Below are 57671 nucleotides of genomic sequence, written 5' to 3'. Positions count from 1 at the left end.
GGTCCTGGCCGAACCGCAGGGCCCGCGCATCGCCGCCAGCCACGGCACCGGGCCGATGCCGCTGCAGCGCGGCCTCGCCGGCAGCGAGGGCGCCCTGCACCGGGCCCTGCGCGACGGCCAGGCCACCGTGGCCCACGACGTCGGCGGCGTGCCCTGGCTGGCCGAACGCGCCTCGGTCTGCGCCGCCGGCCTGCGCACCATGCTGTGCCTGCCACTGCGCGACGGCAGGCGCGTGCTCGGGGCGATCTATGCCGACAGCCGCCGCGCCGGCAGCGCCATCGGCGCGCTGGACATGCAGCTGCTCGAGGCCTTCTGCGAGCGCGCCGCGCTGTGGATCGCCGCACGCCAGGCGCTGCGCGACAGCAGCGCCGAGGTCGGGCCGGCATGAGCGACGCGGCCACCGCCACCGGCCTGCATGCGCAGGAAAGTCTGACCCCGGGCGAGGTGCTGGCCGGCCGCTTCCGCATCGAACGCCTGCTCGGCATCGGCGGCATGGGCCTGGTGTACCTGGCCCACGACCAGGCATTGGGCATTGACGTGGCGGTGAAGCTGCTGCGCCCGGAACTGGCGCAGCGGCCGCAGGCCTTCGCCCGCTTCCGCCAGGAACTGCTGCTGGCCCGGCAGGTGTCCAGCCCGCACGTGGTGCGCATCCACGATCTGGCCGAACACGCCGGGCGCTGGCTGATCAGCATGGACTACGTGGACGGCGAATCGCTGGAAGCGCGGCTGCAGCGCGAAGAACGGCTGGATGTCGACACCGCCCTGCGCATCGCCAGCGGCATCGCCCGCGGCCTGCAGGCGGCGCATGCGCGCGGCGTCGTGCACCGCGACCTCAAGCCGGCCAACATCCTGCTGCAGCGCGACGGCGATGCGCTGATCAGCGACTTCGGCGTGGCCTGTTCGATGGCCAGCAGCGGCCTCGGCGCGACCCTGGGCAACGTCATCGGCACGCCCGCCTACCTGTCGCCGGAACAGGCGCGCGGCGATGCGCTCGACCCACGCAGCGACCTCTACGCGCTGGGCCTGATCCTGTACGAGATGCTCGCCGGGCAGGTGCCATTCGCCGGCGGCACCCTGTCCGAGACCCTGGCCCAGCGCATGCTGCGCGAGCCGCCGCCAGTGGACCGGCTGCGCGCGGACGTGCCGGCCTGGCTGGTGCGGCTGCTGCAGCGGCTGCTGCGCCCACAGCCGCGCGATCGGCTGCAGAATGCTGGCGAGGTGATCGTGGCGATCGAGCGCCGGCAACTGCCGCGCGATCGCCGACGCTGGCGCCGGGTCGGCCTGGGTCTGGCCGCGATCCTGGCCGGCGCCGCCCTGCTCGGCGCCGGCGCCTGGCAATGGCAGGCGCAACGCGCGAGCGCGCCGCCGGTGGCGGCCGTGGAGCCGTTGCCGCGGCTGCTGGTGCTGCCGCTGGCCGGCGACCCGGCCAGCGCCGAACAACGCCTGGCGCTGGGCGCCTGGCTGCGCGGCAGCCTGGGCGAAACGCTGACTGTGGTCGATGACGAACGCACCCGCCAGGCGCTGCGCCAGTACGACCCCACCGGCCAGGCGCCGCTGGACGTCAAGGCGCTGCGCCGGCTCGCCTCGGCGCAGCGCGTGCTGCAGCCGAGCCTGCAACGCCAGGGCGCCGGCTGGCGCCTGCAGGCGCTGCTGCATCCGCCCAGCGGCGCGGCGCAGCACATCGACGGACCGACCGCCGCCGATCCGGCCGCGGCCTACGCCGCCTGGCTGCCGATCGCATCCAGGGCGCTGCTCGCCGACGGCGCTGCCCTGCCCGATGACCTGCCTGCGCCCGCCGCACTGCAGGCCTATGCGCGCGGCCTGGCGGCGCGGCAACACGACGACAGCACGCAGGCGCTGCAGCAGTTCGCCGACGCCAGCGCACAGGCGCCGCAGTCGGCACCGCTGCGCCTGGCCGAGGTGGTCGCGGCGCAGGCCATCGGCGAAGAACAGAAGGCGCGCGAGGCGCTGGATGCGCGCGCGCCCGTGGCGCCGGCACGGCCGCGCACGCTGGCGCTGCTGGCGGCGCTGCGCCTGGAGGCCGAAGATGATCTCGCCGCCGCCGACCGCGCCTGGCAGGCGCTGGCCACGGCCCGGCCCGACGACAGCGTGGTGCAACTGCAGGTCGCACGCGTCCAGGCGCAGGCCGGCCACCTGGACGCGGCGCGCGACCGCCTGCGCACGCTGGCGCAGCGCGATCCCGACGACCCACGGTTGTGGCTGGCGCTGGGCAAGCTGGCGATCCTCAGCGGCAACGCCGCCACCGCGGTGGACGAGGACCTGCTGCGTGCGCAACTGCTGTTCCGCCGCGGGCGCGACCTCTATGGCGAAGCGGAAACGGTGAACGCGCTGGGCGTGGGCTATGGCCGTCTCGGCCTGGCGCAGCAGGCGCAGGCGCAGTACCTGCGCGCCGTGGAACTGCGCCGGCAGGTCGGCAATCGCCGTGGCGTCGCCACCAGCCTGCGCAACCTGGCCGGCACGCTGAGCATCGGTGGCGCCTTCGCCGAGGCCGAAAAGAAGCTGCAGCAGGCGCAGGCCCTGTACGCCGAACTCGGCGACCGCGATGGCCAGGCTGCCGCCGCCAACGAACTCGGCCTGCTGGCCGAGGAGCGCGGCGATTATCCGCAGGCACTGCAGGCGTTCCGCGGTGCGCTGTCGGCGTGGCGCGCGCTCGGCGATGCGCATGGCGTCGCCGAGACGCTCAACAACATCGGCTTCGCGCACTTCCAGTTGGGCGACCTGGACAGCGCCCAGGCGTTCTGGGAACAGGCCGCACGCGCCTACGCCGACCTCAACGACGCCACCGGCCGCGTACGCACTGCGCAGAACCTCGGCCTGCTCGCCACCGCGCGCGGCCACTGGGCGCAGGCGCAGACCTTGCTGACCCAGGCCCTGCGCGAGGCCGAACGCCACCAGATGCTCGAGGAGGTGGCGGTGAGCCGGCGCAACCTGGCCGAACTGGCGTTCTGGCAAGGCCAGCGCGCGGTGGCACTCACCGAACTGGACCAGGCGCAGCGGCTGTTCCAGCAGAGCCACGACCAGCGCGGCCAGACCGACATCGCCCTGTTGCGCGCGCAGGTGTGGCTGGCGCTGGACGACCCGGCGCAGGCACGGCTGGCGCTGCAGCAGGTGCAGCGGCAAGCGCCCGCCTCGGTGTCCAGCGAACAGCGCGCCGGTGCCGCGCTGCTGCAGGCGCAACTGGACGAGCGCGACGGCGATGCCGCTGCAGCCGCCGCGTCGCTGCGCCAGGCCGAGGCGCTGGCGCGTGCCAGCGGCACCCGCCTGCTGCAACTGCAGGTGCAGGTGCATGCAGCGCACGACGAACCCGCGCTCGCCGCGCTGGAGGGCGACGTCGCCCGCCTGGGCAACGCCGGGCTGCGCCTGCGCTATCTGCAGCAGGCGCTGCGCTACGGTGCGGCCGACCAGGTGGCGGCGCGCTACGCGCAGGCGCAGGCACTGCTGCTGCGCGGCAGCCCGCTGTTCGCCGCGACGCTGCACGCACAGGCCGCGCAACGCCTGGAGGCGCTCGGCGACCACGCCGCCGCGCAACGCGCCCGCCGCGCCGCGGCGCAGGCCGCCGACGGTTCGTCTGTCGCACGCGCGGGCACTACGCCATGACCGACGCAGCCGCCGCCGACCGCTATCGCCTGCTGCTGCAGCGCCTGGAAGCCAACGAGCGCGAGTTCCGCCGCCTCGGTCGCGCCGTGGTCAAGGTCCAGGAGGACGAACGCCGGCGCCTGGCGCGCGAGCTGCACGACGGCGTCGGCCAGAACCTCACCGTGCTCAAGCACCGGCTGGCGCAACTGGGCGCGGCGCTCGGCAGCGCCGACGCGGCGCTGCGCACACCGCTGGAGGAGGCCATCCAGTTGTGCACGCAGGCATTGGAAGACACCCGACAGATGTCGCGGCTGCTGCGCCCACCGATCCTCGACGACCTGGGGCTGGAGGCCGCGCTGGGCTGGCTGGGCCGCAGCCAGTCCGCCGCCGGCGCCATCCCGGTCGCGGTCGAGATCGGCCCGCTGCCGGCGCTGGACGAAGCGCTGCAGACCCTGCTGTTCCGCAGCGCGCAGGAGGCGCTGACCAATGCGCTGAAGCACGCGGCTGCGCAGTCGGTGCTGCTGCGGCTGGTCGCCCGCGACGGCTGGGCGCAGTTGCAGGTACTCGACGACGGCCGCGGCTTCGATCCGCAGCAGGCGCTGGCGGCCGGTGGCAGCGGCCTGAGCGGACTGCGCGAACGCCTGCGCCTGAGCGGCGGCAGTCTGCGCCTGCAATCGTCGCCGGGCGAAGGCTGCTGCGTGCAGATCCGGGTCCCGCTGGAGGCCGATTGAACGTCATTGCCCTCCCCCATGCCGGCAACCGCACGGCCCTGCAGGCAACGCGATCGGCGGCGCCGCAACAAGCTGCCGCCCGCCCCGGCAACCACCACGGACGCACACCGGCATGAACGCCCCGATCCGTGTCCTCATCGCCGACGACCACACCCTGGTGCGCGAAAGCCTGGTCGCTGTGCTCGACGCCGTGCCCGGCATCCAGGTGGTGGCGCAGGCGGCCGACGGCATCGAGGCGCTGGCCAAGGCCGAGGCGACCCGCCCGGACGTGGCGATCGTGGACATCTCCATGCCGCGGCTCAACGGCATCGACGTGGTGCGGCGGCTGGGCGAGATCGTGCCGCTGGCGCGGATCCTGGTGCTGACCATGCACGAGGAGCACGAGTACGTGCTGCACGCGGTGCGCGCCGGCGCCTCCGGCTACCTGCTCAAGGACAGCGCCAGCGCCGACCTGATCGCCGCCGTGCGCAACCTGCACGCCGGCCGCGGCCACTTCTCGCCGCAGGCGGCGCAGGCGCTGGTGACGCAGATGCAGCAGCCGCAGGCGCTGCCGCCCGATCCCTACCGCAGCCTGACCGCGCGCGAGCGCGAGGTGTTCCACCTGATCGTGGAAGGCCGCACCACCAAGGAAATCGCGCGGGTGCTGCAGATCAGCGTCAAGACCGCCGAGAACCACCGCTTCCGCGTGCTCAACAAGCTGGGCATGCGCAATACCGCCGAACTGGTGCGCTACGCCGTGCGCCACCGCCTGCTCGACTGAACGGCCGCACGCAGGCGCGCCTTCGCCGCGGCTGCGCATACTCCATACGCCATAGTATCCTGACGCCCTCGGCCGCGCCGCGGCCCTAGCCACGAGCGATCGCATGAGCACCTATCAAGCCCCGTTGACCGATCTCCGCTTCGCGCTGCACGACGTGCTGCAGGTGGAGGCGCTGTTCGCCCGCCTCGGCCATGCCGACGCCAATGCCGAACTGATCGACGCGGTGCTGGAGGAAGCGGCGCGCTTCACCGGCACCGTGCTGGCGCCGCTGAACCGGGTCGGCGACGAGCACGGCTGCACCCTGGACAAGGCCACCGGCGCGGTCACCACCGCCCCCGGCTTCCGCGAGGCCTACCAGCAGTTCGCCGAGGGCGGCTGGACCGGGCTGACCGCCGCCGCCGAGTTCGGCGGCCAGGGCCTGCCGCACACCCTGGGCGTGCCGCTCAACGAGATGGTCAACGCCGCCAACCTGGCCTGGGGCAACTTCCCGCTGCTGTCGCACGGTGCGGTCGAGGCACTCAAGCAGCACGGCGAGGCCTGGCAGCAGGAGGTGTTCCTGAAGCCGCTGGTGGACGGCCGCTGGACCGGCACAATGTGCCTGACCGAGCCGCATTGCGGCACCGACCTGGGGCTGCTCAAGACCCGCGCCGAACCCAACGCCGACGGCAGCTGGTCGGTCAGCGGCACCAAGATCTTCATCACCGCCGGCGAGCACGACTTCACCGACAACATCGTGCACCTGGTGCTGGCGCGGCTGCCGGACGCGCCGGCCGGGGCCAAGGGCATCTCGCTGCTGGTGGTGCCGAAGTTCAAGGTCGCCCGCGACGGCAGCGTCGGCGAGCGCAACGCGCTGCGCTGCGGCTCGCTGGAGCACAAGATGGGCATCCACGGCTCGTCCACCTGCGTGATGAACTTCGACGGCGCCCAGGGTTACCTGGTCGGGCAGCCGCACAAGGGCCTGCAGGCCATGTTCACCATGATGAACACCGCGCGCCTCGGGGTCGGCCTGCAGGGCATCGGCCTGTCCGAGCGCGCTTACCAGAACGCGCTGCGCTACGCCCGCGAGCGCCTGCAGTCGCGTTCGCTCAGCGGCGCCAAGCTTCCGGAGAAACCCGCCGACCCGATCCTGGTGCACCCGGACGTACGCCGCATGCTGCTGACGGTGAAGGCGCTGACCGAAGGCAGCCGCCTGCTGGCGCTGCACGCCGCCACCCTGATCGACATCGCGCACAGTGCGCAGGATCCGGCCGAGCGCGAGCAGGCCGACGTGCTGGTCAGCTTCCTCACCCCGATCTCCAAGGCCTGCCAGACCGAGTGGGCGGTGGAGAACACCTACCACGCGCTGCAGTGCTTCGGCGGCCACGGCTACATCCACGAGCACGGCATGGAGCAGTTGGCCCGCGATGCGCGCATCACCACCCTGTACGAAGGCACCACCGGCATCCAGGCACTGGACCTGATCGGGCGCAAGACCGCGTCCAGCCAGGGCGCCGGGCTGAAGCTGTTCCTGGCGCAGATCGAGGCCTTCCTGGCCGAGCACGCCGACAACCCGGCGGTGGCCGAATTCGTCGCCCCGCTGCGCGAGAAGGCCGCCGAGTGGGCGGCGCTGACCAAGCGCATCCTGCAGCGCGCCGCCGGCAATCCCGAGGAACTGGGCGCGGCCAGCTACGACTACGTGTTCTATTCCGGCTACGTGGTGCTGGCCTACTGGTGGGCGCGCAGCGTCGCCGCGGCCGAGGCCTCGGCCCATGGCGAGGCGTTCAAGCAGTCCAAGCGCGAGACCGCGCGCTTCTACTACGCGCGCCTGCTGCCGCGCACGCTGACCCACGCCGCGGCCATCGACAGCGGTGCCGAGCCGCTGATGGCGCTGGCCGACGCGCAATTCTGAGTCGCACATCCAGGTCCCGACGCAGCCCCCGGCACGCACGCCGTGCCGGGGCTGCAACGCCCGCCACGGCCGATACACAAACCGTCACCAATCGGGTATAAGCTGTCTTCCCGATGGAGACAGACACAACAACGCTTGGTCTGATCGATACCGGGGCCTGCGGCGCCTCGGCCGCGGTCCCGTCGCCTGCGGCGTCCCCTTCCCACCTGCCCTCGGTCCGGCTGCTGTCGCTGGACGCGCATGGCCGCGTGCTGGACTGGATCAACTGGCAGGACGCCGCCTGTCTGTATGCGCGTGGCGCGGTCGCCTGGACCCTCGGCGAGCCGTGCATGCACATCCATGGCGGCATCAGCCGCGCCAGCGGCGAGCGCAGCGTGCTGGAGCTGCATCCGATCATCGCCGCGCGCGGTCACGCGCATGCGCGTGCGCTCGACCCCACCCCGACCCTGACCAATACCGCGCTGTTCGCCCGCGACGCCCAGCTGTGCCTGTACTGCGGCCAGCAGTTCAGCCGCCCGCAACTGACCCGCGACCATGTGCTGCCGGTGTCCAAGGGCGGCCGCGACATCTGGGAAAACGTGGTCACCGCGTGCTTCCACTGCAATTCGCGCAAGGGCAATCGCACCCCGCAGCAGGCGTCGATGCCGCTGCTGGCGGTGCCGTACCGGCCGAGCTGGATCGAGCATCTGATCCTGTCCAACCGCAACATCCTGGCCGACCAGATGTCGTTCCTGAAGGCGCAGTTGCCGAAGCGCTCCAAGCTCTCGTTGTAGCCGCGCGGCCTCACGCCGCCGTCACGCCCGCTGCGACGGATTGCCGCACCCCAGGCAAAACAGCCCATCCACGCGCCCGCGACCGCACGGGTTGATTGCGTGTGCCCGGAATGGAGAGGAAAATGACAGGTCCGCTGAACCTCCATTCCGATGATCGACCCCACCCGCTATCCGCGCCTCTCGCGCATCCAGGTCCCCGAAGAACTGCGTCGCTTCGATGAATCGGAGCTGCCGGCCATCGCCGAGGAACTGCGCGCCTTTCTGATCGAGTGCGTCGGCAAGAGCGGCGGCCACTTCGGCGCCGGCCTGGGCGTGATCGAACTCACCGTCGCCCTGCACTACCTGTACGACACGCCGGTCGACCAACTGGTGTGGGACGTCGGCCACCAGACCTATCCGCACAAGATCCTCACCGGGCGCCGCGACCGCATCCACACCGTCAAGCAGGCCGATGGCGTGGCGCCGTTCCCCAAGCGCGAGGAAAGCGAGTACGACACCTTCGGCGTCGGCCACTCCTCCACCTCGATCTCGGCCGCGCTGGGCATGGCGGTGGCACTGCAGCGCATGGGCGACGAACGCAAGGTGGTGGCGGTGATCGGCGACGGCGCGATGACCGCGGGCATGGCCTACGAAGCGCTGAACCACGCCGGCGGCATGGACCCGGAACCGAACCTGCTGGTGATCCTCAACGACAACCGCATGTCGATCTCCGAGGCGGTCGGCGGGGTCACCAAGATGCTGGGGCGGATGAGCGGCAGCAAGACCCTCAACGCCATCCGCGAGGGCGGCAAGAAGATCCTCGGCGACAAGAAGAGCAACCCCACCGCACGCTTCGTGCGGCGCTGGGAAGAACACTGGAAGGGCATGTTCGTGCCGTCCACGCTGTTCGAGGAAATGGGCTTCCACTACACCGGCCCGATCGACGGCCACGACCTGCCGGCGCTGCTGGGCGCGTTGAAGACGCTCAAGACCCTCAAGGGTCCGCAGCTGCTGCACGTCATCACCACCAAGGGCAAGGGCTACGAACTGGCCGAGGGCGACCAGATCGGCTACCACGCGGTCGGCCCGTTCGACCCGAGCAAGGGCCTGGTGGCCAAGCCGGGTGCCAAGGCGCCGACCTACACCGACGTGTTCGGCGACTGGATCTGCGACATGGCCGCGGCCGAGCCGGCGCTGCTGGCGATCACCCCGGCGATGCGCGAAGGCTCGGGCCTGGTGCGCTTCAGCAAGGAGTACCCGCAGCGCTACTTCGACGTGGCCATCGCCGAGCAGCATGCGGTGACCCTGGCCGCGGGCATGGCCGTGCACGGCGCCAAGCCCGTCGTGGCGATCTACTCCACCTTCCTGCAGCGCGGCTACGACCAGTTGGTGCACGACGTGGCGGTGCAGCAGCTCGACGTGCTGTTCGCGATCGACCGCGGCGGCGTGGTCGGCCCGGACGGCGCCACCCACGCCGGCAACCTGGACCTGAGTTTCCTGCGCTGCGTGCCGCACCTGGTGGTGATGGCGCCGGCCGACGAAGCCGAGTGCCGGCAACTGCTCAGCACCGGCCTGCGCCATCCCGGCCCGGCCGCGGTGCGCTACCCGCGCGGCACCGGCCCCGGGGTCGCGCCGGGGACCACGCTGGACACCCTGCCGATCGGCAAGGCGCAGTTGCGCGCGCAAGGTCGCACCGTGGCGCTGCTGGCGTTCGGCGCGACCCTGGCGGCCGCCGAACAGGTCGGCCGCGAGCTCGGCCTGAGCGTGGTCAACATGCGCTTCGTCAAGCCGCTGGACCGCACCCTGCTGCTGGAGCTTGCGCAGAGCCACGAAGGCTTCGTGACCATCGAGGACAACGTGGTGGCCGGCGGCGCCGGTTCCGGCGTGGCCGAACTGTTCAACGCCGAGGGCGTGCTGCGCCCGGTGCTGCACCTGGGCCTGCCCGACGCGTTCCAGCACCACGCCAGCCGCGAGCAACTGCTGGCCGAAGCCGGCATCGACGCCGCCGGCATCCGCGCCGCGGTACTGAAGCGCTGGCCGCAACTGGCCAGCAGCGCCAGCGCACCGCGCACCGCGGCAGGCTGACCGCTGCGGTCAGCGGAGACGGCACGGCGTCAGCGCATGCCGTCTCCGTTTGCTTGCGCCTGCGCGCGCAACGCTGCACGCCCCCCCCAAGTCGGCGCGTCCCATGGACCGACACATCTCGTGTACGCGCTAAGGCGCGATCACCTCGGCGCCGCTGGCACGTAGCCGATCCAGCGGCCCACCCGACTCCTGCAGGGTCGGCATCGGCAACGCCGCGAAACTGGAACGATTCTGCGCCAGCGCCCGCTCGGCTTCCCGCAGCCAGGCCGCCATCGCCCGCTGGCGCACATCGCCCAGGCCCAGCTTGCGCGCGATCGCCGCTTCGCCGACCGCGTCCAGGCAGATCCGGTACTGGTCGTTGGCCGGCAGCGTGGCCAGCGTATCCAGATCGCCCTCGGACCAGGCGTTGGCGCGCTGGCGCATCGTCTCCAGGTCGCGATCGATGACCTGCAGCGTGCGCGCGAAACAGGCACTGTCGTTGAGCGAGGTCGCCCGGAATTCCTGCAGCGCGCGCTTGGCGTCGGGGACCTTGACCTCCACCACCACCGGCACGATCGGCACCCTGGCGCGCTTGGCCGCACGCTCGATCACAGGCTGCACCACGCTGCCCAGGCTCAGGCCGGAGGTGCGCATCGCCGCCTCGTACAGTTCCTGCGCCGCGAACACCGGCCGCCAGCGTTCCACGCTGGCATCGCGGCCCAGGTAACGTGCCTTCAGCGGCAGCCAGCGCGCATACAGGTCAGGCGGCAGCACCTGCTGCAGGGTGCGGTCGTCGGGATTGCGCCGCGCCTTGAGCAGGGACGGCAACAGCAACAGGGAGCGGAACATGCCCAGGCCCGAGTCCAGGGTGACGCTCGGCGCTGCGATCACTTCCTGCGACTGGGCGATCACCCGCTCCACTTCGCCCGATTCCCACTGCATGCGCTTGGGCAGCGGCGACACCGTGCCGAGGATCCACAACACATGATCGCCGCGGCGGACCTGCCACAGGCCCGGGCCGGGCTGGCGCCCGCTCACCAGCACCGCTTCCAGGTCGACCACCGGTGGGTTCGCCGGCGCGACCGGCAGCGCGGTCTGCGCCTGCACGATGGGCACAGCCGCCGCCAGCAAGGCCGCGACCAGGCACACCACCGGGCCGCGCCGGCGCGCGACGGTTCCCGGCGCGGTCGCCGCGCGCGCCGCGCCCGGTCCCGGCATCAGTCCGCCAGCTTCGGCAGGTGCGCCGCCAGCGGATCGGCCGCGGCCAGCAGTTCGAAGCGCTCCCACAGGAAGCCCGGCGCCACCACGCAGCGCACCAGGCAATAGTCGGCCAGCGGCCGCGCCGCCTGCCAGGTGCCGGCCGCGATCACCACCGAGGGCATGCCGCCGCGCTCGCTGGCGTCCAGGCGGTAGCGCTGCAGGCCGTGGTTCGGGTCGAAGCCGAACAGTTCCAGCGGCCCGCCTTCTTCCCATTGCCAGGTCTCGTCGGCATCGATGCGGTGCCAGTTGCTGACCTCGCCGCGCTCCAGCAGGAAGCGGATCGCGGTGCAGGCCGGGCGCAGCGTCTGCGCGTGCTGCACCGTCAGGGCCGAGGTATGCACGCGCGCATAGCGTCCGCCCTCCGGGTGCGGCAGCAGCGACAGGTCGCGCACCAGGGCGGCGATTCGGAAGGCGGCGGCGCTGGACATGCGTCCAGTCTAATCCCGGGCATGGCCGCGCGAATGTCAGGCAGCGCCCTTTTGTCGGCGACAGCCGGTCGGCGTCACGAGGGCCGCAGCGAGTCCCGGACAGGCGGCGTGGCGCCCAGGTGCCGGCCGCGGCGCAGGCACAGGGCGAAGAACACCAGCAGGTCCCAGCTGTAGCGCTTGAGCAGGCGCCGCGGCTCGCGCAGCAGGCGATAGATCCATTCCATGCGCAGCCGGCGCACCCAGGCCGGCGCGCGCCGCGCGGTGCCGGACAGGAAGTCCAGCAACGCGCCCACGCCGAACGCCAGCGGCACCTGCAGTTGCGCCGCGTGCTGCAGCAGCCAGCGCTCCTGCAGCGGATTGCCGAACGCCACCAGCAACACGTCGGCGCCGCTGGCGTTGATACGCGCGGCCAGACCGGCGCCGGCGGCGGCGAACTGGGCATAGCCGTCGCAGGTGCCGATCACCTCCTGCCCCAGCGTTTGCCGCAAGGTCTGCGCCGCGGTGTCGGCCACGCCGGGACGGCCGCCGAGCAGGAAGAAGCGCAGCGGCCGCGGGCTCTGCCGGCACAGCGCCGGAATCAGGTCGGTGCCGTTGAGGTTGCCGGCGAAGCGGCGGCCGTGCACCAGCAGCGCGCCCAGGTCCATGCCGATGCCGTCGTTGACGATGCACACGTCCGGCGCGGCCAGTTGCGCACGCAGGGCCTGGCACTGCACCACGAAGTTGGTGTTGGCGAAGAACACCTGGCGGCGCTCGCCGCGCGCCAGCGCCTGCAGCAAGCTGGCGACGAAATCGGCTTCGGTGCTGCGGAGGATCGGATAGCCGCCCAGTGCCAGCACCTCGCCCGCCGCGCGCTCACCAGAGGTCATGCGGAAAGCTCTCCAGCAGACCGCGCTGCACCGCCGCCAGGTCGAACACGGTATTGCCGCCCAGCGCGATGCATTCCTCCACCGTCTGCCCGGCATGCCAGCGGCTGCGGCCGGTGCCGGCGTAATAGTCGTCGTACTTGAAGCGGTCCTCGCCGTTGCCCCAGTCAAGGTACACCGACGGCACGCCGTAGGCTTCGGCCAGGATCAGCCCATGCAAGGAACTGGACACGACCAGTTCGGCGCCGAGCAGTTGCCGCACGAACGCGGCCGGCTGGCGGTTCGGCAGCACCAGGTGTTCCTTGTACTGCGCATACTTGTCCAGGGATTCGTTGAAGTGCGGCACCACCATGACCGGCCGCCGTGCCGGCGGCGGCGCCAGCGCCTCGCGCGGGAAGAACAACGGCATCAGCAGGCCCGGATCGCCGTACACCTCCGGCACCTGCAGGCCGCGCTCGCGCAGGAAGGCGCGGGTCTTGGGCCCGCGCACGGCACGCACATCGAGCTGGCGGAAGGTATGGCGGTCGGCGGGGATCTTGCCGTTGACGCCGCTGCCCCACACGGTGTCGCCGTCGCGGGCGAAATGCAGCACCGAGCCGATCGCGATCAGCCGCGTGCGCTTGTCGCGCTTGTCCAGCAGGGTGCGGTCGCGCTGGCCGAGCACGTTGGAGACGATGATCTTGGAGAGATGATCGCCGACGTTGATCTCGCCGTTCTTCGGCTTCCACCAGAACAGCGCCCGGCGCTCTTGGTAATCGATCCATTTTTGCAATGCGGACATCGGTCCTCCTTGGTTGCGCGGGATGTAAGGCAGACACGCCGGCGACGTGTGTTCAGGCGGTGCGGTCGGCGAACAGGCGTGTCTCCGGGTAGGCGGCCGGGTCCAGCACCCGGTCGGTGGTGTCGGACCAGCTCAGGCACTGGCGATGGCGCACGTGCGGCGCCTGCAGCGCCTGCCCGATCGCGGTGACGATCGACGCCTCGTCGCCCGGGGTGTAGCCGAAGCGCGACGGATAGCGGCCGACCACGGCATTGGGGCACACCGCCGGCAGGCCGAAGAAATCGTACTGCAGCAGCTTCATCGAACTGTCGGCCAGGTACGCCGGCACCTGCTCCGACGCATACGGGGCGATGCCGAAGCGCGCGTGCTTGATGTAGCGGATGGTCTCGGCGTGCTTCATCTCGCCGTACACCACCACGTTGTCGCCATAGCCCGGCGCGCGGCCCATGCCCGAGCCGATCACGTGGAAGGTGACCTGCGGGAAGGCGCGGCTGGCGGCGACGAAGAACTCGGGATCGAACAGCATCGAGCCCACCGCCACCGCATGGATGCCCTCGCCGTACGGCGAGGGATCGCCGAGCGTATGCAGGTCGTGATCCACACCATGGCCGACGTGGTACACGTTGTGGCGGCTGGCGACCTCCTCGGCCATCGCGGGCGACACCAGTGCGATCACGTCCAGGCTCGGCGCCACGCGGTCGAACTCGCGCTCGATGTAGTCAGCGACGTTGATCGTGCTCAAGCCGTCGGAGGCGCGATACACCTTGCGTGCGGTCGGGTTGATCCGCGCCGCCAGCGCGATGAAGGCCACCGCGATGCCGCTCTCGAACACGATCACGTCGGCCTCGCGCATCCAGCGGATCAGCGTGGCCGGCGCGCGCGCCGCGTAGACCTTGAACATCAGGTCTTCCAGCGGCCGCAGCCAGCGCCGCCGGGTGTTGAACGGATGCAGCAGCGCGCGCCACAGGTAGCAGTCCACGCCATTGTGGCGGACCACCTGGTTGGCGGTGGCGTCCAGCGGCAGGCGCAGGTCGCCCTTGAGCCGCGACAGCAGGCTGTAGCGCAGCGAAAAGAACCGCGTGGTGCCGCGCTTGGCCAGTTCATCGGCGATGAAATGGATGTTGGCGCGGCGCGGCGTGCGGTAGTCGTGCGCCGACAGCACCAGATAGCACGGCGCACGCCCGCTGGTGGCCGCGGCCGGTGCCGATGCGGACAGCGCCGCTGCGGAAGAATCGCTCATGCGCTCGCTCCTGTGCGGAATGAAGGAAAGGAAAGACGCGGCCGGCCGACGCTCATCGCGCTCCCCGTGCCTGGCGCAACAGCGTGCGCATCTGCAGGATGGCCAACACATCGCGGCGGAACGCCGGCCACAGCGCGAACACCAGCAGGCCGGACAGCGCCATTGCCGCGGCGCCGACGATGAGCTGCATCCACAGCGACGCGCCGCCCCACTGCTGCGCGGCCAGGTAGGCGGCGACGCCGCAGACGCCGTAGCCGAGCACCGCGCGCAAGGCGTTGTTGAACAGCTCCCAGGCCGGAATCTGCGGCGCGATACGCGCGATCCAGATCACCGACAGCGGCCACATCACCAGCAGACCCAGCGTGTAGCCCACGGTCACCCCCATCACGCCCCACAGCGAGCCGGCGAAGATGCAGGCGATCAGCATCACCCGCCCGACCACCGAGTAAACCAATTGCTGGCGCATCAGGCCCAGCGCCAGGAACACCCAATACGTGGCGTAGGAGGCGGTCTGGAAGATGCCGCCGAGGGTCAGCACCTGGAACAGCGGCACCGCCGGGCGCCACTGTTCGCCCAGCACCAGCACGATCAGTGGCATCGCCAGCGCGCAGGCGCAGGAAAACAGCGCCACAATCAGGTGCACCATCACCGTCTGCCCGCGCAGCAGGAAGTTGCCGAAGCGTGGCGGGTCGTCCTGCAACTGCGACAGCACCGGCAGCGCCACCGAGGTGGCCGGCGCGTTGATCTGGTTCAGCGGCATCATCAGCAACTGGAACGCGCGGTTGTACAGGCCCAGCGCTTCGGCGCCGATGCGGTGGCCGATGATCACCTGGCCGACGTTGCGGCTGGCATAGCCGAGCAACTGCGCCGCCATCAGGTTCCAGCCGAAGCTCAGGAAGGTGCGCATCGGCGCATCGCGCCGATAGCCGCGCGGCAGCCAGCGCGCGCAGGCGCCAGCGATCAGCAGATTGACCAGTGCCTGCACCACCTGCTGCCAGACCAGCGCCCAGTAGCCGTAGCCGGCCAGGGCCACGCCGACGCCGGCCAGCAGGCCCAGCACCTGCGCGCCGACGTCGCTCAGCGAGACCTGGCCGAAGCGCAGCGCACGGCTCAGGTGCGCGCGGTACTGCGTGGTCATGCCGTTGAGCAGGAAGGTCACCGCCAGCGCCTGCGAGATGCCGAGCAGGGCCGGCTCCCGGTAGAAGTGCGCGATCCACGACGAGGACAGGAACACCACGATCGCCAGCGCCAGACCGATGCCGCTGTTGATCCAGAACAGGTTGTCGCGCTGCTCGCGGCTGACGTGCTTGGCCTGGATCGCGGCCGAGGACAGGCCGAAGTCGCGCAGGATCTCGGCCATGCCGACGATCGCCGTCACCATCGCCATCAGGCCGTAGTCGTATGGCGTCAGCAGCCGCGCCAGCAGAATGATGCCGCCGAACTGCACCACCATCTTGGCCAGCTGCCCGGCCATGGTCACCGCCGCGCCGCCAGCGGCGCGCGCGCCCAATCCGGGTTGCGGCGCTGCCGGCCGCGGGGTCTCGGCGCTACTCATGCGTCCTCCCCGCGGCGCGCGGTCAGCGCCTGCAGATAGCTGCGGTAATGCTGCAGACCGATGCCGTTCCAGTCGCGCCGCGACAGGTCCGGCACGGCATCGGCGGGCAACTGCTGCGCGTGCGCCAGGGCCTGCGCCAGTTGCGCCGCATCCAGCTCGCCCTGGTACAGCTGCACCCACTGCGCGCCGACTTCGTCGACGATGGCGGCATTGGCCTCGCTCCACGGCGCCAGCACCGGGCGCGCCAGCGACAGCGCCAGCAGCAGGGTGCCGGAGTTGTGCATCTGCCGGTACGGCAGCACCACCAGTTCGGCCTCGCCGACCTCCTGCGCCAGTACCGCATCCTCCACGTACTGCAGGCGTGCACTGATCCGCGGGTCCTCGGCGCAGGCGCGCTCGACCACGCCGCGGATCTGCGCATCGATCGGGTTGCCGGCGATGCGCAGGCTGAGCTGCGGATCGGGCAATGCGCCGAACGTCGCGATCAGCGTCTCCACGCCTTTGTAGGGGCGCAGCAGTCCGAAGTGCAGCAGGCGCCCGCGCACCCGCGGCGGTTGCGGCAGCGGCGCGTACCAGTCGCGGTAATGGCCGTGCAGGATGGTGTCGGTGGCCGGCGCACGTTCGGGCGTGGTCGCATTGATGCGGATCCAGCGCGCGGTCTGGCGGTCGATCCAGCGCAGCAGCAGGCGTTCGCGCCAGCCCTTGTCCTCGTGCGGCGCCACGTTGTGCAGGGTGCGCACCAACGGCACGCCTGCCACACGCAGGCGCAGCAGCAACAGCGCGACGCAGGCCTGCTTGGCCAGCGTGCCGAGCGCGGTGCGATGCCGCAGCAGGTACTCCGGCCAATGCAGATGCAGCACGTCGTAGCGCGACAGCAGCGCCGCGCACATCGAGAAGAAGCGCAGTTGCACCTGCGGCGGCAGCGCCGCGTAGAGCTGGGTCAGGTAGGGATTGGTGGTCGCGGTCGGGCGCTCGGTGGACAGCAGCACGGTGACTGCCGGCGCAGTCTGCTGCGCCGCGCCGTGGCGTTGGCGCTCGCCGCTCATCGGCCGCCCTCCGCGCCGCCCAGCGCCAGGCGGTACTCGTCCAGATAGGCACCGACCACGCGGTCCCAGTCGTAGCGATGCGCATACGCCATCGCCGCGGCGCGCTGCGCGGCGAAGTCCGCATCGGTGGCGGAGGCAAAGGCGCGCACCGTGGCCGCGGCCGCCTGCGGATCGGCCGGGTCGACCAGCACGCCCCGCCCCGACTCGCGCTGCAGCCGCGCGAACGGCGGGATGTCGCTGAGGATCGGCAGCAGTCCCGCGCTCATCGCTTCCACAGCAGCCAGGCCGAACCCCTCGTGCCGCGACAGGCACACGAAGTACTGCGCGCTGCCGAGCAACTGCGCCAGTTGCGCCTGGGTCGGCGCTACCTGCAGGCGTACCCGCTGCTGCAGGCCGCGCTCGGCGATCGCCTGCTGCAGGTCGGCCATGCTGAAGTCGTACTCGCGCCCGGCCACGATCAATTGCCAGGCCGGATCCTGCGCAGCCAGCGCGCGCACCAGGTCCAGGGTCTCCAGCAGGCCCTTGTTGACCGACCAGCGCCCGAAGTAGATCAGCGTGCGCCCCGGCGTGGCGCTGCCCTGCCCGGCGAACTTGTCCACGTCCACCCCGTTCTCGATAACCCGCAGCCGCTGCGGCGCGACCACCTGCGAGAACAGCCGGCCATCGTTCTCGCTGGTCGCCACCACCCGCGCATAGGCGAGCGCCGAGGCGCGGGTGAGGGTCTTGAACCAGAGCATCTTCAGGCGCGAGGCATAGGTGGTGTGGAAGAAACCGCCATGGGTGGACACGATCATCGGCACACGGTGCAGCGGCCGGGTCAGGGCCAGAAAGTCGTAGAAGAAATCGATGCCGTGCACGTGCAGCAGATCCGCGCCGCGCACCGCCGCCAGCACCGACGGCGCCAGCGGGTAGCGCGAGGAGCCGCGATACGGCAAGCGCACGATCGGCACGCCCTGGTGGCTGTCGCGCGGGGCCAGGTGTTGCTGCGGATCGGTGAACACCCGGTCCAGGCTCACCACTTCGACCTGGTCGCGGCCCTGCTGCAGATGGCGGCGCGCGATGTTCAGCACCACCTCCTCCATGCCGCCGACCGACGGATGGAACTGGCGCACCACATGCACCACCTTCATGCCGTCGCTCCCGCGACCGCGCTGCGACGCACGCCGATCATCCACGGCGCAATCCGCACCAGCACCGCGCGCATCGGCACGCTGACCAGCACCGCCAGCACACTCACCGACACCGCCCAGGCCGGTCCCCAGGCGTCGCCGCGGACCAGGCCGGTACGGGCGGCGACGCCGGCCATCACCGAGAACAACAAGGTGTGCGTGCACAGGATCAGCAAGGTGTTGCGTCCGATCCACTGCAGCCAGGCCCAGTGCTGCAGCAGCCCGGCGATGCACAACGCCATCGCGCTGCCGAGCAGGCTGGCGGCCAGAAAGCTCAGCGGGGAATCGCCGAACTTGAGCATGTTCACGTCCACGCGGCCGTTATGCCAGGCGATCGCGAACCAGGCGGCGCCCAGCAGCAGCGCCGCCAGCGCATTGCCGGCCGGCCGCGCCGGCCACCACTGCGCCCGCGTGGCGGCGAGCGCCCCGATCGCGAAGAAGCACAGCGCCACCGGCAACACGTCCAGGGAGAACGGCAGGCGCATGTCCTGCCCCGGGAACCAGCACGCCCAGCCCCAGGCCAGCGGCAACGACAGCCCGGCCAGCACCGGCAACGACAGCGTCCGACGCAGCGCCAGATACGCCAGCGTGGTCACGAACAGCGCCGGCAGGAACCATAGCGCCGGCATCACGTAGAGCTTGGGGCCGATGCCGCTGACCAGGCCCAGCAGCGGCTCCCACCACGGCCGATCGCCCCACAACTGCGCCTTGCTGCCGATATGCCGGGTCAGCATCCAATACGCGTAGGCGACGAAGAAGAACGCCACGTACGGCAGCAACAGGCTGCGCGCCAGCTTGCCGACCGTGGCCAGGGTCAGCGGGCGGTTGCCGAAGGCCTCGCCGACCCAGCCCGACAGCAGGAAGAACATCGGCACGTGGAAGCTGTAGGCCAGGATCACGTAGGCGTGCGGAATGCCCTTGGCATGCCCGAACACCACCAGCAGGATCGCCAGCGCCTTTGCCGCATCGATGCGCATATCGCGCGGCGCACGCGTCCGCGCTGCGCGCGCCTGCGCCGGCACCGACGCGGAGACAGCCGTGGCGGGCGCGCTCATGCCGGCACCGCCGGGAGACGCGGAGCCGGCGTCGTCGCGGTCGCCGGCAGCGCGGGCGCATCGCGCAGGCGCGGCGTCATCTGCCACAGGCAACCGCACACGAACCACCACAGCGCCGCGGTCTTGATCGAGAAGTAGCCGTTGGAGACCAACAGGCTCAGCGAGAACGCGAAGATCAGCAGGTTCTTGAACAACTGCCCTTCGATGGTGCGCATCAGCATCGCGAACGAGTACGCCAGCAGGAACGCCAGCACCAGCAGCACCGACTGCGAGGAGATGAAGTAGGCGATGCCGCTGTCGAAGTAGCGGTACGGCTGGTCCACGTCCAGTCCCATCCACGCATCGGCGCTCATCCTGCGGATCGAATCGACGGTGAAGAACACCCGCCCCAGGGTGGTGTCCTCGTAACTCTGGATGCCCGAGGCCCAGACCAGCAGCCACGCCCCGCCCATCACCAGGAAGAAGATCAAAAAGCCCAGGCGCTGGTCGGTGCGCAGCAGCAACGGGCTCAGCAGCGCCATCATCACGCAGGTGCCGGCGGCCAGACGCCCGTCCGAGGCCACGATCAGGAAGCCGATCATCGCCACCGAAGCGACGATCGCCAGCGGCCGCATCCAGCGCCAGAAGGTCAGCAGGATCGCGGTGAAGAAGATGATGAAGTTGCCCATCGTCACCGGCTCGATGAATACCGAGGAGGCGCGTGGCAGGTTCGACGACGGCAGGAAGTTGCGCGCGCCGGGCCTGGTGGCGCTGACGAACAGGTTGCTGTCCTGGTTCCAGAAACTCGACGCGCTGGCGCCGCGCGCGTTGACGAAATAGCTCTTGGGGTTGACCACGTCGCCGTAGACCTTGGGCAGCGCCAGCTCGAACACCGCCACCAGCGACACCAGCAGCGCCATGCGCACGAACATGCGCGGCAGCGAGCCGGTATACGCCGCGCCGAGCATCAGGAAGGCGAACGGGATCAGCGCATCGCGGAAGAACTTCGGATCCAGCGTCCACGCCATGAACAGGCGCACCAGCATCAGCAGCGCCAGCAGGGCGATGCCGGTGAACACCATCGCCATGCGCTTGCGGTCCAGCGCGCGCATGCCAAGCAGGAAACACGCCGCATAGACCGCCAGTTCCACCGCGTAGGTCATCGCCGGGCTGACCCGGAACACCTTGGCGTTGATCACCGCCAGCACGAAGTTGTAGCCGACGGCGAACAACAACACCAGCTCGATCAGCAGGTTGCGACGCTGCTCGCGCAGCGGCATGTCCGGCGCGCTCAGCATGCGCACCCCGCTGCGGCGACGGCGCATCGCGCGACGACGCCACGCTGGACGCGTGCCGGGCGTGGCGCCGGCATGCGGCGCGCGAGCCCAGTCGGTGCAGGCAATGCAGGAACGACGGCGACGCGGAGGCGACGCCGACGCTGCACACGGTCGGCGGGAAGAAGACGCATCGGGCGCATCAGTAGGCGGTCTTCTGCCCGAGCACCTTGAACGCGGTCAGCACGATGATCCGCGTATCCAGCCACAACGACCAGCGGCGGATGTAGTCCAGGTCGTACTGGATGCGCTTCTTCATCGTGCGCAGTTCCGGCGTCTCGCCGCGAAAGCCGTTGACCTGCGCCCAGCCGGTGATGCCCGGCTTGACGTAGTGCCGCTGCATGTAATGGTGGATCAGCTTCTCGTAGTGGGTGTTGTGCTGCGCCGCGTGCGGACGCGGCCCCACCACCGACATGCTGCCGCCGAGCACGTTGAACAGCTGCGGCAGTTCGTCCAGGCTGGTGCGGCGCAGGAACGCACCGAAGCGGGTCACCCGGCTGTCGCCGCGCGTGGCCTGCACCACCACGTCGCTGGGCTCCTGCTGCACGCGCATGGAGCGGAACTTGTACATGTAGAACTCGCGCCCGCCCAGGCCGTGGCGGCGCTGGCGGAAGAACACTGGGCCCGGCGAGCTCAGCTTCACGCCCACCGCGATCGCCAGCATCAGCGGCCACAGCACCGCCAGCGCGGCCAGGGCCACCAGCTTGTCCTGCAGCGCCTTGGCGACCACGAAGTAGGTGTTGCGATCCACCCCGCCCTGGCGCAGGTTGATCACCGGCACGTTGCCGATCTGGTCGCCGGACTGGTTGAGCATGCCGAAGTCGAACAGATCGGGAATCAGCCGGACCTGGATCGGATAGCGGTCCATGCGCTGCAGCAGCTGCTTGATGTGGTCGCGTTCGCCCAGCGGCAGCGAGATCCACACTTGCTCGACCTGGTGGTCGTCGAGGTAGTCGATCAGCGCGTCGGCGGTGCCCTCACCCAGGCATTGCAGCTTCTGCGGATGGTCGGCCACCGACAGGTCGTAGTCGCTGCTGAAGTAGCCCACCACCTGCATGCCCACCCAGGGATTGCGGCTCAGGTAGTTGTGGATCTTCACCACCGGATGGCGCAGGCCGACCACGACCACGCGCTGCACGTCCACCCCTTCCGAGCGTAGCCGGTTGAGCACGCCGCGCACCACCGTGCGCGAGAGCAGCAACGTTCCCAGGCTGGTGACGAACCAGGTGCCGATCCACAGGCGCGAGACCTGCTGGCCGAACTGCACCACGAACGCATGCATGGCGAACAGGGCGAACACGCCGCCGCAGGCCAGGCTCAGCACCATCATCTCGCGCAACAGGCCGCGCCCGCGCCAACTGCGGTACAGCGGGAACAGGGCGAAACAGATCACCGCGTACAGCAACGTAGTGCCGATCGCCACCCGATATGCCGGTTCCGGCATCCAGGTACCGAACAGCAGCCGGTGGGTCAGCAACGCGCCGCCGACCATGACGGTCAGGTCGGACACGCGCAACAGGATGTCTGCCGCGGCCGCGTACTTGGACAGCATGCGCGGCGAGGAGGTCGTATAGGTGGCGCTACTCAGGTCTGCCAAAAGCATGATCGGGATTCCTATCCAAACCCGGTCGATCGGCATGCGGGGGAACATGCGACGCCGCCGGGCCTCGATTTCGCCTGCCTGTGGACCGCTGCGGCGCCTCCCTCGCCGACCCCAGGTCCACGGCAGCCCGTGATTACTTCAACAGAAGAACGTCTTCGTACAACCGCGCTGGAAAATAATGGAGCACCTCATTGCCTAGCTGAACCACGTATCACCTCACTGAAGACTGTGCGTCGAACCGATGCCGATGTGTGCGTTGCGGCACGCGCTCGCGCATTGCGCGGTGCGGCGCGCCATGGCGCTGCGACATCTCATGCCGAGGCCGCCGCCGCGGCTTCGGCCTCGCGGATGAAATAGCGCACCAGCGCCACCGCCACCGCCAGGAACAGGCCGAACACGAAGGCCAGCGCCAGGCCGAGCAATTTCTTCGGCGAATTCGGCTTGCCGGGCACATCGGCGCGGTCGACGATCGAGATGTTGTTGGTGCCCACGTTGCCGACCACGCCGATCTCCTTGTAGCGCTGCAGCAGCGCGTCGTAGAGCTGGCGGTTGGTGTCGGCCTCGCGGCGCAGCATGGTGTAGCGGATGCTGCGGGTCTGCAGGTCCAGTTCGTCGTTCTTCAGTGCGGCGATGCGGTCGGCCAGCAAGGTTTCCTGCTGACGCGCCGATTCGTAGTCGTTCTTCAGCGCGCTGCGGATGTTGGCGACCTCGTCGGCGATCTGGCGCTTGGTCTCGGCGATCTGGTTCTGCAGGCGCTGCATCTCCGGGTAGCCGGGCTGGAACGTCGCCAGCTTCTGCTGGTAGTCGGCCGTCATCTTGGCCTGCTCGGCGCGCAGGTTCTGGATCAACGGGTTGCTGACCACCTGCGGCAGGCCCATGCCGTCGCCGATGCCGGCCTGGCGCCAGGCCGCCTCGGCCTTGATCCGCGCGTCCTGCGCGGCGGCCAGGCGCACATTCAGTTCGCTCATGTTCTGCGTGGGCAGCGACGGTTTGTCGTCGCCCATCGACACGATCTGTTCCTGGCTGGAATAGTCGACCGCGTTCTTCTCCGATTCCTCGACCTTGTCGCGCAGCTGCGCCAGGCGTTCGGACAGATAACGCGCAGCGAACGAGGACGCCTGCAGCCGGCGTTCCTGGGTCGAGGCAATGAACATCTTGGCGTAGGTGTTCGCCACGCGCGTGGCCAGCACCCGGTCGGGCGAATCGAAGTTGATCCGCACCAGCCGCGAGTCGCGCACCGGCTCGATGGTCAGTGCATCCAGCACCGGGCCGACCAGCGCGTTCTCTGCCGCGGCGGCACGCGCCTGCGGCGTCGACGCACGCCCGTCGCCGTTGTCCTGCAGCTTCTCCAGGGCTTCGTCGACCAGCGGCTTGAACGCCGGTTCCTGGGTCAGCTTGGCCTCGCGGATCACCTGCCGCGCCAGCGACCGGCTGCCGAGCAACTCGTACTGGGTCTGGTAGAAGTCGCGGTCCTGCGGCGATTCCACCGGCATCAGGTTGGCGACATTGGCGACGTTGAGCGATTCGCGCTCGATCTGCAGCACGCTGGTGGCGCGGTACTTCGGCGTCATCAGCAGCAGGGCCAGCAGCGCCAGCAGCACCACCGCCGCGGTGATGCCGACGATCAGCCAACGCTGGCGGTACAGCGCATTCCAGTAATCCAGCAGGCCGATGTCGGCCGGGCTCAGCGGCGTGCCCACGGGGCGCGCACGCGGCGCGGAGGCGGGAGGCAAGGTGGAGGCGCTCATCGGTAGGCCCTCCAGACCATCACGAACGGGGTCAATTGCACCACGGTCCGCAGCAACACCAGCGCATCGGAGCGGTACACCACCACGATGTCGCCACCGTAGATCGCCGGATCCGGCGCGGCACCCTTCTGGATCTCGCGCAGATCGAAGCGGGCCAGCATCTTCTGCCCATCGACGGTCCGGAACACCACCACGTTGCCGCGGCTGGCCACGTCGCTGACACCCTTGCCCAGCGACAGCGCCTGCTGCAGGGTCAGCGCGGAGCCCTGGATGGGATAGATGCCCGGCTCGCTGACCGCGCCGGTGACCGTGACCCGGTTGCCGGTGAATTCGTCGACCAGCACCGAGACCTGCGGGTTCTGCAGATAGCCGTTGCGGTAGCGGTCGGCGATCTCCTTCTGCAGCGCATTGACGCTGGAGCCGGCGGCCTTGACGTCGCCGATCAGCGGCAGCGAGATGCGGCCCTCGTTGTCGACCCGCACCTGGCGCTCCAGGTCGTCGACCTGGAACACCTTGACCGTCAGCAGGTCGCCCGGGCCGAGCAGGTATTCCGGCTTGCCCATGGAAGCGGCAAGCGGATCGCCCGCCGGCAGGTCGGTACGCATCGCCGGCCCGCTGCTGCACGCAGACAGCAGTCCCAGGCAGAACAGGGCCAGCGCCCAGTGGAAGGTCACGGAAAGTTTACCCATGCGCGATGCTGATGCCCTCTGTCGAATGGTTTTCGAAGCGCCGCACTCGTCCAACCGGCCAGGGCTCCGTCCCGGCCAGAGGATGATTACGGTGTCAATTCCTGCCCGGGACGAACGGCCCTGGCCAACAGCGAAGCTTCGTGTTGCAACGCACTATGGCACAGCCATCTGCCGTCACCAAGGCGTTACCCGACATTTTTTTGACGCAGTAACAGGAGGGTTCAACTACATGTCCGACGATTCAGCGTAGCAAGGGCCGGTGAACGTTCCATCGACGCAATGTTAACGTGATCAATGTCAATGCATTGACGCTGCATCGCTCCCAGTTCTGGCGCGGCTTTCCGATCTGACGAGGCGGCGCCGGCGCGCAGCCTTGGCGCATTCCTGCGAATTTTGTCTACGGCAATGCGTTTGGCCCCAAACGAATGTTACGGATCGTCGGCTTCGGCACCGCTGCCATGAGCGGCGCTCGCCTCGGGGGGGCCATGCCCGTCTACCGGCGCGTGGAGGTCGGCAGCCCAGCCTGGCCAAACAAAAAGGCCCATGTCGCAGACATGGGCCTTCGAAAGATGGTCGGGGTAGCCGGATTCGAACCGACGACCACTAGTCCCCCAGACTAGTGCGCTACCAGGCTGCGCTATACCCCGATGTGTTGCGTCTCCGCCGTCATGGCGGACCCGTCTTGCGGCGAGTTGGCGATTATAGCGGGTTTGCCGCTGGCATTCCTAGCGGCGGTGGCCGCCCTGGTTCAACGCCGCAGCAGCTGCAGGACTTCTTCCAGCTCCTGCCGCACCTGCTTGATGATCTGGTTGCTCAGCGCCGATTCCTGGCGGGCGCCCTCGCCTTCCAGGCGCAGCCGCGCACCGCCGATGGTGTAGCCCTGTTCGTACAGCAGGCTGCGGATCTGCCGCACCATCAGCACGTCGTGGCGCTGGTAGTAACGCCGATTGCCGCGCCGCTTGACCGGTTCCAGGCTGGGGAACTCGGTCTCCCAATAGCGCAGCACGTGCGGCTTGACATCGCACAGCTCGCTGACCTCACCGATGGTGAAGTAGCGCTTGGCCGGAATCGGCGGAAGTTCGCGGTTACTGCCCGGGTCCAGCATATGCCTCCACTCGCTCCTTGAGCTTCTGTCCGGGACGGAAGGTCACCACCGTCCGCGCCGAAATCGGGATCTCTTCGCCGGTCTTGGGATTGCGGCCGGGCCGTTGGTTCTTGCGGCGCAGGTCGAAGTTGCCGAAACCGGACAGCTTCACCTGCCGCCCCTGCTCGAGCGCATCGCGCAGCACGTCGAAGAACGCATCGACGAATTCCTTGGCCTCGCGCTTGTTCAGCCCGACTTCGTCGAACAACCGCTCGGCCATTTCCGCTTTGGTCAACGCCATTGCCCTGCTATCCCCTGTCCTTCTCAACCACGCATCCGCGCGTCGTGTTCCCGCGCCAGCGCGGCCACCGCATCGGCGACCACCGCCTCCACGTCGCGGTCTGTCAGAGTGCGCGTGTTGTCCTGCAAAATCAAGCCCATAGCGAGACTCTTGCAACCAGCCTCGACCCCCGCGCCGACGTAGCGGTCGAACAGCACGACCTCGCGCAGCAAGGGCCCCACCGCCGCGCGCACGCTGCGCGCCAGCGCCGCCCAACTCACTGCGTCAGACACCACAAAGGCCAGGTCGCGACGCACCGACGGGAACCGCGACAACTCGGCGGCGCGCGGCAAGGCACGCGCGGCCAGCGGCGCCAGGTCCAGCTCGAACGCCAGCACGTCCACGTCGATCTGCATCGCCTGCAGCAGCCGCGGATGCAGTTGGCCGATCCAGCCAATCCGCACGTCGTCGCGATAGACGTCGGCCGAACGGGTCGGATGCGCGAACGGGTGCGTCGCCGGCCGATAGTCCAGGCGTGCGCCGGACGCCGCGGCCAGGGCCTCCAGATCGCCCTTGAGGTCGTGGAAATCGACCTTGCGCGCCGGCAGGCCCCACTGCAGGGCGTCGGCATCGCCGCACACCGCCGCCGCCACCCGCTGGGTCTCGGTCGGCGCGGCACCGGCTTCCGCCGCGGCGGCGAACACCTTGCCCAGTTCGAACAGGCGCACGCGCCCGGCCTGGCGCGCGGCATTGCGGCCCAGCGCCGCGACCAGCCCCGGCAGCAGCGACGGACGCATCACCGCCAGTTCGGCGCTGAGCGGATTGGCCAGGGCCACGCGCCCGTCGTGCAGGCCCCACTGGTCCAGCAGCGCGGCGTCGACGAAGGCGTAGTTGATGGTTTCCAGCAGCTCGCGCGCCAGCAACTGCCGGCGCACGCTGCGCTCGTCCAGCTGGGTCTCGCTGTCCATGGCGATGCGCGTGGCGCCACCGGGCAAGGTGGTCGGCAGGCGGTCGTAGCCGTGGATGCGCGCCAGTTCCTCGATCAGATCCTCTTCGATGGCGATGTCGAAGCGGCGGCTGGGTGCGGTGACCTGCCAGCCATCGGCCGAAGCGACCACCTCCATGCCCAGCGCGCGCAGGATGCGTTCCACGTCGGCATCGGCGATCTCGATGCCGAGCACGCGCAGGATGCGCGCGCGGCGCAGCGCGATCGGCGCCGGCGCCGGCAGGAATTCGGGCAGGGCGGCCTCGACCACCGGGCCGGCGCGGCCACCGGCCAGCTCCAGCACCAGCCGCGTCGCCAGCTCCAGCGCCTGCCGCGGCAGCGCCGGGTCGACGCCGCGCTCGAAACGGTGGCCGGCATCGGTGTGCAGGCCGAGCTTGCGACCGCGGCCCATGATCGCCGCCGGGGCGAAATGCGCGGCCTCCAGGAACACGTGGCGGGTGGTCTCGGTGACGCGGGTGGCGTGGCCGCCCATCAGCCCGGCCAGCGCCACCGGCCGATCGGCGTCGGTGACCAGCAGGAAGGCCGGATCCAGCGCCGCCTCGCGGCCATCGAGCAGGGTCAGGGTCTCGCCGTCGCGCGCATGGCGCACGCCGACCGGGCCGTGCAAGGTGTCCAGGTCGAAGGCATGCATCGGCTGGCCCAGTTCCAGCATCACGTACTGGGTGATGTCCACCAGCAGCGACACCGGGCGCACGCCGCTGCGGCGCAGGCGCTCGGCCATCCACAGCGGCGTCTTCGCCGCCGGATCCAGGTCCTCGACCACGCGGCCGCAGTAGCGCGGCGCGTCGGCGCCCGCGTCCAGCGCCACCGCCAGCGTGCGCTCGCTGCTCACCGCCGCAGGCGTCACCGCCAACGGCAGCACATCGCTGCCGCAGGCCGCGGCCACGTCGTAGGCGATGCCGCGCACGCCGAAGCAGTCGGCACGGTTGGGGGTGAGCTTGATCTCGATGCTGGCGTCGGGCAGCCCCAGGTACTCGGTCAGCGCCTGGCCGACCGGCGCGTCGTCGGGCAGCTCGAACAGCCCAGACGCATCGCTGTCCAGCCCCAGCTCCTTGGCCGAGCACAGCATGCCGTTGGACGCGACCCCACGCAGCTTGGCCGGCTTGATCGCGATGCCGCCGACCTGCGCACCGACCAGCGCCAGCGGCGCCACCAGGCCCGCGCGTGCATTGGGCGCACCGCAGACGATCTGCAGCAGCTCGCCCTGCCCGGCATCGACCCGGCACACCTGCAACCGGTCGGCCTCGGGATGCGGCGCGGCCTCGACGATCCGCGCCACCACCACCTGCTGCAGGCCATCGCCGAGCGGCACGACCTCCTCGACCTCCAGGCCGATGGCGGTCAGGGTCGCGGTGAGCTGCTCACGCGAGGCCTGGGTCGGAACGTGGCTACGCAGCCAGTTTTCGCTGAATTTCATGGAAAGGCCGGGAATCGGGAATGGAGAATGGGGAATCGAAAGAGCGCTCTACTAGGACGGAAACGGAGTGGGGAAACGAGCTTTTGCGTTGCTTTGCCCATTCCCGATTCCCGTTTCCCGACTCCCAGCCTCAAGCAAACTGCCGCAGGAACCGCACGTCGTTCTCGAAGAAGGCGCGCAGGTCGTTGACGCCGTAGCGCAGCATCGCGAAGCGCTCCACGCCCATGCCGAAGGCGAAGCCGGTGTAGCGCTCGGGGTCGATGCCGACGTTGCGCAGCACGTTCGGGTGGACCATGCCGCAGCCGAGCACTTCCAGCCAGCGGGTACTGCCGTCGGGTTGCTGCCAGGCGATGTCGACCTCGGCACCGGGCTCGACGAAGGGGAAGTAGCTGGGGCGGAAGCGCATCTGGAAATCGCGCTCGAAGAACGCGCGCACGAACTCGGCCAGGGTGCCCTTGAGGTCGGCGAAGGTCGCGTGCTCGTCGACCAGCAGGCCTTCGACCTGATGGAACATCGGCGAATGGGTCTGGTCGCTGTCGCTGCGGTAGACCTTGCCGGCGGCGATCATGCGCAGCGGCGGCGCATGCTCACCCATGTAGCGCACCTGCACGCCCGAGGTGTGGGTGCGCAGCAGGCGGCCGTCGCCGAAATAGAACGTGTCGTGCATCGCCCGCGCCGGGTGGTGCGGCGGGAAATTCAACGCCTCGAAGTTGTGCCAGTCGTCCTCGATCTCGGGGCCGTCGGACAGTTCGTAGCCCAGCCGCGCGAAGATCTCGGTGATGCGCTCCAGGGTGCGCGTGACCGGATGCAGCCCGCCGCGTTCGCCGCGCCGGCCCGGCAGGGTCACGTCGATGCGCTCGGCGGCCAGGCGCGCGTCCAGCGCCGCGGTTTCCAGCAGGGTGCGGCGCTCGGCCAGCGCGGCGGACACCGTGTCGCGCGCCCGGTTGATCGCCTCGCCGGCCAGCTTGCGCTGCTCCGGCGCCAGCGCACCGAGTTGCTTGAGCTGGGCGGTTATGCTGCCGCTCTTGCCGAGCAGCGCGACCCGCAGTTGCTCCAGCGCCTCCGGACTCTGTGCCGCGGCGATGTCCGCCAGCGCCTGCCCGCTCAGGGAATCGATCTCACTCATTGCACTCGCGCCTCACTGCTCCGGCCGAACCGTGGCCACCGTGTCCCACCGATGCGGGACCTCACCTACCCGGCAGGCACCCCGCATCGGGACGCCCCAAAAACGCAAAAGGGGAAGGACTTGCGCCCTTCCCCTGCATGCCTGCGATGGCTCCCGCCGAAACCCGGCACGTGGACGCGCGGGTTTCTGCAGGGACTCGCAAACTTATGCCGCCAGCGCGCCCTTCGCCTTCTCCGCCAGGGCGGCAAAGCCCTGTGCGTCGTGCACGGCGATGTCCGCCAGCACCTTGCGGTCGAGGGTGATGCCAGCCTTGAGCAGGCCGTTCATGAAACGGCTGTAGCTCATACCGTTGATGCGGGCCGCCGCATTGATGCGGGTGATCCACAGCGAACGGAAATTGCGCTTCTTCTGCTTGCGGCCGATGTAGGCGTACTGCTGCGCCTTGATCACCGCCTGCTTGGCGACGCGGAAGACCTTGCGACGGGCGTTGTAGTAGCCCTTGGCGAGGTTCAGAACTTTCTTGTGACGACGGCGCGCCTGGACGCCACGCTTGACTCGAGCCATGGTTCAGTCCTCAGAGGTAGGGAAGCATACGGTCCAGACGGCCTGCGTCCTCGGCACGGACGTGGTTCGTCTGCCGCAGGTTGCGCTTCCGCTTGGTCGCTTTCTTGGTGAGGATGTGGCTACGGTTGGCGTGGCCGGCCTTGTACTTGCCGGAGGCGGTCTTGCGGAAACGCTTGGCCGCCGCCCGGTTGGTCTTGATCTTGGGCATTGCAATGTCCTTGATGGTGTTTTGTCACTGGTCAGGGCGGTGGCTGCGCCACACTTTCCGTCCATGCCCTTACCTGCTTGTAAGCCCTTGATCCACTGAGGATCCGGGCGGGTCCTAGTGCCGCCGGAGCGGCAAACCCGATGAACTGGGCCGCGCATTATGCCAGGGCTTGGAATGCCTTGCAAATCATGCGGTTCGGTGGGCGCGCAGTGGCGCGCCGGGAATCGAGAATGGGGAATGGGGAATCGAAAACGGCGCGCACGGCATCCCCACGCAGTCTGCGCCGGGGCAAAAAAGCCGGGATGACCATGACAGAGGGCGCCGTTGGCGCCCGTGCGGCCGCGCGCCCGCACGGGGCGGGGCGCGATCCTGGACTGGGTCAGCGCTTCTTCGGCGCGATCATCATCACCATCTGCCGGCCTTCCAGGCGCGGACGCGATTCGATGACGATGTCCTCGCCCAGATCGGCCTCGATCCGCGCGGCCATTTCGCGGCCCAGCTCCTGATGGCTCATCTCGCGACCGCGGAAGCGGATGTTGACCTTGACCTTGTCGCCTTCCTCGATGAAGCGGCGCATGTTGCGCAGCTTGATCTGGTAATCGCCCTCGTCCGTGACCGGACGGAACTTGATTTCCTTGATCTCGACCTGCTTGGTCTTCTTCTTGGCTTCGTTGGCCTTCTTCTGCTGCTCGAACTTGAACTTGCCGAAGTCCATGATCTTGCAGACCGGCGGATCGGCCTGCGGCTGGATCTCGACCAGATCCAGACCGTCTTCCTCGGCCATCGCCAGCGCTTCGTCGCGACTCAACACGCCGACCATCTCGCCGTCTGCGCCGATCACGCGCACGCGCGGCACGCGGATCTCTTGGTTCTTGCGATTCTGTTTGTTGTCAGGGGTACTGATGTTGCAATCTCCCAGGGGAATCGGACTGGCGCGGACGGAGGCTCCGTCCGCGCCAGGGTGGTGTCACGCCAACTGCTCGGCGCGCAGCCGGTCGGCGAAGGCGGCGACCGACATGGTGCCCAGATCCTCCCCCGACCGCGTACGGACCGCAATCGCGCCGTTTTCCGTCTCGCGGTCGCCCGCGACCAACAGGTACGGCACCCGCTGCAGCGTGTGTTCGCGAATCTTATAACCGATTTTTTCGTTCCGCAAATCGGCCTCGATGCGGAAGCCTTGATTTGCAAGGAGTTTCCGCACGTTGTCTACATAGTCTGCCTGCGCGTCCGTGATGTTCATGACCACGGCCTGCACCGGCGCCAGCCAGGCCGGGAACATGCCGGCGTGGTGCTCGATCAGGATGCCGATGAACCGCTCCATCGAACCGACGATGGCCCGGTGCAGCATGACCGGATGCTTCTTCTGGCTGTGCTCGTCCACGTACTCGGCGCCGAGGCGGCCGGGCATCATGAAATCCACCTGCATGGTGCCGAGCTGCCAGGTGCGGCCGATCGCGTCCTTCAGGTGGTACTCGATCTTCGGACCGTAGAAGGCGCCCTCGCCCGGCAGTTCCTGCCACTCCACGCCGCAGGCGCCGAGCGCGGCGCGCAGGGCGGCCTCGGCCTTGTCCCAGGTGGCGTCGTCGCCGAGGCGCTTTTCCGGGCGCAAGGCGATCTTGATCTGGATGTCGTCGAAGCCGAAGTCGCCGTACACCTTCAGCGCCTGCTGGTGGAAGGCGGTGACCTCGGCCTCGATCTGCTGCTCGGTGCAGAAGATGTGGCCATCGTCCTGGGTGAAGCCGCGCACGCGCAGGATGCCGTGCAGCGCGCCGGACGGCTCGTTGCGGTGGCAGGCGCCGAACTCGCCGTAGCGGATCGGCAGGTCGCGGTAGCTGTGCAGGCCCTGGTTGAACACCTGCACGTGGCCCGGGCAGTTCATCGGCTTGACCGCGTAGGTGCGCTTCTCCGACTCGGTGAAGAACATGTTGTCCTGGTAGTTGTCCCAGTGGCCGGACTTCTGCCACAGCGACACGTCCAGGATCTGCGGGCAGCGCACCTCGCCGTAGCCGCTGTCGCGGTAGACCTTGCGCATGTACTGCTCGACCACCTGCCAGATCGACCAGCCCTTGGGGTGCCAGAACACCAGGCCCGGGCCCTCTTCCTGCAGGTGGAACAGGTCCTGCTGCTTGCCGATCTTGCGGTGGTCGCGCTTGTCGGCCTCTTCCATGCGCAGGATGTAGGCCTCGAGCTGCTTCTTGTCGGCCCAGGCGGTGCCGTAGATGCGCTGCAACTGTTCGTTCTTGGCGTCGCCGCGCCAGTAGGCGCCGGAGATGCGGGTCAGCTTGAAGGCCTTGAGGAAGCGCGTGTTCGGCACGTGCGGGCCGCGGCACATGTCCACGTATTCCTGGTGGTAGTACAGGCCCATCGCGGTGACGTCCTCGGGCATGTCCTCGATCAGCCGCAGCTTGTAGTCCTCGCCGCGCTGCTTGAACAGCTCGATCACCTCGGCGCGCGGGGTGACCTTCTTGATCACGTCGTAGTCCTGCGCGATCAGCTCCTGCATGCGCTTCTCGATCGCCGCCAGGTCCTCCGGGGTGAACGGGCGCTCGCTGTAGATGTCGTAGTAGAAGCCCTCGGCGATGACCGGACCGATCACCATCTTGACCTCGGGATACAGCTGCTTGACCGCATGGCCGACCAGGTGCGCGCAGGAGTGGCGGATGATCTCCACGCCCTCGGCGTCCTTGGCGGTGATCAGGCGCAGGCTGGCGTCGTGGTCGATGAGGTCGCAGGCGTCGACCAGGCGGCCATCGACCTGGCCGGCGATGGTCGCCTTGGCCAGGCCGGGGCCGATGGACTGGGCCACGTCCATGGGGCTGACGGGATGTTCGAATTCGCGGCGGCTGCCGTCGGGGAGCGTGATCGTGATCATGGGAGTCGGCGGAAAGGGAAACGGGGGGATGACGTCCGCGCCACCTCGGCGGCAGGCCAGTCTGGGCGCGGGACAGAAAGAAGGCGCCACAAGGGCGCCTGCTCGGACAGCCTTGGGCGGGAACTCAAGCGAGGGCGGTGGTAGTGCTCATGTCGCACGCTCGGCCGGCGTTGCCGCGGGCCACCCATGTCCGGATCAGGTCGATAGACAGGAATGGTAAACCAGCTTTTACCAAAATGGTAATTGCGGTCTTTTACCAAAACGGTCATTCCTGGTATGCCGCCGAGGCCTTCGCTGCGCCGCAGCAAGAGCTACGGCAGCCGCCATGGCATGCTTCGCCGACGTTTTCTCCGCACCGGACGCGCCGTCATCAAAGGCAAGGCCACATCGCTGGACATCGCCTACCTGGCAGGCGTGTCGCAACCCACGGTCTCGCGCGCGCTGCGCGGCAGTCCGGCAGTCAACGAGCAGACCCGGCGCAAGATCCTGGCGATCGCGCGCGAGCTGAACTACAAGGTCGACAAGCACGCCTCCAGCCTGCGCCTGCGCAATGCCGGCACCCTGGCGTTGCTGTTCTTCGAAGACCCGACCACCGACGACTCGCTGATCAACCCGTTCTTCCACTCGATGCTGGGGTCGATCACCCGCGCCTGCGCCCGCCACGGCTACGACCTGCTGGTGTCGTTCCAGCAGTTGTCGGACAACTGGCGTGCCGACTACGGCGACAGCCAGAAGGCCGACGGGCTGATCCTGCTCGGCTATGGCGACTACCTGCAGGCGCAGCAGCGGCTGCAGCACCTGGTCGACCAGGGCACGCATTTCGTGCGCTGGGGCGCGGTGCTGCCCGGGCAGCCGGGGGTGTCGATCGGCAGCGACAACTTCCAGGGCGGCCACGACATCACCGCGCACCTGCTGGCGCAGGGCCGCCGCCGCATCGCCTTCCTCGGCGACGCCTCCAACCATTACCCCGAATTCCTGGAACGCTACCGCGGCCACCTGCAGGCGCTGCGCGCGGCCGGCACCGAGGCCACGCCGGCGCTGCAGGTCGATGCGATCACCACCGAGCAGTCCGGCTACGAGGCGGCGCTGGCCCTGCTCGGCCGCGGCGAACGCTTCGATGCGCTGTTCGCCGCCAGCGACCTGATCGCGATCGGTGCACTGAAGGCCTTGCGCGAGCACGGCCTGCGCGTGCCCGAGGACGTGGCCCTGGCCGGCTTCGACGATATCCCGGTGGCCGCCAGCGTCGATCCGGCGCTGTCGACGGTGCAGCAGGACACCAAGCTGGCCGGCGCGGTGCTGGTGGACACCCTGCTGGCGCAGATCGCCGGGCAGCCGGTGAGCAGCCGCACCTTGCCGGTGACGCTGGCGCTGCGCGGCTCGTCGCTGCTGCGCAACTGAGCCCTGCTCGGGCGCTGACGCGCCGACGGCCGGCGCGCTGACGCCGACCGGCAGCGCCGCGTTCACGGCGTCGGCGCGGCCCCGTCCTTGGCCGCCATCAGCCAGCGCAGCCGCGCGCGCAGGTCCGGGCGCACGATCGGCGCATCGGACAGGAACACGCGCACGCCGTGTGCCGGCACCTCGGCGCGCAGCGCATCGGTCACCTCGGTGGCGCTGCCATCGAAGCCGTCGTGCCAGGTGCCGGGCTGCAGGTAGCGGCGCACTTCCAGCGTGCGCGGCGCGTCGCTCTTGTTCAGCAGCACCAGCGCGGTCTGGGTTGTACCCGCATGCTGGAACACCCGGTAGAACACCGCCTCGTCGCCGGACAGCTGCAGGTTGAGCTGCAGGCCGCGCTGCAGCGCCGGGCTGCGCTGGCGCAGCGTGGCGATGCGCCGCAGCGGCGCGAAGATCGGACTGCCGGGCGCCGCGTTCACCCGCTCCTGGCCGAAGTAGTTGCGGTTGCCGGCGTGCTCGGCGCGCCCGCGCATGAAGCCGGTCTCCGAGCCGTAGTAGATCACCGGGATGCCGCGCGCGGTGAACAGCCAGTTGTGCGCGTCGATGAAGCCGGCGTCGCTGGCGTCCAGCCGCGCCATGTCGTGGTTGTCGTAGAAGGTCATCAGCTCGTACGGATTGGCGTACGGGCCGCGCTCCAGGTACAGCGCCGGCTGCAGCGTCTCATAGCCGCGCCGGGCGTGGCCGAAGGTCGCCGCCAGTGCCTGCTTGAGCGGGAAATCCAGCACGCTGACGCCGGCGTTGCTGGCCCAGGTGTGGCCGGCGATCTTGTGCGCGTTGTAGTCGAAGTCCTCGCCGAACATGAACATGCCCGGGCGCTGCGCGCGGATGCGGCGCACGAACTCGTGCCAGAAGCTGTCCGGCATCCAGCCGATGGTGTCGATGCGGAACGCATCGGCGCCCTGCCCCAGCCACTGCGAATAGGCGCCGACCAGATACTCCATCACCGCCGGGTTGCGCTCGTTGAAATCGGACAACTGCGCCAGGTTGCCGCCGGTGTTGTAGAACGCGTGCAGCGGATTGTGCGCCGGGTCCAGCCTGGACGGCGGCAGGTTCTGGTGGTCGGCGATGAGCTTGCCGTCGCGATCGAACACCTGACCGAACATCGGCTGCCGCTTGGGCATGGTCCAGGCCGGCGAGCCGTGGTTGCCGACGATGTCCAGCACCACCTTCAACTGCTGCGCGTGCATGGCCTGGGTGAAGCCGGCGAAATCCAGCCCCGGGCTCGGCAGATGCTCGTCGAGCTTGTAGAAGTTGACGCCCCAGTAGCCGTGGTAGCCGGTCTTGCCACGATCGCTCAGCGAGCTACCCCAGGTGATCGGCTTGCCGCCGGTAAAGGCCTCGTCCGGGTTGTCGACGATCGGGGTGATCCACACCGCGCCGAAGCCCAGGTCGCGGATGTAGCCGGCGTTGTCGACCACGCCCTTGAAGTCGCCGCCAAGGTAGCCGATGTTGTCGCTCTCGCCCGCCGGCGCCGGGAGCGGGATGTCGAAGGTGCGATGTGCGCCGCCCTGGTCGCGATGGTCGTTGCCCGGATCGCCGTTGACGAAGCGATCGGTGACCACGAAGTACACCGCCTCGCTGGCGAACGGCTCCAGCGTGCCGTAGAACTCCTCCTGCGCGGGCGCCTGGGCCTGCGCCGACGCAGCACAGGCTCCCAGCAGGGCCAGCGCCAACAGCGACCTCCGATCGATCATGCGTTCGCTCCCGAATCCGACGGCACCCACAGCACGCACAGCGCCGCCACCAGCAGGCTGCCGCCGCCGATCGCCAGCGCGTACAGCGGCCGGCCATCGAGCCAGTGCGTCAGCACGAAACCCAACACGCTGACCGCGACCAACTGCGGGATCACGATGAAGAAATTGAAGATGCCCATGTACACGCCCATCTTCGCCGCCGGCACGCTGTCCGAAAGCAGCGCATACGGCAGCGACAGGATCGACGCCCAGGCGAAGCCCACCCCGACCATCGACAGCAGCAGCCACTGCGGATCGCGGATCCACAGGAACGACAGCAGGCCGGCCGCGCCCAGGCACAGGTTGAGCAGATGGCTCATGCGCAGCCCGCAGGCGCGCACCAGCAGCGGAATGGCGATCGCGGCCAGTGCGGCGAAGCCGTTGTAGGCGGCGAACAGCACGCCGACCCAGTTGGCGCCCTCGTTGTAGGCGGCCGAGGTGACGTCCTGGGTGCCATAGTGGGTCTGGGTGACTGCGGCAGTGGTGTTGATCCACATCGCGAACAACGCGAACCAGGAGAAGAACTGCACCCCGGCCAGGCGCCGCATCGCCCGCGGCATGGTCTGCAGATCGCAGACGATCGCCGCCAGCATGTGCCCGCGACGCAGGCGCGGCGCCACGCCCTGCAGCACGCCGTAAGCGATGCACAGGCCGGCCAGCACGTACAGCATGCGGTCGCCGCGGCACCAGGCGATGGCCGCCGCTCCGGCAATGCCTACCGCGCACCACAGCGCAGCGGTGCCATCGACACGGCGCGGTTGCGCCGCCGCGGCGGCCGTGGTGGCGACGTCGAAGCCGTGCAGGTCTTCGGGCGGATACTCGCGGGTGCGCAGCACGGTCCAGCCGATGGACAGGAACAGCACTGCGCCGCCGACATAGAACGCGTAGCGCACTGTCGCCGGCACCTCGCCGGGGGCGGCGGTATTGCTGACGCCCCAGTGCGCCAGCAGCCACGGCAGCATGCTCGCCACCACGGCGCCGACGCCGATGAAGAAGCTCTGCATCGCATAGCCGGCGGCGCGCTGGCGCGTCGGCAACTGGTCGCCGACGAAGGCGCGGAACGGCTCCATCGAGATGTTGATCGAGGCGTCCAGCACCCACAGCGTGCCGGCCGCCACCCACAGCGCCGGCGAGTTCGGCATCACCAGCAGGGCCAACGTGGTGAACAGCGCGCCGACCATGAAGTACGGGCGACGCCGGCCGAAGCGGTTCCAGGTGCGGTCGGACAGGTAGCCGACGATCGGCTGCACGATCAGGCCGGTCAGCGGTGCGGCGATCCACAGTCCCGGCACCTGCTCCATGTCGGCGCCCAGGGTCTGGAAGATGCGGCTGGCGTTGGCGTTCTGCAGCGCGAAGCCGAACTGGATACCGAGGAAGCCGAAGCACATGTTCCAGATCTGCCAGAACGACAGCGCCGGCTTGGCGCGTGGCATGGCGCTCATGGGCGCTCCTCGATCGGGCCGGCCGGCGCGATCAGCAGCGCGGCGACATCGGCGGCATTGACCACGCCATCGGCGCCGCCCTGGCCACCGGTGTAGCGCGCGAAGTGCTGCAGTGCGCTCATGTTCGCCGCCGGCAGCAGCCGCGCGACGCAACGTTGCCCGGCCTGCAGCACGAACAGCGCCGTCGTGGAGGTCTGCTCGCCGACGCTGTGCGGCATCACCAGCGGTTGCGACTGTGCTGGCGCGGCGCCGCACTGCACCTGCAGGCGCCTGACCGCGGCGGTGACGCCGGTGTTGATCGGACCATGCGCATTGACGTAGCGCACGCTCAGCCAGTAGGCGCCATCGCGCGGCGCGGTCCAGGTCCAGTCGTCGGCACCGTCCACGCGCGCAACGTCGCCGACGCAGACGGCGGGGCTGTGCAGCGATTCCCAGCGCCCCACTTGCCGGGTCAGGCTCAGGCACTGCACACGCTCGGCCAGCGGCAGCAGCGCGCCGTCGGCGTGCCCCGTGTGCGCCTGCCCATCGACATACAGCACCGTGTCCGTAGCCGCCTGCACCCGCCAGCCTTGCGCTTCGCGCCGCACCTGCGGTGCCGGCGGTGCCAGCGGTGCGAAGGCGTCTTCCGCCGCCAGCATCTGCAAGGGTGCGCTGCCGCTGTGGCGCGCCACCAAGTCGACGGTGGTGGTGCTGTCCTGGGTACTGGTCTTGCCGGCGACCAGCAGGTTGCCCTGCAGCTGCGCCGGGCGGCGCAGCACGATGCGGCGGTCGTTCAGTTGCAACGCGATTTCCTGGCGCTCGCCGAACAACAGCGGCACCAGGCTGGTCGGCAGCTTGGGCAGCACCCGGCCGTCGTCCTCCACGCCGAACACGCCCTCGATCACCATCGCCAGATAGCCGGCCACCGACCACAGCTGCCGCGGCGAATTGACCACCGGCCCACTCAGTGGGCCGTCGTCGACATGCGCGGCCTGGCTCAGGAACTCGTAGTTCTCCATGTTCGAACCGGCCAGCGCGGCGCCGCGCAGCAGCGAGCGCACTTCCAGGTCGATGCGCGCGCTATCGTCGGTGTGCCGGGCCGCACGCAGCGCGTAGGCGCTGACGAATGGCCAGATCGCCCGGTTATGGTAGATCGGCACGTCGCGCTGCTGCGGCCACACCACCGGACTGCCCGCCTCCACCGCCGGATAGCGCGCCAGCGCCTGGCGCGCACGCGCGGCCGGCAGCACGTCGGCCAGCACCGCCAGCGACAGGCCCAACAGATCGTAGCGTTCGTAGCGCACCGGATGCTCGGCGGTGCCGATGTAGCTGACGTAGGTGCCGCGGTCCCTGCGCCAGAAACGCTGCGCGATGGCCTGGCGCAGCGCGTCGGCCCAGCCGGCATAGCGCGCGGCCGCCTGCGTGTCGCCCTGCTCCCGGGCCAGACGCTCGCCCAGGCGCAGCGCCTGGTAATGCAGCACGTTGGTGGACAGCGCGAAGGAACTGGCGATGAAGCCGACATCCTCGCGCGTCCAGGCCGGATAGGTCTGCTCGCGCCAGTCCAGGAATGAGGTCTCGCCGCGATACAGGCCGATGCGCGGGTCAAACGCGAACGCGCGATCCTGCGCCAGCGTGGCCGTGAGCGCGGCGCGGGTATCGGCGGCAAAGGCCGGATCGTCCAGCAGGTGCCGCGCAGCCAGGAACCACACCACGCGGTCGCTGCTCACCGGCCAACTGCCGCCGGAGCCGGTGTCCTGCGCCACGAACAGCCCAGGCAACGCGTCGGTGCCGCGCATGGGCGACAGCTTGAAGCGCAGCGAGCGCCGCGTGCGCTGCGGATCCAGCCGCGCCAGGGCGAGGTCCGCGGCATAGCTGACATCGCGGGTCCACACATAGGGCCAGCGCTCGCCGGTCTGGTAGCAATCGCACGGCAACGGCTTGCCGTGATCGAACGCCGGGTCGCGGATCGCCTGCACCTGGTCGTCGTGCAGTTCCTGCTGCGCCAGCGCGAACAGCGCGTCGAACAACGGACTGTCGGTCTCGCTGCGCAGCGGCTGTGCCGGCACCGTGCGCGTGCCCCGCGCCGCGTGCAGCACGAAACCGCCGTCGGCCGTGGCCTCGGCCTGCGCGGTCTGGCCACGCCATTGCAATGACGTCTGTCCAGCAGACGCCGACGCCGCGGCACCCAAGGTGGCGGCCAAGCAAATCATCTTCAGCATCGAAGCGGCAGACCGGCTCGCACCGATCGACCTCCCTCCCTCCCTCTTTGCCTGCATGGTGGAAGCGCAGGCCGGCACGCCGGCGCTGCGGTCGCCGCCTCCGCATCGCGGGGCGCTGCGGACATGGTAGACGGGCGGCACCGCGACGCGTGCAGTTGCATACGTATTCATCGCATGCGCCACGGCGGCCGCGGACCGCGTCGCTATAGTCGATGCGCTGCCACGGTCGCCCTGGGAGGGGATATGCCGCTGTTTGAGGTCCTATCGCGCCTGCGTGCGCCGTCGTTGCTGGCGAGCGTGTCGTGGTGCGTTGCGCCATGCCTGCACGCCGCGCCGCAGACGGTGGCCAGCGTGGACTCGCCGGGCAAGGTCCTGCGCGTCTCCCTGCAGTTGGACGACGGCCGCCCCAGCTATCGCGTGCAGCGGCTGGGCGAGGCGGTGATCGGCGAATCGCGGCTGGGCTTCCAGTTGCGCGACGGCGCGCTGGATCGCGATCTGGCGGTGCTGGACCAGCACAGCCGCAGCGTCGACGAGACCTGGGAACAGCCGTGGGGCGAGCGCCGCTATGTGCGCAACCACTACAACGAACTGCGCGTGGACCTGGGCGAGCGTGGCGGCCGCCAGCGTCGCTTCGCGGTGGTGTTCCGGGTCTACGACGACGGGCTCGGCTTCCGTTACAGCTTTCCGGAGCAGCCCGGCATGCAGGAGTCCGTCATCGACGAAGAGCTCACCGAGTTCGACATCGTCCCCGATGCGACCGCCTGGTGGATTCCCGCCGGCGCACCCATCCACTACGAATACCTGTACCGACGCACGCCGCTGCGCGAGGTGCCGCTGGCGCACACGCCGTTCACCCTGCGCAGCCAGGACGGCCTGCACCTGGCCATCCACGAGGCGGCCCTGGTCGACTACGCCGGGATGTGGCTGCGCCGCGGCGCAGGCCAGCGCCTGCATGCGCAACTGTCGCCGTCGGCAGAAGGCTGGAAGGTGCGCCGGTCCCTGCCCTTCGGCACGCCGTGGCGCACGCTGCAGATCAGCGACACCGCCGGCGGCCTGGTCGATTCCAACCTGATCCTCAATCTCAACGAACCCAATGCCCTGGGCGACGTGAGCTGGGTGCACCCGGCCAAGTACATCGGCGTGTGGTGGTCGATGCACCTGAACCGGGAAACCTGGGCGCGCGGCCCCAGGCATGCCGCCACCACCGCCAACACCCGCCGCTACATCGACTTTGCCGCAGCGCACGGCTTTCGTGGCGTGCTGGTCGAAGGCTGGAACCCCGGCTGGGACGGCAACTGGGTCGGCCACGGCGACGACTTCGACTTCACCCGCGCCACCGCGGACTTCGACATCGAAGCCCTGAGCGCCTACGCGGCGAAAAATGGTGTGCACCTGATCGGCCACCACGAGACCGGCTGCGCGGTGGAACATTACGAAGACCAGCTCGATGCAGCGCTGGACCTGTACGCGCGGCTGGGCGTGGACACTTTCAAGACCGGCTACGTCTGCGACGACGGCCAGGTGGACCGGCGCAATCCCGCCGGCGGCCCGCTGTGGCGCGAATGGCACGACGGCCAGTTCATGGCCCGCCACCATCTCAAGGTGGTGCAGGAGGCGGCCAGGCGCCACCTGTCGGTCAATGCCCACGAACCGATCAAGGACACCGGCCTGCGCCGCACCTACCCGAACTGGCTCTCGCGCGAAGGCGCGCGCGGCATGAAGTACAACGCCTGGGGCGAGCCGCCAAACCCGCCGGAGCACGAAGTGAACCTGGTGTTCACACGGATGCTGGCCGGACCGATGGACTACACCCCCGGCATCCTCAGCCTGAAGGGCCGCGGCGGACGCGCGATTCCGAGCACGCTGGCGCGGCAACTGGCGCTGTACGTGACCCTGTACAGCCCGATCCAGATGGCGGCCGACCTGCCCGAGCACTACCTGCAGCACCGCGACGCCTTCCGCTTCATCGAGGACGTGGCGGTGGACTGGGACGACAGCCGCGTGCTCGACGGCGAGATCGGCGAGTACGTGACCATCGTGCGCAAGGACCGCCACAGCCGCGACTGGTTCCTGGGCAGCATCACCGACGAACACGGCCGCGTGCTGCCGATCGCGCTGGGCTTCCTCGAACCGGGCGTGCGCTACCGCGCCGAGATCTATCGCGACGGCGACGCCGCCGACTACCGGCACAACCCGTTCGACTTCGTCCGCGAACAGCACGAGGTCACCAGCCGCGATCAGTTGCTGCTGAAGCTGGCACCTGGCGGCGGTCAGGCGATCCGTTTCGTGCCGCTGGACCCGGCGCCGGCCTCGGCGGGCTCGGCTGCGTCGCACTGACGCGTTGAGGCGTCGCTGCGCCGCCATGCCGCTGGCTCGACACCAGCGGCGCACCCCGCGATGAAGACGCTCGGTGCCTGATCACTGCGCCGAGGACAGCGCCACGGCGCCCGGCATCCGCATGGGACGAACCAGTGACTGCGCCGGGTCGCGGCAGCGCGGCAGAGAACGCGTAGCCCCGTGCGGAACGACCTCGTCCTGGCGGGCAGCACCGAGCGTTCGCGATGGACGACCTCGTCGACACCGACGCAGATGTTCACAGTCGCACCGGCATACCGCTGCATGCACGACATTGCGATCCTGAAAGCGCTTCCAATGCGATGCAGGCCAGTGAATACGTATGCAGCGGGCGTTCGCGACCAAGCCGCGTGTCTACCATACAGCGCAATCGCGACACCGCCCTGCGGCTGCGCGACACGCACATCCGGCCGCCTCGCCGGTTCAGACATTCGCAAGACAACATTGCCTGGGAGGGGAAAATGTTGAACCACAAGCGCAACGCGCTGACGCTGGCGCTGGCCGTCGCGATGACGCCGATGCTGGCTGCGGCACAGTCCGAGACCACCGCCACCACATCCAACGATCCGGTCACCGAACTGGACAAGGTCCAGGTGACCGGCATCCGCCGCGGCATCGAGAACGCCATCGCGATCAAGCAGGATTCGACGTCCATCGTCGAAGCGATCTCGGCCGAAGACATCGGCAAGCTGCCGGACGTGAGCATCGCCGAATCACTCGGCCGCCTGCCCGGCCTGGCCGCACAGCGCGTCGCCGGCCGCGCCCAGGTGATCAGCGTGCGCGGCCTGTCGCCCGACTTCGCCACCACCCTGCTCAACGGCCGCGAAGTGGTCAGCACCGGCGACAACCGCAGCGTCGAGTTCGATCAGTACCCGTCGGAGCTGGTCAACGGCGTGACCGTATACAAGACGCCCGATGCCGGCCTGGTCGGCCAAGGCCTGTCCGGCACCATCGACATGCAGACCGTGCGTCCGCTGAGCTTTCCGGACCGGGTGATCGCCGTCAGCGGCCGCTTGCAGAAGAGCTCGCTCGGCAAGGCCGCCAACGTCGACGCCTTCGGCAACCGCTTCAGCGCCAGCTACATCGACCAGTTCCTGGACAACACCCTGGGCTTCTCGATCGGCTATGCCCACAGCGACATGCCCATCCAGGAAAACCAGGTCGGCCTGTACGAGCCGTGGACCACGCAGAACACCGACAACGGCAGCCGCCCCGGCGTGGCCCCGGGCACCTACTTCTCCGACGGCATCAAGGCGCTGCGCCGCACTGGCAACAACAAGCGCGACGGCGTCATGGCGACCGTGCAGTTCCGTCCGTCCAACGCCTGGACCAGCACCTTCGACGCGTTCCATACCGAAGCCGAGCAGATCGACACCGCCAACCAGTTCGAGGTCAATCTCAGCAACTACAACGGCGGCTACACGCCCGGCCTGCTGATCACCAATCCGCAGGTCGACGCCAGCGGCAGCTTCACCGGCGGCACTGCCAGCGGCGTGTACCCGCTGGTGCGCGGCATGTACAACAAGCGCAAGGACAAGATCGACGCGTTCGGCTGGAACAACGAGTTCAACCTCGGCAGCGTGCGCCTGATGGCCGACCTGAACTACTCCAAGGCCACCCGCAAGGAGCTGAACCTGGAGAACAACCTGCAGCTGGTGCCGATGCCGCAACTGGACACGGTCGGCCTGGTGATCAAGCCCAACGACTTCTCGCAGATCACCCCCGGCCGCGACTACTCCGACCCGAACAACCTGTTCCTGACCAACACCATCTATGGCTCCGGCTACGGCAAGGTGCCGGAGGTCGAGGACCGGCTGAAGGGCGGCCGCCTGGCGGCGACCCTGCCGGCACCGCAGGCGCTGACCTGGTTCTCGGACATCGACGTGGGCGTCAACTACGCCGACCGGCGCAAGCAGAAGACCCAGGCCGAAGGCAACATCCTGCTCGGCGCGCAGGGCGACACCAGCATCGCCAGCGATCTGCAGTACGACCCGGTCAACCTCGGCTTCGCCGGCATCGGCACCATCCCGGCCTGGAACGTGCCGGCGGCGGTCTCGCGCTACATGAACTTCAACCCGGTCACCAACCTGGACTACCTGATTCCGAAGTCGTGGACCGTGCAGGAGAAGATCACCACGGCCTGGCTCCGCGCCAACATCAACACCGACATCGGCGAGGTCGGTGTGCGCGGCAACATCGGCGTACAGCTGCAGCATGCCGATCAGAGCTCGCAGTCCAGCTACTTCGACCAGTCCCGTCCGGCCGGCCAGAACGTGCTGCCGATCGACGCCGGCAAGACCTACAACGACTGGCTGCCGAGCCTCAACCTGGCCTTCCTGTTCCCGCACCAGCAGACCCTGCGCTTCGCCGCAGCCAAGCAGGTGGCGCGGCCGCGCGTGGACCAGATGCGCGCCGGCCTGGACTTCGGCGTGGACACCTCTACCGGCAAGCCCGGCGGCAGCGGCGGCAATCCCCTGCTCGACCCGTGGCGGGCCAACGCGCTGGACCTGTCGTACGAGAAGTACTTCGGCGAGAAGGCCTACGTCGCCGCGGCGGTGTTCTACAAGGACCTGAAGAGCTACATCTACACGCAATCGCGCGACGATTACGACTTCTCCGCCCTGCTCGCCAGCTACGTGCGCCCGCCCAACATGACCGTGCCGGTGCAGACGACGGGCACCTTCTCCTCGCCGCAGAACGGCAAAGGCGGCACCCTGCGCGGCCTGGAGCTGACCGCCTCGCTGCCGCTGGACATGTTCACCGACAGCCTGCGCTGCTTCGGCATTCAGGCCAGCGCCACGTTCAACGACAGCGACATCAAGATCGTCGATCCCGAAAGCGCCTCCAGCGTGGGCTCGGCGCCGATCGACCTGCCCGGCCTGTCCAGGCGCGTGTACAACTTCACCGCCTACTACGAGCGCAACGGCTTCGAGGCGCGCGTCAGCCAGCGGCGGCGCTCGGACTTCATCGGCGAGATCGGCAACTTCAACGGCAACCGCACGCTGCGCTACGTGGTCGGCGAGAACGTCACCGATGCCCAGGTCAGCTACACCTTCGCCGACGGCAGCACCCTGGACGGGCTGAGCCTGCTGCTGCAGGCGAGCAACCTGACCAACTCGCCCTACCGCACCTACGCCGGCACCAAGGATCGCCCGCTGGAGTACGTCGAATGGGGACGCACCTACATGCTCGGCGTGAACTACAAGTTCTGAGCCCGGCTTAGAGCACGTAGACGACGCCCGCCGGCGCACACCCGGCGGGCGTTTTCTTTGGGCGATTGCCGGCTGCGGTGCTGCCGAGCACCCGGATATCGAGCGGCGAAGCGGAATTGCGATCGCGTTGCGATGGCGGTGTGCTTTGCCTGGCGGAGGGAAGACGCGGGGTTCGCAGGAAATCGCCGCTACGCTTCGCGAAGGTGGGACAGCTCCATCCCGGCATACATCCGATCGGCGGTCCGAATCACCGACGCTGGTCGTCCTCCGGGCCATCGGCGCCGAAAAAGCGGCGCTACGGCCGCCGACCAAGAGAGGGACAGCAGGGCCGATGCATAGCTTGCAGCCAAGAGGCGGCAGATGCGCCACTGGCGCTGCTGGAGGGAACCGCATTGGCCTGGCGACGCGCGCGCTTGGCGATTTCCTGGCGATGACCGACAGTGCGGCACACGTCCCTTGAAGCTTCGTGGCAGTAGCGCCAGCGTGGGCAGCGTGGCATGGCGAGACCGTTTACCGCCCGGATCAGCAACGCAGCCTCTGGATTGGCTGTCTGACCGCAGCCGGCCAACTGCCTCGATCTCATGGCGAACACCGGACGCCACCAACGGAAGACGGCAAGCCCGATGAGCGCTGTTCAATCGGGCGCAGACGTCGTCACCACCTACACGCTGCCGAATCCGGCGCAATGCGCCGCCGGATTGTCCCTTCACCCAACGGAATGCTTGCTGTGCCGCAGATGCATCAACGGCTGCTCGGCAAAGCCGTCGCCCTGCGCGCTCACGCGCCCTGCAGGCACACCATCGCATAGCCGGGCAAGCGCAAGCGCTCACCGACGGCGCCAGGCACCACACCTGGGACCTGCATTGCCTGCCAGCCTCCCTCGGGCATGGCCACGTCGACGGCCTCGGCGGACAGGTTGAACGCCAGCAGCAAGGTTTGCGTGGCGTGGCGACGCTCGAACATCAATACCGGCTCGGCTGTTTCGTGGAAGAGGATGTCGCCCTCGCGCAGCGCGGGATGGCGTTTGCGCCAGGCCAGGAACTGGCGGATCGCAAGCAGGACCGAATCCGGGTCTGCCTCCTGCGCCGCCACCGATTGCGCGCGATGCGCCGGCGCGACCGGTAGCCACGGCGTGCCAGTGCTGAAACCGGCGTGCTCGCCAGCCTCCCACGGCAGCGGCGTCCGGCATCCATCGCGGCCCTTGAAATTCGGCCAGAACGCGATGCCATAGGGATCCTGCAGCGCCTCGAACGGCACCTCCGCCTCGCCCAGGCCCAGTTCTTCGCCCTGGTAGAGACACACCGCACCACGGAGCGAACACAGCATCGCGATCAGCAGCCGCGCAAAGGCCGGCGTCTCCGCGCCCTGCCCCCAACGCGTCACCGCGCGCTGCACGTCATGATTGGAGATCGCCCAGCACGGCCAGCCTTCGGTCATCGCCGCTTCCAGGCGCGAGACCGTCTCGCGGATGTAGGCGGCGCTGAAATCGTCGGTCAGCAGTTCGAAGCTGTAGCCCATGTGCAGGTGCCCGGCCCGGGTGTACTCGGCCGTGGTCGCCAGCGAATCCTCCGATGAGATTTCGCCCAGGCTCACCGTGCCCGGATAGCGATCGAGCAGGCTGCGCAGCTTCTGCAGGAACGGCAGGTTTTCCGCCTGGGTGTTGTTGTAGTAGTGGTATTGGAACGCGTACGGATTATCCGGGCTGAAGCCACGGCCGACGCGCTTTTCCGGCGGCTTGGGCGGGTTGTCGCGCAGTTGCGGATCGTGGAAGCAGAAATTGATCGCATCCAGCCGGAAGCCGTCGACGCCGCGCGCCAGCCAGAACTCCACATTGTCCAGCGTCGCCTGCTGCACCTGCGGATTGTGGAAGTTCAGATCCGGCTGCGAGGCCAGGAAGTTGTGCAGGTAGTACTGCCCACGGCGCGGCTCCCACTGCCACGCCACACCGCCGAAGATGGACAGCCAGTTGTTCGGCGGCGTTCCATCCTCGCGGGCGTCGGCCCACACGTACCAATCCGCCTTGGAATTGTCGCGGCTCTGCCTGCTCTCCTTGAACCAGTCGTGCTCCACCGAGGTATGGCTGAGCACCTGGTCGATCATCACCTTCAGGCCCAGCGCATGCGCCTTGGCCAGCAAGGCATCGAAGTCGGCCATGGTGCCGAACAGCGGATCGACCTCGCGATAGTCGGCGATGTCGTAGCCGAAATCGGCCATCGGCGACTTGAAGAACGGCGAGATCCAGATCGCATCCACGCCCAAGGCGGCGATGTAGTCCAGCTTGCGCACGATGCCGGGCAAATCGCCGATACCGTCGCCATTGGCGTCGAGGAAGCTGCGCGGATAGATCTGATAGATGACAGCACCGCGCCACCATGGAGCCTGAGACATGCAACGCCCCCCTTCGGGCAGAGATCGCGCGTGCGACGGGCACGCGAAACGCTGCGTTAGAGTAGCGTTGATGCAGGAATCTCAGCGGGGCCTGCATACGTATTCAGCGAAAGTCGACTTACATAACACTTCAACAATCTTGGAGCAACCCGGCATTCACTGTAACCAACGCCTTAAACAAATAAAACGTCAAAATTATAATCAAGGAAAATAAAATAACGCATTGAAAATAATGCCAAGACAAAAATCCACTAATCAATATTTCTTGAAAATCGGCATTGTGCAATCTGAGAAAACGACTGAACACTTTGCAGCTGATTTCTTTTGACAATCACTCAATGCTCTTTGACTGGCAACCTTTTCGCTTGCGCCAGTATTAGTATTGACGCCTGTATTACTAGAACCAGCAACAGCGATGCATTGATTAAAATATGTCGCATCCAAGATGCAATCGCGCCCCCCAGCCTGAGAACATTTACTCAAAACGTCCTCGCGCGCCTCTTCCTCACTAAACTTTCCTTTTGTCGACCAAGCGCCATGCACACCATTAGAACTGGAAAGAGCCCCCCAAGTCTTGACCCACTCACCCGTGGGCCTGGATGGCGCAGCTGCTTCATCATCAGGCAAACATTGTGCGCTTCCTGCCTGCGTCCCAGCAGGACAGCGAGTCTGAGCAAAAGAATCGAGAGAGATGAGGCATCCCACGCTCAGAAAAAGACAGACGGAGAAAATTTTATTCATAATTAATTAAACCCTACCATCATAAGCGGCACGACTCCCAGGCATCGCGACCTGAGTCTGATCGCCAGAATTTCTATTCATATTAGCGTAATTGCTAACCTGAGAATTTACAGACTGATTTGGATTGCCATTCATTCCAAGGTTGGGCGACTGAGGGGTGTAAGGCCTTCCAGACCCCGGATCCTTGCCAACCGCACCAAATCCGGAGTACGGCGAGAACTGACCCAACGTGCCCTGGAAGAACGAGGCTGCCATCGGCGGGGCCGTGATGATCAGCGTGCTCAACACCAAGCCGATTCCTCCTTGTTGCAACGCCATACTGCTGACACCTTCGCCCGTCCCATTCGACGCGGCCCACGTGGCGAGAAACCCCGCCCCCACCGCAGCAATCACCTTCGTGGCGAGGCCCACCGTAAAGCTCAGGACGGCCAGGGAGAAGACGGTGCCGATTCCGTACATCAACCATTTCTGGAACAGCGACTTGGTGGCATCAAATAGCAGGCACAGGATGAACAAAGGCCCAAAGCCGATGAACAGCGCCATCGCCAGTTTGTTCAGCAGCAACAACGACCCGCCGACTACACCCGGCCCCGCCATGCCCAGGCCGGTGAAAAGCCGTGCACGGTCCTTTTCCTTCTCGCGCTCGGCGTTACCGGCCGTGTTGATCTGATCGATGCTGGTCATCGCCACCTGCATCAGCGCGAGATTCTTGTCGATCGCGGCATAGGGGCTCTCCGAACTGCCGGTCACTGTCTTCACGATCGCGCTGCTCAGCCCGTCGGTCAGCTTCCAGTAAAGGCCGTCCATCGCGGCGTCACCGGAGGTCGCCCCCGGCCTGGCGGCGGACACCATGCTCATCGCCACGCCGATGATCAACGCAGAACGCAGCGATGTCACCACCAGCTCCATGGCCGACTCACGCGACTGGCCCGTCGCGACGCGATAGCCTTTCAACAGAATCCACAGCGTCAATGCGCTCATCGCCGTGACCGTGACCCACCACGACATGCGAATCAGCAACGACCATTGGAAATAGTCGATTTCATCGCGCAGAAAATTGTTGATGAGCGTAAAAAACGCGTAATTGCTGAAACTATCGAGAAATCCCATGACCGCTCCGTAACGCCGACGCCCACCGCTGGGCAGCTTCTTGCCGATCGATTCCTTTCAGAACGGATCGGACTATGTAATCAGTCTTCGATGCTCAATCGCTTGAAACGGTCCGGCTGAGACGTCTTCACCGCCTGCAACGCCCCGCCCATCACTGCGCCACCGACGAGCTTGCTGGCGAAGTCGCTCAGACCGGAAAATCCTTCGAACAGGCCACCACCGCCCGTGTTCGTGGCCGAAGGCGCCTTCTTGCCATTCATCGCCGCCCACGCACCTGCGGATTGCACCTGATTCAGGTAGGAAAGCCGCTTCTCATACGCGAACATCGCTGCCTCCGTCTGCTGCCGGTCGATGTCCATCAGCGCCTTGAGCGCGATCAGCTTGTTGGTGTTGTCTTCCAGCTTGCCGATCTGCGTCTCGTTGATTTGCTGACGCTCCTTCTCGATCGCGCGCAGCCGTTCCAGCCGCTTCGCAGTAATGTCGTACATCGCGACCATGTAGTTGAACTGCGAGTTACGCGTCTTCTGGATGAGTTCGCACGTCTGCTGCTGTTCCGTGGACACGGGCGTTCCGGACGTGGTACTCGCGCAATCGGAAACGCCGTAGTTGTCGTCGATCTTTTCCAGTTTTTCCTTGGGCTTCTCGACTTCCTCACCGCTGGATTTTTCTCCTCCCGCCTTACCGATCTGATTGTCCTCGCGGATCTTGTCGAGCTTCTTATCCAGCGTATCGGTATTCTTTTCGTTCTGCTTGATCTGCTCCCTGTCGATCACCTCCCACTGCGCAAGCGCAGTGGCGGGCAACAGCATGCACAGCGCAAACGCGACGACGACGATGCGAATTCGATTTTGAGATTTCATAGCCTTGTCCATACACACCTCGACACAGAACTTTCAGAGAGACGCAGAAATTCGTGGACGCGCCGGCGCGCCGGTCAGATGACCGCGGCAGCCCCTCGGTTGTCCGAAGACGGCGACCTGACCGGAGCCGATTTTCCGGAGCCCTTGCGCTTGTCATAAAACTCGTTCAGCCACTGCTCCGGCTTCAGATCGTCCGGCGCGACGCCATGTTCCTTGGCCTTGCGCTCCAGCACCTGGTGCATGATTTCGATGTTGTCGGTCGACGCCGAGATCACCGACAGCGCGTCGTCCATGCCGCGCAGATTCAGCTGGCACACCGACGAGCCGTGACCCTGCTTGACCAGGAAACAGCGCGAGCGCTCGTCCAGGCTGACCACGACCTGGTACTCGGCCTCGGTGAGCTTGAGGCCGTCCATGTAGTCTTCTTTGCTCGCATTGGGATTGGGCAGCAGGATCATGGTCGCGGTCTGTTCGACCAAAGCGGCGGAGATGTCGCTGGCCAGCGCATCCTCCGGACTCTGGGTGGCGAAGATGCCCAGGCCGTTCTGCTTACGGATGGTCTTCTGCTTGTTCTTGGCGAACTCCTTCAGGCCGCCCTTGCCATCGAGGATCTTCCAGAACTCGTCCATCACGTAGATCAGCGGCCGGCCATCGATCAGCGCCTCCAGTCGATGCAGCAGGTAGTTGATGACCGGAACGCGCACTTCCGGGTTGTCGATGACGTCGGTGTAGTCGAAGCCGATGATGCTCGCCTTCTCGAGGTCGATCGTATCGACCGGATTGTCGAACACCCAGCCGTGCGAGTTACCGGCGGTCCACTTGCGCATGCGCGCGTACAGGCCGTCATCGCCCATGTTGGGCAGGCTCTTGCGGAAGTTGGTCATGCTGCGCAGGTGCATGGGCGTATCGAGCATGCCTTCCACGCCGCGGAAGATGTCCTCCTCCTCGCGCGAGGTGTACTCGAGCTTGCCGGCCAGGACCTTGATCAGGTCGGCCAGGAACTGCACGTTCGCCTCGGTGCGCTCGCACTGGAACGGATTGAAGCCGGTAGGCTTGCCGTTCTCCATCGCCAGGTAGTTTCCGCCGCAGGCGCGCACGAAGATCTCGGCGCCGCGGTCCTTGTCGAAGAAAAAGATGGTCGGGATCGGATCGAACTTCTGCACCTGGCTGAGCAGAAAATTGATCAACGCGGTCTTACCGGTACCCGACTTGCCGATCACCATGGTGTTGGCGATCGCCTTCTCGCCGAGCGAGTTTTCCGCCGGATGCGTCGCGTGGAAATTGAAGTAATACGGCTGACCGTTGGTGGTCTGCAAAGTGGTGACGCATTCGCCCCACGGGTTGTTGTCACGCTTGCCCTGGGCGAAGTTATGCAGCGGCGACAGGCCGAGAAAGTTCAGCGAGCTGACATTGGCCAGACGCGTGCGATAGCGCCAGTTGCCTGGCAATTGCGCGTAGAACGAAGAGGCGACCGCCAAATCCTCCTTGGTCGAGACGAAGCCGGCGTTGGACAGCTCGGCACGCGTCGTCGCCACCTGCTGCGCGAGCTTTTCCTGCGTCTCGGCGTAAACGGCGATGGTGAAGTGATACTCGCCCAACACGAAATTGCCCGACGACAGCTGATCCATCGCCAGGTCGAGCTCATGGATCTGGCTGACCGCCTTGTCGCCCGAGGACACCATCATGCCCTTGGTGCGATCGAGCACCTTCAGCGCGTCGTGCCGGCCCATCGGGCTGAAGGAGTGGGTCACCACATACTCGAAGTCGAGATACTTCAGACCATTGAGGATGCCCGGATAGGTGCCGTCGGTGTATTCCTTGATGTTCAGAATGGCGCCGAAATGATTGATGCCCTCCGGCGTCTTGATCACGAAGTCGCCGGTCTTGTTGGCGAACATGTGCTTGCTGACCGGCAGGTAGGCGGGCACCGGCGCCTGCAGCACCGGCACCGGCTCGTCGATGCGGTTGATCAGATAGCCGAAGAACTCCAGCGCCTCGGAGAACACCACGCCGTTGCTGGCTTCGTACATGCTCAGCCGATAGGGCGAGTAGTCCTTCAGCACGGCTTCGACGTTGCCGGCGAGCTCAAGCACCTTGGCGATCGCCTGGTCCTGCTCGGATTGCAGCTGGGGAATACTCGACGACTTGTCCATGAGCCGCTTGCCGGTCACCACCGGGCGATAGATCATGGTCATGTACAGCTCGTTCTGCATGATCTTCTGCGAGGACAATGTCCCGTAGTACTGATCAGACAAGGCCTGGTTGAACGCCTGCTTGAACTTGCTGCCGTTCTTGATGCGGCGGCGTCGGCGCACATCGTGCACCCAGAACGCCACGTTGGCGAAATCCGGGGCGCGCAACGTCTGCAGCATGCGGTTGAAGGTATTGTGCCGGTGTTCGATCTCCCACTCTTCGCGGCCCACGAACGGAAGCCCGCCCAAGTGCCAGACCAGCATGAAATCTCCTCCCGTCGTCTTCAGAACGGACGGCGCCACATGCGTGGAGATAGAGATGAACTCGCTGATCGACGTATCTGGGATGAACATAATTGGGTAACTCAGAATCCGTTTCGTCTTGCCAAGGCCCGGCGCTCACGCCCCGGGAACCGCCGACCTCGCCCACACCAGCACTGCCGGCGAGTCGACATGAAAAACCGAACAACCCCATGCACGACACAGGCGTCGTGCATGGGGTCTAGACCCGACACCCGGTTCCAAGCTAGCGCTTGGCGCCCGGCACCTCTTTCCTGTACTCATTCGGCGAGAACACCCACATGCCGGAGTAGCGCTGGAGATTGCGCACGCGCATCCTCATCATCCAGCGCAACCCGAGCATGCGGAAGATCATCTCGTCCCGCTTGGTCATCTGCTGCATGACGAAGACGACGATCGGAATGAGCAGCAACAACCGCATGTCGAAATAGATACCCATCAGGAAGCCGCCGCCCGCGCCAATGAAGAACGGGATGTAGGGCACCCCGAAAAACATGGCAGGCCGGGTGCAGCCCCGGAAAAGTACATTCTTATGCATAGTGCAGTACGTGCTGGATGAACTGGATGCTCGCGGACGCGGCGGTGCCGTCGCAGTTCCCAGCATCCTTGCCGATCAGCATCTTCGCCAGCTGTCCCGCTGCACCGATCAGCACACCACCAAGCAGCACCGGCGCCACTTCCGCCACCCGCTTGTGTGCGAACGCAATCTGGTAGCCGGCGAAGATGACCGCGATGGTCACCACCAGGACGGACGCCATGTTCAAGATGCCGTTGGTATTGTTGAGGAAACCGCAGACCTTGGTATCGGTGCCTGCATAAGTGTTGCCCGCCGCCATCGCGACGCCAGAAGCGAACACGGCTGCGGTGAACAATGCCGCCTTCAGGGCCGCCAGGCCGACAATCTTGGCGTTGGAATTCACTTCACCTTTCTTGAACATCATGAGTATCTCCTTGACTGGGAAACAGGGGGTAGAAGCCATTTGCATGGCCGGCTTACTGCATCTGGCTAGAATACGAAAGCTCCGTCGCCAGACGTCGGCGAAGGCGTACTTGTGCCAGGAACGGCCGCTCCCGCCACGGCCTGAGGCGCGGACGCGGGAACGTGCGAAGCGGGGGGCGCTCCGCCACCTGCAGGAACCGCCACTCCTTTGCCGGCGCCTGTCGGTCGTATCACATAGAGATCGGGGTCGGACGCGGCAGCCGGCTGCATCGGAGCAACCGCAGCGCCCAACACACCCGCCGGCTGCTGCGCCGGCAGGGCTGCCTGGGGACGCATCGATGGCTGGCCTTGCGCAGCGAGCCCGTTGGCAAGTCGATCGGCCGCCGAGTCGATGCGCCGCGACACGATCGAATCGACTTCGCGCACCGCCGCGGCCTTCACCGAGTCGTTGACCGCACGACGCACGCCTCCGGCGGGAATCACCGGAATCGCACCAGCGGTGGACGCGGCCAGCGCCCTGCCCTGGTTGATCGACGCATAGACCTTCTGCACGTAGCCGTGGCGGTACCCGGTCTCGAAGTTACCGGAGTAGTAGCAACTGAACGACTTGCCCCAGTTGCCGCCCGAGCGGCTGTAGCACTCGGCCAGGATCTTCGACGCGGCCTGCAGGTTGGGACAGGTCTTGAAGGCCTTTTCGTAGGTATCCAGGCCGTACTTGATCAGGTTGTAGCGATTGACCTGCCCCAGACCGAGGGAAAAGTTGTAGCCCTTCTCTTCCAGCATCCGCGCGGTGGCCACCGCTTCGGACAGGTTCTGCGGCTGGCGCACCAGGCGACCGCCGACCACGCCGATCGCGAACGGGTTGTGCGACGACTCGACGCGCACAACGTGCTGCATGACTTCAGCCGGAACCGCCATTTCGGGACAGCTGAGTAATTCCATGCCTGGCAACATGCCGTGGTTACTCCCTATGCATCGGCGTCATGGCAATCGACCGGAACGCCGCAGTGTCGCAAATCAATCGTGTTGGAAGAAAAATTCAAAGTCAATCGGCGGGTTTTCGCCTTGTCACCTCAATGAACATATTCACCCTCCACCCGAATGCGTGCGCTCCGGATCGAAATCGATACCGGTGATATAGCGCCGGCCTGCATGCGATTTGATGTGGACAACGATGTCGATGGTCATCATCAGCAACCGCTTGATGACGGCGAACTCCAGGCCCGAGCCTTCGGCCGAGGCCTTGACCATCAACGCCAGCTGGTCCCAGGTCTGGCCGATGCTGCCAGCATGGCAGCTGGTGATGGAGCCGGGATGACCGGAGGCGCAGTTGCGGATGAAGTAGAACGACTCGTCGCCACGCAGCTCCGCGAGGATGATGCGGTCGGGCTTCATGCGCAGGCACGCTTCCATGCAACTCTTCGCGGTGACGTTGCTCGTGCTTTGTCCACCTTTGGAGTAGAGCAAATGCACGGAATTGGGCTGGCTGATGAAGAGTTCGCGCGCGTCCTCGATCGTCACCAGCCGCTCTTCGTGCGGGATGTGATTCACCAGCGACTTCATGAAGGTGGTCTTGCCGCTACCGGTGGCGCCGGCGACGACGATGTTCTTCTTGAACAGCACCGCCTTCTTGAAGAATTCAGCGTAATCACGCTGCCGCCGCAACTCGAGCAACTCAAGGTCCTGCTCGCCGAGCCCCGACTGCACCTCCAGGATCTCCTGGAAGAAGCCGTCCTGCTTGTACTGCTCCAGGGTCTTGGTGTGCTTGGACGGCAGACGGATGGTGATCGACACCTTGCCGGCATCGCAGGCCGGCGGGATCACGAACTGCGCGCGCTGCCCGGTGGGAAAGGTCAGCGACACCACCGGATCGGCATCGGTGATGCGCTGACCGGTATTGCTCTCGTTGACCACCGCCGTACAGAACTGCCGGGCGCGGTCGAAGGTCAGCGACGGGATGTCCATCCGCTGCCAGCCGCGCAAGGTCTCCAGGTACAGCTCGCCGGGACGGTTGATGCAGATTTCCGTCACTTCCGGCGAGTTCAGATAATCCAGGATGCCCAGCACCGAATACTGGTAATCCAGGAAGTCCGTGGAGATCTGCGCGGTCGGAGAGTCGTCGAACGTCACGTCGCTGTCTCGATCTCGGTCAACGCGGCAACACGGCCGTGAAGTCGACGTCCTTGGCGACGTAAACGTTCACGATGGTGCCCTGGTTGATGGTCACGGTGGCGGGACGGCGACGATCCAATGCCTGGTCGGCCAGACGCTGGATGGACTGCGCCGTGTTGCTCTCGAACGGCTGCTCGGTGACGATGCCGGAATTGAGGCCGGTGGTCGTGGTCTTCGGACCATGCTCGGCCGCCGCCCACTTGAAGGCGTCGCTGAGCATGCTGATCATCAGCGCGGACGAAATGCGGCTGGCCCAATGCGCGCTGTACTGGCCCGGATGGCCGGCGCTGCCGAGGTTGTCCACACCCGGTCCGACCAGGGTCACATCGATGCCGGTCGGCGTGGTGATGCGGTCCCAGACCACCTGCATGCGCGGGCCGCTCGGCTCCGCGGCGCCATACTGGCCGAGGATCTTCGATCCCTTCGGCAGCAACAGGCGGCGGCCGTTGATGGAGTACACCGGCTCGGTGATGATGCAGGAGGTGAAGCCCGGGAAATCGGTGATGATCCGGGTCTCCAGCACGCAGCGGATATAAGTGCCACGCACCAGCAACCCATCCGGATTGGCAATCGGCTTTGCCGACGTCACCTGATCCTGCGGTGCGCCACCCTGCTCCTGCGCCTGCGGCATGCCACCGATGCCCTGCCCGGCACCGGAATCCTGCTGCAGACCCGCCATACGCCGCTCGAGCAACGATGGCCCACGCTCTTGCCGAGACGGCTGCATCGAGGGGTCATTGTCGGTAGGCATCGGCGGCAGCGGCGGCAGGCTCGGCTGTTCCGCCAGTGGCACCGGCTCGGCCGGCTGCACCGGCGGCGGCGCCGCGGTCTGCGGCAGCGCAGGCGCTACCACCGCTTCCTGGCGCGGCTTCGGTGCCGCTTCTGGCTTGCTGGTGCCGCTCACCAGCCAGAAGATCGCCACGATCAGCAGCGCGGCGATACCGGCCAGGAACACCAGCGCCTTGCGATTGAGCTTCTTCAGGTCGCTGGAGCGCAGCACCGGCTCGTTGGCATCCAGATCCGGGTCGGCAGTCTGCTGCTGGCGAGCGAAATAGGGATTCTCGCGCGGCGCGTCGTCCGCTTGCGGATTGCGCGGCTGGCCGTTATCGCGGCCGTAGTTTTCGTCAGACGGAGGTAGATTCGAGTTCACTTTTGCTTGTTCCTACGCAAGCCGACAACATTCTTGCCGTGGCGGATGACCAGGAAGGGATAGGTCCCGTGGACAATCAGGGTGTTGCCCTCGACGGTGGTATTGACCAGGAAATCCTCGTCGCTTTCCTTCTCGCGGCCGAACACGGCCGGGAAATTGCCTGTCGGGAACCGCGTCAGATCCATTTTGATATAGGTGAACTTGCCGTCGTCGTAGACGCTGCTCGGCACGATCCACATCTGCTTGGAGCGCGTGGAATAGTCGTAGTCGAAGTAGTAATGGCGGTCCTTGGTCAGCCGCGTATCGAGCTGCGACTCGTCCTTCACC

General features: G+C 67.5%; 45 protein-coding genes and 1 tRNA gene (2 of these 46 only partly in view). 10 read left to right on the top strand and 36 right to left on the bottom strand.

Going from position 1 to position 57671, the window contains the following annotated elements; all coding sequences use genetic code 11:
- From AC1G9L_RS09250 to dxs, 7 genes are all read left to right on the top strand, one after another.
- Positions 1-388: the 3' end of an FHA domain-containing protein gene (locus AC1G9L_RS09250; RefSeq protein ID WP_481070800.1), read on the top strand. It extends 458 nt beyond the left edge of the window; the window shows 388 of its 846 coding nt (coding positions 459-846); the start codon falls outside the window, past its left edge; its stop codon occupies positions 386-388.
- The gene (locus AC1G9L_RS09245) at positions 385-3618 is read left to right on the top strand and encodes a protein kinase domain-containing protein (protein WP_481070798.1); all 3234 of its coding nucleotides are present in this window, start codon (positions 385-387) and stop codon (positions 3616-3618) included. Before AC1G9L_RS09250 ends, AC1G9L_RS09245 begins: the two co-directional genes overlap by 4 nt.
- Complete coding sequence (locus tag AC1G9L_RS09240; protein WP_481070797.1) at positions 3615-4328, top strand: sensor histidine kinase; 714 nt, start codon at positions 3615-3617, stop codon at positions 4326-4328. Before AC1G9L_RS09245 ends, AC1G9L_RS09240 begins: the two co-directional genes overlap by 4 nt.
- 112 nt (positions 4329-4440) lie before the next feature.
- Complete coding sequence (locus tag AC1G9L_RS09235) at positions 4441-5088, top strand: response regulator (protein WP_019802434.1); 648 nt, start codon at positions 4441-4443, stop codon at positions 5086-5088.
- Positions 5089-5191: 103 nt separating this feature from the next.
- Positions 5192-6976, top strand: a complete 1785-nt coding sequence (locus AC1G9L_RS09230) for an acyl-CoA dehydrogenase C-terminal domain-containing protein (protein ID WP_019802435.1) — start codon at positions 5192-5194, stop codon at positions 6974-6976.
- A gap of 113 nt (positions 6977-7089) precedes the next feature.
- A complete protein-coding gene (locus AC1G9L_RS09225) occupies positions 7090-7749 on the top strand; it encodes an HNH endonuclease (protein WP_029562070.1) in 660 nt (219 codons plus the stop codon).
- Positions 7750-7899: 150 nt separating this feature from the next.
- Entirely contained in the window at positions 7900-9813 is a 1914-nt protein-coding gene (gene dxs, locus AC1G9L_RS09220) for a 1-deoxy-D-xylulose-5-phosphate synthase (RefSeq protein WP_481070794.1), read from the top strand.
- 129 nt (positions 9814-9942) lie between these two features.
- Here dxs and AC1G9L_RS09215 read toward each other — a convergent pair whose 3' ends face one another.
- The 22 genes from AC1G9L_RS09215 to thrS all read right to left on the bottom strand — a co-directional run bounded on the left by AC1G9L_RS09215 (position 9943) and on the right by thrS (position 33099).
- Positions 9943-11010: a TraB/GumN family protein gene (locus tag AC1G9L_RS09215; protein WP_481070792.1), complete on the bottom strand. Its 1068-nt coding sequence runs from the start codon at positions 11008-11010 to the stop codon at positions 9943-9945.
- A complete protein-coding gene (locus AC1G9L_RS09210; RefSeq protein WP_209244544.1) occupies positions 11010-11480 on the bottom strand; it encodes a cupin domain-containing protein in 471 nt (156 codons plus the stop codon). The genes AC1G9L_RS09215 and AC1G9L_RS09210 overlap by 1 nt, the downstream gene beginning before the upstream one ends.
- A gap of 74 nt (positions 11481-11554) precedes the next feature.
- Complete coding sequence (locus AC1G9L_RS09205; RefSeq protein ID WP_019799243.1) at positions 11555-12346, bottom strand: WecB/TagA/CpsF family glycosyltransferase; 792 nt, start codon at positions 12344-12346, stop codon at positions 11555-11557.
- Positions 12333-13124 carry a polysaccharide pyruvyl transferase family protein gene (locus AC1G9L_RS09200; RefSeq protein ID WP_010342846.1) on the bottom strand — a complete coding sequence of 264 codons (792 nt, stop codon included), beginning with the start codon at positions 13122-13124 and terminating at the stop codon, positions 12333-12335. The genes AC1G9L_RS09205 and AC1G9L_RS09200 overlap by 14 nt, the downstream gene beginning before the upstream one ends.
- A 52-nt stretch (positions 13125-13176) precedes the next feature.
- Positions 13177-14364 (bottom strand): GumK N-terminal domain-containing glycosyltransferase, encoded by a 1188-nt coding sequence (locus tag AC1G9L_RS09195; RefSeq protein ID WP_019799244.1) that lies wholly within the window; start codon positions 14362-14364, stop codon positions 13177-13179.
- A 52-nt stretch (positions 14365-14416) separates the two neighbouring features.
- Positions 14417-15919: a lipopolysaccharide biosynthesis protein gene (locus tag AC1G9L_RS09190; protein ID WP_481070790.1), complete on the bottom strand. Its 1503-nt coding sequence runs from the start codon at positions 15917-15919 to the stop codon at positions 14417-14419.
- Entirely contained in the window at positions 15916-16965 is a 1050-nt protein-coding gene (locus tag AC1G9L_RS09185; RefSeq protein ID WP_019799246.1) for a glycosyltransferase, read from the bottom strand. Before AC1G9L_RS09185 ends, AC1G9L_RS09190 begins: the two co-directional genes overlap by 4 nt.
- Positions 16962-18095 (bottom strand): glycosyltransferase family 4 protein, encoded by a 1134-nt coding sequence (locus AC1G9L_RS09180; protein ID WP_481070788.1) that lies wholly within the window; start codon positions 18093-18095, stop codon positions 16962-16964. Before AC1G9L_RS09180 ends, AC1G9L_RS09185 begins: the two co-directional genes overlap by 4 nt.
- The gene (locus AC1G9L_RS09175; protein WP_019799248.1) at positions 18092-19189 is read right to left on the bottom strand and encodes an acyltransferase family protein; all 1098 of its coding nucleotides are present in this window, start codon (positions 19187-19189) and stop codon (positions 18092-18094) included. The genes AC1G9L_RS09180 and AC1G9L_RS09175 overlap by 4 nt, the downstream gene beginning before the upstream one ends.
- Positions 19186-20466: a hypothetical protein gene (locus tag AC1G9L_RS09170; RefSeq protein ID WP_019798965.1), complete on the bottom strand. Its 1281-nt coding sequence runs from the start codon at positions 20464-20466 to the stop codon at positions 19186-19188. The genes AC1G9L_RS09175 and AC1G9L_RS09170 overlap by 4 nt, the downstream gene beginning before the upstream one ends.
- Positions 20467-20644: 178 nt before the next feature.
- Entirely contained in the window at positions 20645-22105 is a 1461-nt protein-coding gene (locus AC1G9L_RS09165) for an undecaprenyl-phosphate glucose phosphotransferase (RefSeq protein ID WP_010342854.1), read from the bottom strand.
- A 311-nt stretch (positions 22106-22416) separates the two neighbouring features.
- Positions 22417-23853: a GumC family protein gene (locus AC1G9L_RS09160; protein WP_481070786.1), complete on the bottom strand. Its 1437-nt coding sequence runs from the start codon at positions 23851-23853 to the stop codon at positions 22417-22419.
- Positions 23850-24542, bottom strand: coding sequence for a polysaccharide biosynthesis/export family protein (locus AC1G9L_RS09155; protein ID WP_150409446.1), 693 nt, complete (start codon positions 24540-24542; stop codon positions 23850-23852). The genes AC1G9L_RS09160 and AC1G9L_RS09155 overlap by 4 nt, the downstream gene beginning before the upstream one ends.
- Before the next feature lie 570 nt (positions 24543-25112).
- Positions 25113-25189 (bottom strand) — tRNA-Pro (locus AC1G9L_RS09150).
- 101 nt (positions 25190-25290) lie between these two features.
- Positions 25291-25647 carry a MerR family transcriptional regulator gene (locus AC1G9L_RS09145; protein WP_009597860.1) on the bottom strand — a complete coding sequence of 119 codons (357 nt, stop codon included), beginning with the start codon at positions 25645-25647 and terminating at the stop codon, positions 25291-25293.
- Positions 25628-25927 carry an integration host factor subunit alpha gene (locus tag AC1G9L_RS09140; RefSeq protein WP_003466661.1) on the bottom strand — a complete coding sequence of 100 codons (300 nt, stop codon included), beginning with the start codon at positions 25925-25927 and terminating at the stop codon, positions 25628-25630. Before AC1G9L_RS09140 ends, AC1G9L_RS09145 begins: the two co-directional genes overlap by 20 nt.
- A gap of 23 nt (positions 25928-25950) precedes the next feature.
- Positions 25951-28329: a phenylalanine--tRNA ligase subunit beta gene (gene pheT, locus AC1G9L_RS09135; RefSeq protein ID WP_481070784.1), complete on the bottom strand. Its 2379-nt coding sequence runs from the start codon at positions 28327-28329 to the stop codon at positions 25951-25953.
- Between the two features lie 130 nt (positions 28330-28459).
- The gene (pheS, locus tag AC1G9L_RS09130) at positions 28460-29455 is read right to left on the bottom strand and encodes a phenylalanine--tRNA ligase subunit alpha (RefSeq protein ID WP_010342858.1); all 996 of its coding nucleotides are present in this window, start codon (positions 29453-29455) and stop codon (positions 28460-28462) included.
- A 204-nt stretch (positions 29456-29659) separates the two neighbouring features.
- Positions 29660-30019 carry a 50S ribosomal protein L20 gene (gene rplT / locus AC1G9L_RS09125; protein WP_010342859.1) on the bottom strand — a complete coding sequence of 120 codons (360 nt, stop codon included), beginning with the start codon at positions 30017-30019 and terminating at the stop codon, positions 29660-29662.
- Positions 30020-30029: 10 nt separating this feature from the next.
- On the bottom strand, positions 30030-30227 hold the full coding sequence (rpmI, locus tag AC1G9L_RS09120) for a 50S ribosomal protein L35 (protein ID WP_010342861.1): 198 nt from the start codon (positions 30225-30227) through the stop codon (positions 30030-30032).
- 379 nt (positions 30228-30606) lie between these two features.
- The gene (infC, locus tag AC1G9L_RS09115; RefSeq protein ID WP_081481966.1) at positions 30607-31146 is read right to left on the bottom strand and encodes a translation initiation factor IF-3; all 540 of its coding nucleotides are present in this window, start codon (positions 31144-31146) and stop codon (positions 30607-30609) included.
- 48 nt (positions 31147-31194) lie between these two features.
- A complete protein-coding gene (gene thrS, locus AC1G9L_RS09110) occupies positions 31195-33099 on the bottom strand; it encodes a threonine--tRNA ligase (RefSeq protein WP_019801251.1) in 1905 nt (634 codons plus the stop codon).
- A 330-nt stretch (positions 33100-33429) separates the two neighbouring features.
- Here thrS and AC1G9L_RS09105 point away from each other — a divergent pair, with 330 nt between their 5' ends.
- On the top strand, positions 33430-34497 hold the full coding sequence (locus AC1G9L_RS09105) for a LacI family DNA-binding transcriptional regulator (RefSeq protein WP_481070782.1): 1068 nt from the start codon (positions 33430-33432) through the stop codon (positions 34495-34497).
- A gap of 62 nt (positions 34498-34559) precedes the next feature.
- Here AC1G9L_RS09105 and AC1G9L_RS09100 read toward each other — a convergent pair whose 3' ends face one another.
- From AC1G9L_RS09100 to AC1G9L_RS09090, 3 genes are read right to left on the bottom strand one after another with little or no spacing between them, the layout of a single operon-like run.
- Positions 34560-36245 (bottom strand): alpha-amylase family glycosyl hydrolase, encoded by a 1686-nt coding sequence (locus AC1G9L_RS09100; RefSeq protein ID WP_481070780.1) that lies wholly within the window; start codon positions 36243-36245, stop codon positions 34560-34562.
- Positions 36242-37726, bottom strand: a complete 1485-nt coding sequence (locus AC1G9L_RS09095) for an MFS transporter (RefSeq protein ID WP_019799462.1) — start codon at positions 37724-37726, stop codon at positions 36242-36244. Before AC1G9L_RS09095 ends, AC1G9L_RS09100 begins: the two co-directional genes overlap by 4 nt.
- Positions 37723-39924 (bottom strand): alpha-L-rhamnosidase-related protein, encoded by a 2202-nt coding sequence (locus AC1G9L_RS09090; protein WP_481070778.1) that lies wholly within the window; start codon positions 39922-39924, stop codon positions 37723-37725. The genes AC1G9L_RS09095 and AC1G9L_RS09090 overlap by 4 nt, the downstream gene beginning before the upstream one ends.
- A 243-nt stretch (positions 39925-40167) precedes the next feature.
- On the opposite strand from AC1G9L_RS09090, the gene AC1G9L_RS09085 reads away from it, so the two are divergent.
- Together AC1G9L_RS09085 and AC1G9L_RS09080 are read left to right on the top strand one after the other, a co-directional pair.
- Positions 40168-42261, top strand: coding sequence for a glycoside hydrolase family 97 N-terminal domain-containing protein (locus tag AC1G9L_RS09085; protein ID WP_019799460.1), 2094 nt, complete (start codon positions 40168-40170; stop codon positions 42259-42261).
- Between the two features lie 479 nt (positions 42262-42740).
- Complete coding sequence (locus AC1G9L_RS09080; protein WP_019799459.1) at positions 42741-45491, top strand: TonB-dependent receptor; 2751 nt, start codon at positions 42741-42743, stop codon at positions 45489-45491.
- A 777-nt stretch (positions 45492-46268) separates the two neighbouring features.
- On the opposite strand, the gene AC1G9L_RS09075 is transcribed toward AC1G9L_RS09080, so the two are convergent.
- The 11 genes from AC1G9L_RS09075 to AC1G9L_RS09025 all read right to left on the bottom strand — a co-directional run.
- Positions 46269-47879 (bottom strand): alpha-amylase family glycosyl hydrolase, encoded by a 1611-nt coding sequence (locus AC1G9L_RS09075; protein ID WP_019799458.1) that lies wholly within the window; start codon positions 47877-47879, stop codon positions 46269-46271.
- A 255-nt stretch (positions 47880-48134) separates the two neighbouring features.
- Positions 48135-48620, bottom strand: coding sequence for a DUF4189 domain-containing protein (locus tag AC1G9L_RS09070; protein WP_481070775.1), 486 nt, complete (start codon positions 48618-48620; stop codon positions 48135-48137).
- Between the two features lie 6 nt (positions 48621-48626).
- Entirely contained in the window at positions 48627-49730 is a 1104-nt protein-coding gene (locus AC1G9L_RS09065; protein ID WP_019799457.1) for a type IV secretion system protein, read from the bottom strand.
- An 80-nt stretch (positions 49731-49810) separates the two neighbouring features.
- Positions 49811-50539 carry a hypothetical protein gene (locus AC1G9L_RS09060; protein ID WP_019799456.1) on the bottom strand — a complete coding sequence of 243 codons (729 nt, stop codon included), beginning with the start codon at positions 50537-50539 and terminating at the stop codon, positions 49811-49813.
- Positions 50540-50664: 125 nt separating this feature from the next.
- On the bottom strand, positions 50665-53136 hold the full coding sequence (locus tag AC1G9L_RS09055; protein WP_481070774.1) for a VirB4 family type IV secretion/conjugal transfer ATPase: 2472 nt from the start codon (positions 53134-53136) through the stop codon (positions 50665-50667).
- Between the two features lie 172 nt (positions 53137-53308).
- The gene (locus AC1G9L_RS09050; protein ID WP_160967317.1) at positions 53309-53620 is read right to left on the bottom strand and encodes a VirB3 family type IV secretion system protein; all 312 of its coding nucleotides are present in this window, start codon (positions 53618-53620) and stop codon (positions 53309-53311) included.
- Positions 53613-54020, bottom strand: coding sequence for a TrbC/VirB2 family protein (locus tag AC1G9L_RS09045; RefSeq protein WP_481071080.1), 408 nt, complete (start codon positions 54018-54020; stop codon positions 53613-53615). Before AC1G9L_RS09045 ends, AC1G9L_RS09050 begins: the two co-directional genes overlap by 8 nt.
- Positions 54021-54088: 68 nt before the next feature.
- Positions 54089-54964: a lytic transglycosylase domain-containing protein gene (locus tag AC1G9L_RS09040; protein WP_481070772.1), complete on the bottom strand. Its 876-nt coding sequence runs from the start codon at positions 54962-54964 to the stop codon at positions 54089-54091.
- 144 nt (positions 54965-55108) lie between these two features.
- Positions 55109-56152 carry a P-type DNA transfer ATPase VirB11 gene (gene virB11, locus AC1G9L_RS09035; protein WP_019799451.1) on the bottom strand — a complete coding sequence of 348 codons (1044 nt, stop codon included), beginning with the start codon at positions 56150-56152 and terminating at the stop codon, positions 55109-55111.
- Positions 56153-56171: 19 nt separating this feature from the next.
- A complete protein-coding gene (locus AC1G9L_RS09030; protein ID WP_019799450.1) occupies positions 56172-57344 on the bottom strand; it encodes a TrbI/VirB10 family protein in 1173 nt (390 codons plus the stop codon).
- A protein-coding gene (locus AC1G9L_RS09025; protein ID WP_481070770.1) for a TrbG/VirB9 family P-type conjugative transfer protein crosses the window boundary here: on the bottom strand, positions 57341-57671 show its 3' portion. Its footprint extends 431 nt past the window's final position; the window shows 331 of its 762 coding nt (coding positions 432-762); the start codon falls outside the window, past its right edge; it ends in the stop codon at positions 57341-57343. The genes AC1G9L_RS09030 and AC1G9L_RS09025 overlap by 4 nt, the downstream gene beginning before the upstream one ends.

This window comes from Xanthomonas sp. NCPPB 1132 (assembly GCF_056629235.1).
Note: the sequence above shows the minus strand (reverse complement) of the source record. Positions and strands in the feature narration are given on the sequence as shown.

What these genes read in the sequence shown, in the direction of transcription:
- rpmI (WP_010342861.1), bottom strand. Translation starts at nt 30,227, where the DNA reads ATGCCCAAGATCAAGACCAACCGGGCGGCGGCCAAGCGTTTCCGCAAG.
- AC1G9L_RS09090 (WP_481070778.1), bottom strand. Translation starts at nt 39,924, where the DNA reads ATGCTGAAGATGATTTGCTTGGCCGCCACCTTGGGTGCCGCGGCGTCG.
- AC1G9L_RS09165 (WP_010342854.1), bottom strand. Translation starts at nt 22,105, where the DNA reads ATGCTTTTGGCAGACCTGAGTAGCGCCACCTATACGACCTCCTCGCCG.
- AC1G9L_RS09205 (WP_019799243.1), bottom strand. Translation starts at nt 12,346, where the DNA reads ATGACCTCTGGTGAGCGCGCGGCGGGCGAGGTGCTGGCACTGGGCGGC.
- pheS (WP_010342858.1), bottom strand. Translation starts at nt 29,455, where the DNA reads ATGAGTGAGATCGATTCCCTGAGCGGGCAGGCGCTGGCGGACATCGCC.
- thrS (WP_019801251.1), bottom strand. Translation starts at nt 33,099, where the DNA reads ATGATCACGATCACGCTCCCCGACGGCAGCCGCCGCGAATTCGAACAT.
- AC1G9L_RS09155 (WP_150409446.1), bottom strand. Translation starts at nt 24,542, where the DNA reads ATGGGTAAACTTTCCGTGACCTTCCACTGGGCGCTGGCCCTGTTCTGC.
- AC1G9L_RS09170 (WP_019798965.1), bottom strand. Translation starts at nt 20,466, where the DNA reads ATGCTGAGCGCGCCGGACATGCCGCTGCGCGAGCAGCGTCGCAACCTG.
- AC1G9L_RS09215 (WP_481070792.1), bottom strand. Translation starts at nt 11,010, where the DNA reads ATGCCGGGACCGGGCGCGGCGCGCGCGGCGACCGCGCCGGGAACCGTC.
- AC1G9L_RS09175 (WP_019799248.1), bottom strand. Translation starts at nt 19,189, where the DNA reads ATGAGCGCGCCCGCCACGGCTGTCTCCGCGTCGGTGCCGGCGCAGGCG.
- AC1G9L_RS09085 (WP_019799460.1), top strand. Translation starts at nt 40,168, where the DNA reads ATGCCGCTGTTTGAGGTCCTATCGCGCCTGCGTGCGCCGTCGTTGCTG.
- AC1G9L_RS09065 (WP_019799457.1), bottom strand. Translation starts at nt 49,730, where the DNA reads ATGGGATTTCTCGATAGTTTCAGCAATTACGCGTTTTTTACGCTCATC.
- AC1G9L_RS09180 (WP_481070788.1), bottom strand. Translation starts at nt 18,095, where the DNA reads ATGAAGGTGGTGCATGTGGTGCGCCAGTTCCATCCGTCGGTCGGCGGC.
- AC1G9L_RS09055 (WP_481070774.1), bottom strand. Translation starts at nt 53,136, where the DNA reads ATGTTCATCCCAGATACGTCGATCAGCGAGTTCATCTCTATCTCCACG.
- AC1G9L_RS09040 (WP_481070772.1), bottom strand. Translation starts at nt 54,964, where the DNA reads ATGGAATTACTCAGCTGTCCCGAAATGGCGGTTCCGGCTGAAGTCATG.
- AC1G9L_RS09190 (WP_481070790.1), bottom strand. Translation starts at nt 15,919, where the DNA reads ATGAGTAGCGCCGAGACCCCGCGGCCGGCAGCGCCGCAACCCGGATTG.
- AC1G9L_RS09080 (WP_019799459.1), top strand. Translation starts at nt 42,741, where the DNA reads ATGTTGAACCACAAGCGCAACGCGCTGACGCTGGCGCTGGCCGTCGCG.
- AC1G9L_RS09145 (WP_009597860.1), bottom strand. Translation starts at nt 25,647, where the DNA reads ATGCTGGACCCGGGCAGTAACCGCGAACTTCCGCCGATTCCGGCCAAG.
- AC1G9L_RS09195 (WP_019799244.1), bottom strand. Translation starts at nt 14,364, where the DNA reads ATGAGCGATTCTTCCGCAGCGGCGCTGTCCGCATCGGCACCGGCCGCG.
- AC1G9L_RS09050 (WP_160967317.1), bottom strand. Translation starts at nt 53,620, where the DNA reads ATGCATAAGAATGTACTTTTCCGGGGCTGCACCCGGCCTGCCATGTTT.
- AC1G9L_RS09235 (WP_019802434.1), top strand. Translation starts at nt 4,441, where the DNA reads ATGAACGCCCCGATCCGTGTCCTCATCGCCGACGACCACACCCTGGTG.
- AC1G9L_RS09230 (WP_019802435.1), top strand. Translation starts at nt 5,192, where the DNA reads ATGAGCACCTATCAAGCCCCGTTGACCGATCTCCGCTTCGCGCTGCAC.
- AC1G9L_RS09200 (WP_010342846.1), bottom strand. Translation starts at nt 13,124, where the DNA reads ATGTCCGCATTGCAAAAATGGATCGATTACCAAGAGCGCCGGGCGCTG.
- AC1G9L_RS09070 (WP_481070775.1), bottom strand. Translation starts at nt 48,620, where the DNA reads ATGAATAAAATTTTCTCCGTCTGTCTTTTTCTGAGCGTGGGATGCCTC.
- AC1G9L_RS09210 (WP_209244544.1), bottom strand. Translation starts at nt 11,480, where the DNA reads ATGTCCAGCGCCGCCGCCTTCCGAATCGCCGCCCTGGTGCGCGACCTG.
- rplT (WP_010342859.1), bottom strand. Translation starts at nt 30,019, where the DNA reads ATGGCTCGAGTCAAGCGTGGCGTCCAGGCGCGCCGTCGTCACAAGAAA.
- AC1G9L_RS09100 (WP_481070780.1), bottom strand. Translation starts at nt 36,245, where the DNA reads ATGATCGATCGGAGGTCGCTGTTGGCGCTGGCCCTGCTGGGAGCCTGT.
- AC1G9L_RS09060 (WP_019799456.1), bottom strand. Translation starts at nt 50,539, where the DNA reads ATGCTGTTGCCCGCCACTGCGCTTGCGCAGTGGGAGGTGATCGACAGG.
- AC1G9L_RS09185 (WP_019799246.1), bottom strand. Translation starts at nt 16,965, where the DNA reads ATGAGCGGCGAGCGCCAACGCCACGGCGCGGCGCAGCAGACTGCGCCG.
- AC1G9L_RS09160 (WP_481070786.1), bottom strand. Translation starts at nt 23,853, where the DNA reads ATGAGCGCCTCCACCTTGCCTCCCGCCTCCGCGCCGCGTGCGCGCCCC.
- AC1G9L_RS09245 (WP_481070798.1), top strand. Translation starts at nt 385, where the DNA reads ATGAGCGACGCGGCCACCGCCACCGGCCTGCATGCGCAGGAAAGTCTG.
- AC1G9L_RS09225 (WP_029562070.1), top strand. Translation starts at nt 7,090, where the DNA reads ATGGAGACAGACACAACAACGCTTGGTCTGATCGATACCGGGGCCTGC.
- dxs (WP_481070794.1), top strand. Translation starts at nt 7,900, where the DNA reads ATGATCGACCCCACCCGCTATCCGCGCCTCTCGCGCATCCAGGTCCCC.
- AC1G9L_RS09105 (WP_481070782.1), top strand. Translation starts at nt 33,430, where the DNA reads ATGCTTCGCCGACGTTTTCTCCGCACCGGACGCGCCGTCATCAAAGGC.
- AC1G9L_RS09140 (WP_003466661.1), bottom strand. Translation starts at nt 25,927, where the DNA reads ATGGCGTTGACCAAAGCGGAAATGGCCGAGCGGTTGTTCGACGAAGTC.
- pheT (WP_481070784.1), bottom strand. Translation starts at nt 28,329, where the DNA reads ATGAAATTCAGCGAAAACTGGCTGCGTAGCCACGTTCCGACCCAGGCC.
- AC1G9L_RS09240 (WP_481070797.1), top strand. Translation starts at nt 3,615, where the DNA reads ATGACCGACGCAGCCGCCGCCGACCGCTATCGCCTGCTGCTGCAGCGC.
- AC1G9L_RS09045 (WP_481071080.1), bottom strand. Translation starts at nt 54,020, where the DNA reads ATGTTCAAGAAAGGTGAAGTGAATTCCAACGCCAAGATTGTCGGCCTG.
- AC1G9L_RS09095 (WP_019799462.1), bottom strand. Translation starts at nt 37,726, where the DNA reads ATGAGCGCCATGCCACGCGCCAAGCCGGCGCTGTCGTTCTGGCAGATC.
- AC1G9L_RS09075 (WP_019799458.1), bottom strand. Translation starts at nt 47,879, where the DNA reads ATGTCTCAGGCTCCATGGTGGCGCGGTGCTGTCATCTATCAGATCTAT.